Consider the following 40,700-nt stretch of genomic DNA (forward strand, 5'->3'; position numbering starts at 1 on the left):
AACGGGCTGTCGCACCTCATCATTCGCGTATGCGGGCTGAACGAAACCGGTGGCTTCGGCCGAAACGCCGACAACGCCGCGGCGTAAATCGCGCCCACCGACCGCGGCCCGGACGCTAGGGTGCCAGGCATGCCGGTCGCACCGAATGCCTCGAGGTTTGTCCGCCGATCGATCGCCGCGGTCGCGGCCGGCCTGACCATCGCCGCGGTGTCGGCGTGCGACAAGCACAACGCGCCGCAGCCCGGGGCCAACCCCCGTCAGGTCACGGTCGTCGGCACCGGCCAGGTCCAGGGCGTCCCGGACACCCTGACCGCCGACGTGGGCATCGAATTCACCGCACCCGACGTCACCACCGCGATGAACCAGACCAACGACCGGCAACAGGCGGTGATCAACGCACTGACCGCCGCCGGCATCGACCGTAAGGACATCAGCACCACCGAGGTCACCCTGTCCCCCGAATACAACAACCCGGAGCCCAGCGGCACCGCCGCCATCACCGCCTACCGCGCCACCAACGCCATCGCCGTCAAGATCCACCCGGCTGACGCCGCGTCGCGGCTGCTGGCCCTCATCGTCGGCACCGGCGGCGATGCCACCCGGATCAAGTCGGTTCGTTATTCCATCGCCGACGATTCGCAACTGGTGAAGGACGCCCGGTCCCGCGCGTTCAACGACGCCAAGAACCGCGCCGAGCAGTACGCCCAGCTGTCCGGGCTTCGGCTGGGCCGGGTGCTGTCCATCTCGGAGGCCACCGGTGCCACCCCACCGCCGGTCGGGGCGCCGCGGGCCATGCCGTCCATGGTTCCGCTGGAGCCCGGCCAGCAAACGGTGAACTTCTCGGTGACCGCGGTGTGGGAGTTGGACTAGCGGCGGTCGCGGCTACTGCTGGTAGACCCTGGGGTCCAGCGTGCCGATGTAGGACAGGTCCCGGTAGCGCTCGTCGTAGTCGAGGCCGTAGCCCACGACGAAGTCGTTGGGGATGTCGAAGCCCACGTAGGCGATGTCCACGTGCGCGCCCTGCGCGTCGGGCTTGCGCAGCAGCGTGCACACCCGCAGCGACCGCGGGTGCCGCGTCTTGAGGTTGCGCAACAGCCAGGACAGGGTGAGTCCCGAGTCCACGACGTCCTCGACGATCAGCACGTCGCGGCCCTCGATATCGCGGTCCAGGTCCTTTAGGATCCGCACCACCCCCGAGGAGGACGTCGACGACCCGTACGAGCTGACGGCCATGAATTCGAACTGGGTGGGCAGCGGGATCGCCCGGGCCAGGTCGGTGACAAAGATCACAGCACCCTTGAGCACCGTGATCAGTAGCAGGTCCTGACCGGTCTGCGTCGCGGCGTCGCGGTAGCTCTCGCCGATTTCGTGGCCGAGTTCGGCGATTCGCGCCTGAATTTGCGCCGACGTAAGCAGGACAGACTTGATATCCCCGGGGTAAAGCTCCGCGGGCTGAGCGGGGGTGATCGCCGAGGAGATCTGGGCCACGCCCACAGAGTGCCACGACGGCGGGCGAATAACCAACGGCAGCCCCGACATTGCGGTTAACGGACCGGCTCGCGCCACAGCGTCAGCAGGCCGTCGCGGCGGCCCGCGAACAATCTCTCGCCAGGCGACGACGACCCCACCGCCACCCCACCCTGCCCGCGCCAGCGGGTGACCAGGCCGTCGACCGCCCGGATTTGCTTGTCGGTCAGGCCGGTTGCGCCGCCGGCCAGCAGCCACGCCCGGATCACCCGGCGCCGCACGGGGGCGTCCAGCGCCGCCAGCGCCTGCACCCGCAGGCCGGCGTCCGCGCGGGCCCCCGGCAGCGCCCGGGCGGCCAGCGTGTCGAGCAGCTCGGAGTCCTCCCGCAACGCGGTCGCGGTGCGGGCCAGCGCCTCGGCCACGCCGCCGCCGAGCACGTCTTCCAGCAGCGGCAGCACCTCGGTGCGCAGCCGGGTCCGGGTGAAGCGGCGGTCGGTGTTGTGCGGATCCTCCCAGGGCGTCAGGCCCAGCTCCCGGCACGCGGCGTGCGTCACCGCCCGGCGCACCGCCAACAGGGGCCGGCACCACGGCGGATCGTAGGGACGCATCCCGGCGATCGAGCGCACCCCGGACCCGCGGCCCAGGCCCAGCAACACCGTCTCGGCTTGGTCGTCGAGCGTGTGACCTAGCAGCACCGGGCCGCTGTGCTGGGCGCTCAACGCGGCGTAGCGGGCGGCGCGTGCCGCCGCCTCGGGACCGCCCTGGTTGCCCACCCGGACCCGAACCACTTGGGCCGCAACGCATCCCAATGCCAGGGCCTGAGCCCGCGCGGTGGCGGCGACGGCGGCCGAGTCGGGTTGCAGCCCGTGGTCGACGACCACCGCCGTGGTGGGCCGCAGCCGGGCGGCCACAGCGGTGAGGGCCAGGGAATCGGGTCCGCCGGACAGCGCCACGCACCACGGATCGTCGGTGGCGAGGTGGGTCTTGGCGAACGCCTCGACAGCCGCACGCAGCTGTTCTACAGCACCCTGTCGATCCATCGCTGGGGTTCTTCGATCTCGATGGGCAGCGGGAGCGTCTCGGGGCCGGTCCAGATGGCGTTGAACCGGGCCATGCCCACCTGGCCCACCACGTGGTCGACGAACGCCTTGCCGCGGGTGTACTGGCTGAGCTTGGCGTCGAGTCCCAGCAGCGCGCGCAACAACCGCTGCAGTGGCGGTTGCTTGCGGTGGCGGCGCTCGTCGAACCGGCGGCGGATGGTGGCCACCGACGGCACCGCCATCGGCCCGACGGCGTCCATGACGTGGTCGGCGTGGCCCTCCAGCAGGGTGCCGAGCACCAGCAGCCGGTCCAGCGCCTGCCGTTGCGGTTCGGACTGCACCGCGCGCACCAGGCCGAGGATCCCCGCCGAGTTGGCGTCGGATTCCGGGGCCCCGCTGCCGCGGTTGCGGGCGTATTCGGCCAGCCGGCCGATCACCTGCCCCATGTCCTCCCCGGCGTCGCGGGTCAACAGGCCAAGCGCTTGCGACATGTAATCGGGCAGCCACGGGTTGGCGGTGAACTGCACGCGATGGGTCACCTCGTGCAGGCACACCCACAGCCGGAAGTCGGACGGCTCGATGCGAAGCTGCCGCTCGACGGCGAGGACGTTGGGATACACCAGCAGCAGACAGCCGGTCCGGGCGCCGTCAGCGGCGGCGAACGGGTCGTATTGGCCGAGGATCCCCGAGGAGACGTAAGCCAGGACGGCGCCCGTCTGCGCGCCGGTGACGCGGCCGGTGAAAAAGCCGCGCGGTTTCTCGGCGCCGTTCATCATCACCCGCATCGACTCGGTGGCCGCGGCGATCCAATCGGGGCGGTCGACGATGCGGGCGGCCGGCACATGGCCCCTGTCAAAGCCGTCGGTGATCAGGCCGGTGACGTCACGCACCAGCGGTTCGGCCTTGACCGACGAGGTGGCGAGTTCGTCGATCACCTGGCGGCGGGTGTAGTCGCTGGACGGCGGGCCGGGCCTGGCCAGCCGCCGACCCACCGTGGCCGCGAACCGCCAGTCGACCGCGGTGCCCAGCGTCAGCTCCGACGCCGGCGTCATGAGCACCCACAGGACCACAGCCGGGTCGCCAGCGCGTCCATCACGTTGCGGCCGTTCGGGCCGGCGTTGTTGGAGATGAACGCGAAGGTGAGCACCCGGCCGCTGCGGTCGGTGAGCACCCCGGCCAGCGCGTTGATGCCGGTCAGGGAGCCGGTTTTGGCCCGCAGCCAGCCCGCCGGCCCCTGGGCCGTGGAGGCGTCGGTGAAGCGATCGGCCAGCGTCCCGCTACCGGCGGCGATGGGGAGCAGGTCCAGCAGCGCCCGCAGCGACGGCTGGTCGGGCCCGGCCGCCGCCTGCAGCACGCCGTCGAGCGTCTTGGCCGTCAACCGGTCGTCGACCGAGAGTCCACTGGAATCCAGCAGCACCACGCCCGCGGTGTCGACGTGGGCGGTGGTCAGCCGGTTGGTCACCGCGTCGGCGGCGCCGGCGAAGCTGCGCGGCCGGTTGATCGCCGCCGCCACCTCGCGGGCGATGCTCTCGGCCAGCACGTTGTCGGAGTGGTCCATCATCTCGGACAGCCGCTGGACCAGCGGCGCCGACTGCACCACCGCCAGCTGCCGGGCTCCCGACGGCGCGGTGGCGATCGTCACCGCGTTGGGGTCCAGGCCCAGCGCCTTGGCCAGCTCCCGGCCGGCGTCCAGGGCCGGGGTGCGGGACCGCCGCGAGTTGACCGTGCTCGGCTGGATGCGTCCGGCGTCGATCATCACCGACTCGATCGGCGCGATGTCGCCGTTGTCGACGTCGGCGAGGTCCCAACCCTGCGCCATCGTCGGCCCGCTGAACGCCGAGGTGTCCACCTGCACCGCGGTCGGCGTCACGCCGCTGCGCCGGATCTGCTCGACGAGGTCGCTGATCCGCGCCGATCCCCGGTACCAGGTGGGCACGTCGGGCGGCGCCGCCGACAACGCCGGATCGCCCGCTCCCACCAGCACGACGGGGCCCTGGGCGTTCTGGCTGCCCGCCACCACCCGGGTGCTGATCCGCGCCTGGCGGTCCAGCGTCAGCAACGCCGCGGCCGCGGTGAGCACCTTATTGGTGGACGCGGGCACCAGCGGCAGGTCGTCGGCCACCTGCCACAGCTCTTTCCCGGTGATGGCGTCGGTGACCCGGCCGCCGAGGCGGCCCAGGTTGGGGTCGCCCGCCACCGGCGCCAGCATGGCGGCCACACCGGGTCCGCTGGGCAGCTCGGCGGTGTCGCTCACCGGGACCATGCCCGGCTTCACCGTCGGCGCGTGCGGCGGCGGGATCGGGGCATGCGCGCTGTTGGCGCCGTGCCCGGCCGTGGTGAAAAACGCTGCCGCCACCACGACGGCGACGACAAACGCCAGCACGCCCAACCCGATGAACACTGGGGTGGATTTTTGCCAGCGAGTACGGGCCATGACTCTCCTGACTGTCTGCGACCCATTCTGCCGAATCGGCGCCGATGCGCTCGACTAGGGTGTAGCAGAGCAAAATTGGCCTGCCTAATCAGACAAGGAGCCGACGCGGTGGAATTCGACGTGACCATCGAGATTCAAAAAGGCCAGCGGAACAAGTACGAGGTCGACCACGAGACCGGTCGGCTACGTCTGGACCGCTACCTCTACACCGCGATGGCCTACCCGACCGACTACGGCTTCATCGAGGACACCCTTGGCGAGGACGGCGACCCGTTGGACGCGATGGTGCTGCTGCCGCAGTCGGTGTTCCCCGGCGTGATCGTGGAGGCCCGCCCGGTGGGGATGTTCCGGATGACCGACGAAAAGGGCGGCGACGACAAGGTTTTGTGCGTGCCGGCCGGCGACCACCGCTGGGACCACATCCAGGACATCGGCGACGTTCCCGAGTTCGAGCTGGACGTGATCAAGCACTTCTTCGTGCACTACAAGGACCTGGAGCCGGGCAAGTTCGTCAAGGCCGCGGACTGGGTCGGCCGCGAGGACGCCGAGGCGGAGATCCAGCGCTCGATCGAGCGGTTCAAGGCCCAGGGGCACTGACGCGCGGAGGCGCGCACTGGTCACGCTGGGCGCGGGCGACGCGCCGATTGCGCAGGATGCTCCAGCCCAGCGCGGCCGCGATGAACACCACCCCGACCGAGCCGGTGACCGCCTCGGGCACCTCAAACCGCGGCTCGATCGAGGCCAGCATGATCACCGCCAGCGCCCCGATCGCCCAGTGCGCGCCGTGTTCCAGGTACACGTACCGGCCCAGCGCTTCCTGACGAACCAGGTAGATGGTGATCGACCGGACGAACATCGAGCCCACCAGGCCCAGCCCGAGCGCGATGACGACGGGGTCCGAGGTGATGGCGAACGCGCCGGTGACACCGTCGAATGAGAAGGCGGCGTCGAGGACTTCCAGGTAGAGGAACAGCGTGAGGCCGGCCCAGCCGGTCGCGGGTTTGGGGGCGGCGCCGGCCTCGGGGTCGGACGGCCGAAAGGCTCGGCTCAATCCGTTCACCACCAGGTAGGTCACCATGCCCAGCAGCCCGGCGGTCAGCACCGTCGCCGCCTCGTCCCCCGAGTGCGTCAGCCGCGTGCCCACCGTGACCAGCGCCAGTCCGGTGACCACCAGCGACACCTGCCCCAGCCGGCCGATGCGTGCGAACGGGATCTCAATCCACTTGAGCCACTTGATGTCTCGGTCATAAAACAGGAAATCCAGGAACAGCATCAACAGGAAGATTCCGCCGAACGCCGCGATCTGCGGGTGAGCCGCGATGACGAGCTTTTCGTAGCTGGGCGACCCGTCCGTGAACTCCAGCGCGCCGTGCGGCGGTGCATGCAGCGCCAACGACATCGCCCGCACCGGGTCCAGGCCCGCGGTCGCCCACACGATGAGCAGCGGGAAGAGCAGCCGCATGCCGAACACGGCGACGAGGATCCCGATGGTCAGGAACATCCGCTGCCAGAAGCGGCTCATCCGCTTCAGGATCGAGGCGTTGATGATCGCGTTGTCGAACGACAACGACACCTCGAGGGCGGCCAGCACCAGCAGCAGGTAAAGACCCTTGAAGCCGCCGTAGGCGTATCCGAGGCCGAGTGCCGCCGCGGTGACCAACAGCGAGACCCCGAAGGTGCGCAAAGCGGACATGGATCCTTTCCGGCCGCCGCCCACACTAGCGAACCGGATCGTCGCGGCCGGCGTCCGCTGCGGGCCGCATAGAATTTTCAAATTGTGGCGAAACATCGGGGCAGTCGGCCGAAAGCGCCGCCGCCCCGATGACCGAGATCAGCGCCTCGCAGGGGCCGGTGGCGCGCGGCAGCATGGCCAGGGTCGGCACCGCCACCGCCGTGACCGCGCTGTGCGGTTACGCGGTGATCTACCTGGCCGCTCGTGACCTGGCGCCGAGCGGCTTTTCGATATTCGGGGTGTTCTGGGGGGCGTTCGGGCTGGTCACCGGCGCCGCCAATGGCCTGCTGCAGGAGACCACCCGCGAGGTCCGCTCCACCCCCTATGTCAGCGACCTGGCCGCGCTGCCGGTGCCCGGCGAACCGCGCACCCACCCGATGCGGGTCGCCATGCTGGTGGGCGTGGCCGCGGCCGTCGTGATCGCCGGCAGTTCGCCGTTGTGGAGCGGGCGGGTGTTCGTCGAGGCGCGGCTGCTGTCGGTGGCGCTGCTGTCGGTCGGCCTGGCCGGATTCTGCGTGCACGCCACCCTGCTGGGCATGCTGGCCGGCACCAACCAGTGGACCCGCTACGGCGCGCTCATGGTGACCGACGCCGTCATCCGGGTGGCGGTGGCCGCGGCCACCGTGGCGCTCGGGTGGCGGTTGGTCGGCTTCCTGTGGGCGACGGTGGCGGGGGCGGTCGCCTGGCTGATCTTGCTGGTGGCCTCGCCGGCCACCAGGGCCACCGCCCGGCTGCTCACCCCGGGCGGGACGGCGACCTTCCTACGGGGCGCGGCACATTCGATCACCGCGGCCGGCGCCAGCGCCATCCTGGTGATGGGATTTCCGGTGCTGCTGAAGCTGACCAGCGCCGAGCTCGGCGCGCAGGGCGGGGTGATCATCCTGGCCGTCACGCTGACCCGCGCGCCGCTGCTGGTGCCGCTGACGGCCATGCAGGGCAACCTGATTGCGCATTTCGTCGACGAGCGCAGCGATCGGATTCGCGCGCTGCTCGCCCCGGCCGCGATCGTCGGGGCGATCGGCGCGGTCGGCGTGGCGGCCGCGGGCGTGCTGGGCCCCTGGCTGTTGCGGGTGGCCTTCGGGCCGCAGTACCACGCCAGCAGCGCGCTGCTGGCGTGGCTGACCGCGGCGGCGGTGGCGATCGCCATGCTGACGCTGACCGGGGCTGCCGCGGTGGCCGCCGCGCTGCACCGGGCCTACTCGCTGGGCTGGGTGAGCGCCACGGTCGCCTCGGGGCTGCTCCTGTTGCTGCCGTTGTCCCTGCAGACCCGGACCGTGGTCGGGTTGCTGTGCGGCCCGGTGGTGGGCATCGGCGTCCATCTGGTGGCGCTGTCGCGCGCCGCGCGCTCTACCGGCTGATTCGGCCTGCACCAGCGTGTACCTTGTGGGCTTAGATGGGTACTGAAACGCATTATTCGGTCGTCTGGGTCGTCATTCCCGCCTTCAACGAAGCAGCTGTCATCGGCGAGGTGGTGGCCGATGTGCGCTCGGTATTCGACAACGTCGTCTGCGTGGACGACGGCAGCGCCGACGACACCGGTGAGATCGCCCGGCGGGCCGGGGCTCACCTGGTGCGCCACCCGATCAACCTCGGGCAGGGCGCGGCCATCCAGACCGGCGTGGAGTACGCCCGCAGGCAGCCGGGCGCCCAGATCTTCGCCACGTTCGATGCCGACGGCCAGCACCGCGTCAAGGACCTGGCGACCATGGTCGACCGGTTGCGCGCCGGGGACGTCGACGTCGTGATCGGCACCCGGTTCGGCACGCAGCGGGGGGCCCGGCCGCCGCTGGTGAAACGGATCGTGCTGCAGACCGCCGCGCGGCTGAGCCGGCGCGGCCGCCGACTTGGCCTGACCGACACCAACAACGGGCTGCGGGTGTTCAACAAGAAGGTCGCCGACGGGCTGGACATCACCATGAGCGGCATGAGCCACGCCAACGAATTCGTCATGCTGATCGACGAAAACCATTGGCGCGTCGCCGAAGAGCCGATCGAGGTGCTCTACACCGAGTACTCGAGGTCCAAGGGGCAGCCCCTGCTCAACGGTGTCAACATCATTTTCGACGGATTCCTGCGAGGGAGGACTCCATGAACTGGATTCAGGTGCTGCTGATCGGGTCGATCGTCGCGCTGCTGGTCTATCTGCTGCGCTCGCGGCGCAATTCGCGGTCAAAGGCCTGGGTGAAGGTCGGCTACGTGGTGTTCGTGCTGGGCGGCATCTATGCGGTGCTGCGCCCCGACGACACCACGGTGGTGGCCCAGTGGTTCGGGGTGCGCCGCGGCACCGACCTGATGCTCTACGCGCTGATCATGGCGTTCTGTTTCACCACGCTCAGCACGTACATGCGGTTCAAGGACTTGGAGCTGCGCTACGCGCGGCTGGCCCGTGCGGTGGCCCTGGAATCCGCGCAGGCTCCCGAGACGAGCTAGCGGGCCTGCGCCCGGCGGAAGTACTCCACGGTGCGGGCCACCCCGTCGGACAGCTCGACCTTCGGCTTCCACCCCAAAACCTCTGCGGCAGAAGCAATGTCGAGGCAGGACCGCTTGAGGTCACCCAGCCGCGGCGGCGCGAACTCCGGGTCGTCGGGCGCCCCGACGGCGGCCGCCACCGCCGAATGCAGTTGGCGGTCTGAGGTTTCGATGCCGGTGCCGACGTTGAAGCGCTGCCCGCCGCCGGCGTCACCGGAGGCCTTGACGAAGGCGTCCACGACGTCGTCGACGAAGACGTAGTCGCGGGTGTTGCCGCCGTCGCCGAAAACCTTGGTGGGCTTGCCCGATAGCAGCGCCTGGGCGAAGATCGCCACCACCCCGGCCTCACCGTGCGGATCCTGGCGCGGCCCATAGACATTGGCCGGCGCGATGTGCGAGCAGTCCAGGCCGTACAGGTGCCGGAAGGTGTTCAGGTAGATCTCGCCCGCCACCTTGCCCGCGGCATACGGCGACGCCGGGTCGGTCGGCACGCTCTCGGGAGTCGGGTAGCGCGGCGGGATGCCGTAGATGGACCCGCCCGAGGAGGTGTGCACGATCTTGCGCACCTGCGCCCGGCGAGCGGCCTCGGCCAGGCGCACGGTGCCGATCACGTTGACCGACGCGTCGAACTGCGGGTCGGCCACCGAGTGCCGCACGTCGATCTGGGCCGCCAGGTGGAACACCACCTCCGGGCGGTGCTCGTCGAGGATTGCCTGCAGGTCGGCGGTCACGATGTCGGCCTCGACGAAGACGTGGGCCGGGTCGTCGGCCAGATGCTCGAGGTTGGTCGCGCGGCCCGAGGCGAAGTTGTCCAGCCCCACCACCGCATGACCGTCGGCTAACAGACGGTCGACTAGCGTCGAGCCGATGAATCCGGCTGCCCCGGTAACCAGTGCACGCACCGGCCCACCATACATAGCGGTCGTGGCGGTCGCGCTCATCGCGGTGCAGCTGGCCGTGCGCGCGGTGCTGGCCTTCGGCGGCTACTTCTACTGGGACGACCTGATCCTCATCGGCAAGGCCGGCACCCACCACCTGCTGGCGCCGTCGTACCTGTTCGACGACCACGACGGGCACGTCATGCCCGGGGCATTTCTGCTCGCGGGCACCATCATCCGGCTCGCGCCACTGGACTGGACCTGGCCGGCGGTCAGCCTGCTGGTGCTGCAACTGCTGGCCTCGCTGGCGTTGTTGCGCGCGCTGCACGTCATCTTGGGTTGGCGGCCGGTGCTGCTGATCCCGTTGACGTTCGGGTTGTTCATCCCGTTGGCGGTGCCCGGCTTCGCGTGGTGGGCGGCCGCGCTTAATTCGCTGCCGATGCTGGCCGCGCTGGCCTGGGTGAGCGCCGACGCCGTCGCGCTGGTGCGCACCGGCAAACAGCGCTACGCGGTGACCGGCGTGCTGGTCTACCTCGGTGGGCTGTTGTTCTTCGAGAAGGCCGCGGTGATCCCGTTCGTCGCGTTCGCGGTGGCCGCGCTGCTGCGGCACGTGACCGGCGATCGCAGCCTGGGATCGGCGGTGGCGACGGTGTGGCGGGCCGGCCTGCGATTGTGGATCGCCGCGCTGGCGCTCACCGCCGCCTGGATCGCGCTCTATCTGGCCGTGGTCAATCAGCAGCGGTGGAGTTCGGACCTGTCGATGACGGGCCGGCTGCTGGCACGGTCGATCACGCACGGCATCGTGCCGGGGCTGGCCGGCGGGCCGTGGCACTGGGACCGTTGGGCGCCCGCCTCGCCCTGGGCCACGCCCCCGCCGTCGGTGATGGCGCTGGGGTGGCTGGTGCTGGCCGCGACGCTGGCGGTGTCGCTGGTGCGCAAGGAGCGCATCGGGCCGGTGTGGGCAATCGCCGTCGGCTACGCCGTGGCCTGCCAGGTGCCGATCTATTTGATGCGGTCGTCGAAGCAAACCGCGCTCGAGCTGGCGCAGACGCTGCGCTACCTGCCCGATCTGGTCGTGGTGCTGGCGCTGCTGGCCGCGGTGGCGTTGTGCGCGCCCAACCGGCAGGCCGGGCCGCGCTGGCTCGACGCTTCACCGAAACGCGCCGCGGCGGTCGCGGTTTTGGCGGTGCTGTTCGTGGCCAGCAGCCTGTACTCGACGGCCACGTTCCTGACCAGCTGGCGCGACAACCCGGCCCAGCCCTATCTGCGCAACGCCCGGGCGTCGCTGGCCGCGGCGCAGGCGGCCTCGGACGCGCCGCTGCTGGATCAGGAGGTCGACCCGTTCGTGTTGCAGCGGGTGGCCGCGCCGGAGAATCTGGCCAGCCACCTGTTCGCCCTGCTGCGGGACAGGCCCGAATTCGCGCCGGCCACAACACAATTGCGCATGTTCGACCCCTCGGGGCGGCTGATCAAGGCGCGGGTGACCTGGGTCCGGACCATCGCGCCCGGGCCGATGCCCCAGTGCGGTTACTTCGCCCAGCCGGACCGCCCGGCGCGCCTGGCCCTCGACGGCCCGCTGCTGCCCGCCGACTGGACGGTCGAACTGAACTACCTGGCCAACAGCGACGGCTCGATGACGTTGTCGATGACGCAGGGTCCCGAGGTCAAGGTGCCCGTGCATCCCGGGCTCAACCGGGTCTTCGCGCGGCTGCCGGGCGCCGGCGACGCGATCACGGTGCGCGCCAACACGACCGCGCTGGCGTTGTGCCTCGCGTCGGGCCCGGTGGGGTTCGTCGCGCCGGCGTGAACGCGTCGGGTGAAAAAGATGGAGCCGCCTGGGGGAATCGAACCCCCGACCTATTCATTACGAGTGAATCGCTCTACCGACTGAGCTAAGGCGGCATACCCGCACGCCGGGCGGCACGAGTCTACGGCAGGCGGGCGGGCAGACCCAAGCCAGGCGGTTAGTCGCGCAGTTGCTGGCCGATGGTGGCGACCATGGCGTCGACGGCGAACTTGGGCTTGACGTTGATCGCCAGCGCCTCGCGGCACTCCAGCACCGCTTCGATGCAGCGCAGCAGCCGCGCGGGCGGGGCGTGGGCGGCCAGCGCGGCCACCCGCTCGGCCATGTCCGGGTGGTTGGCCCGCACCGCGGCTCCCCCTTGCAGGGCGGAGGCCATCAGCGCGTCGCGGAAGTAGGTCGCCAGGTCGATCAGCGCGCGGTCCAGCGCATCGCGCGAGGCCCGGGTCTGACGCGACTTCTGGCGTCGCTCAAGGTCCTTCATCGCCCCGGCCGCGCCGCGCATGGCGCCCGCGGTGCCCTTGCCGGTGCCGCCCGCGCCCAGGGCCGTGCGCAGCTCTTCGGTCTCGGCCTCGGCGCGGTCGGCGGTCAGCACAACGGCCTCGGCCTCGGCCGCCGCCACCAGCTCCTCGGCCGCGGCGTAGGCCCGCGACGGGGTCGCGGCGTCGCGCACCAGCGTCAACGACCGCTCCCGGCGCGCCCGGGCCTCGGGATCGGTGGCCAGCCGTCGCGCCCGGCCCACGTGCCCGCCGCTGACCGACGCCGCCCAGTTCGCCGTGTCGGGGGTCAGGCCGTCGCTGTCGACCAGCACCCGCGCGATCGCCTCGGCCGAGGGCGTCACCAGCGCCACATGCCGGCACCGGGAACGCAACGTGATCGCGATGTCCTCGGGATCCACCGACGGCGCGCACAGCAGGAACACCGTCGACGGCGGCGGTTCCTCGACCACCTTCAGCAGGGCGTTGGCGGCGCCCTCGGTCAGCCGGTCGGCATCTTCGATCACCACGATTTGCCAGTGCCCGGTGGCCGGGCGCCGCGACGCGATCTGCACGATCGCGCGCATCTCGTCGACGCCGATGGACAGGCCCTCGGGGATCACCCGCCGCACGTCGGCGTGGGTGCCGGCCATGGTCGTCGTGCACGCGTGGCAGCGCCCACAGCCCGGCTCGCCGTCGTCAGAGGCCGACGTGCATTGCAGGGCGGCCGCGAAGCACAGCGCCGCCACCGAGCGCCCGGAGCCCGGCGGGCCGGTGATCAGCCACGCGTGTGTCATAGTCCCGGCGCCAGACCCACTGTGGTCGGCGTCACCACGGGCGGCTCGGGCGGCGGCCAGCAGCTCGGCCGTCACCGCGTCCTGGCCTACCAGCCGCGTAAACACCCCGGACATCACCGGTAACAGTAGTGGCGGTGCCGACAGATACCGAACGGCCACCGTACCGCGACCATTCCGTTATCTTCGGCGCCGGTTGGGCATCGCGGGCGACCTGCCGAGATCGCTATTAAGTTTCCGAGACGTCGCCGCCGCCCGATACGGTGGGTAAGTGACTACGGCGGCGGCACTACCGGGGCGGATCAGCGCATTCGTCCGCTGGGTGATGCGCACGCCGTGGCCGCTGTTCTCGCTCAGCATGCTGCAGGCCGACATCATCGGCGCCCTGTTCGTGCTCGGCTTCCTGCGCTACGCGCTGCCGCCCGAGGACCGCATCCAGTTACAGGACCTGCCGGTGCTGAACGTGGCGATCTTCGCCACCGCGCTGGTCGTCGTGTTCCTCACCGGTTTGGCCGTCACGCTGCGGCTGCTGCTGCCCGTGTTCCGGTGGCAGCGCCGCGACAACATGCTCGCCGAGGCCGACCCCGCCGCCACCGAACTGGCCCGCAGCCGCGCGCTGCGAATGCCGTTCTACCGCACCCTGATCAGCATCGTGGCCTGGGCCATCGGCAGCGTGGTGTTCATCATCGCCAGCTGGTCGGTGGCGCGGTACGCCGCACCCGTGGTGGCGGTGGCCACCGGGCTGGGGGCCGCGGCCACCTCGATCATCGGCTACCTGCAGTCCGAACGGGTGCTGCGGCCCGTGGCGGTGGCCGCCCTGCGCAGCGGGGTGCCCGAAAACGTCAAGGCGCCCGGCGTCATCCTGCGCCAGATCCTGACGTGGATGCTGTCCACCGCCGTGCCGGTGCTGGCGATCGTGCTGGCGGTGGTGGCCGACAAGACCTCGCTGCTGCACGCCACACCGGAGAAGCTGTTCACCCCAATCCTGTTGCTGGCGGTGGCGGCGCTGGGCATCGGCGGAGTCAGCACGCTGCTGGTGGCCATGTCGATCGCCGACCCGCTGCGCCAGCTGCGCTGGGCGCTTTCCGAAGTGCAGCGCGGAAACTACAACGCGCACATGCAGATCTATGACGCCAGCGAGCTCGGCCTGCTGCAGGCGGGCTTCAACGACATGGTGCGCGACCTGTCCGAGCGGCAACGGCTGCGGGACCTGTTCGGCCGCTACGTCGGTGAGGACGTGGCCCGCCGGGCGCTGGAGCGCGGCACCGAGCTGGGCGGCCAGGAGCGCGACGTCGCGGTGCTGTTCGTCGACCTGGTCGGGTCCACCCAGCTGGCCTCCACCCGGCCACCCGCCGAGGTCGTCCACCTGCTCAACGAGTTCTTCCGGGTGGTGGTGGAAACCGTTGGCAAGCATGGCGGTTTCGTCAACAAGTTCCAGGGTGACGCCGCGCTGGCCATCTTCGGCGCGCCGATCGAACACCCCGACTCGCCCGGCGGAGCGCTGGCCGCGGCCCGGGAATTGCACGACGCGCTGCTGCCGGTGATCGGTTCGGCGGAGTTCGGCATCGGGGTGTCCTCCGGGCGGGCCATCGCCGGTCACATCGGCGCGCAGGCCCGCTTCGAGTACACGGTGATCGGCGACCCGGTCAACGAGGCCGCCCGGCTGACCGAACTGGCCAAGCTCGAGCCCGGCCACGTGCTCGCGTCGGCGATCGCGGTCAGCGGCGCGCTGGACGCCGAGGCCCTGTGCTGGGACGTCGGCGAGGTGGTCGAGCTGCGCGGCCGCCGCGCGCCCACCCAGCTGGCACGCCCGGTGCACCTGGCCGGAACGACCGACCCCGCGCCCACCCGGCCGCGGACCGAGGAGATGTCCGGCGAGGCCATCGGCCCGGGCTACTGAGAGCCGGGCTCAGCTGCGCTTGGCGGCCTTCTTCGCCGGCGCCTTCTTGGCCGGCGCTTTGCGGGTCGTCTTCTTGGCCGGACGCTTGGCCGGGCCACGAGCCCGGCGATCGGCCAGCAGTTCGGCGGCGCGCTCGTCGGTGATCGATGCGACGTCGTCACCCTTGCGCAGGCTGGCGTTGGTCTCACCGTCGGTGACGTACGGACCGAACCGGCCGTCCTTGATCACCATCGGCTTGCCCGTCGCCGGATCGGCGCCCAGCTCACGCAGCGGCGGCGCGGCGGCACCCTGCCGGCCGCGGCGCTTGGGCTCGGCGTAGATCTTCAGCGCTTCCTCGAGGGTGATGTCGAACATCTGCTCCTCGGTCGCCAGCGAGCGAGAATCGGTGCCGCGCTTGAGGTATGGGCCGTACCGGCCGTTCTGCGCGGTGATCTCCTCGCCGGTGGCGGGGTCCACCCCGACCACGCGCGGCAGCGACAGCAGCCGCAGCGCGTCCTCGAGCGTGACCGTCTGCAGGTCCATCGTGCGCAGCAGCGAACCGGTGCGGGGCTTGGGGCCGGTCGGCTTCTTGCCCTTCTTGGCCGGCGCGGCGCTGCCGTCGTCGTCGGGCGGCGGCTCCGGCAGGACCTCGGAAACGTAAGGGCCGTACCGGCCGTCCTTGGCGACGATCTCGTGTCCGGTTTCCGGGTCCACCCCCAGCACGCGGCCCTCCTGCGGCGTGGCGAACAGCTGCTCGGCCACCTCCAGCGTGAGCTCGTCGGGGGTCAGCGAGTCGTTGAGGTTGGCCCGCTGCGGCTTGGGCTCGCCGTCATCACCGGTCACCATGCGTTCCAGGTAAGGCCCGTTCTTGCCCACCCGGACGTAGACCGGCCGGCCCTGTTCGTCGTCAAATAGCCTGATGGAGTTGACTTCTCGGGCGTCGATGCCTTCCAGGTTGACGCCGACGAGCTTCTTCAGGCCGCCGGAGCGGGCCACCGAGTCGGCCACCCCGTGCTCGCCGCCGAAGTAGAAGTTGTTGAGCCAGTCGGTGCGTCGCTCCTGCCCCGAGGCGATCGCGTCGAGCTCGTCTTCCATCGCCGCGGTGAAGTCGTAATCGACCAGGCGGCCGAAATGCTGTTCCAGCAAACCGGTTACGGCGAACGCCACCCAGGACGGCACCAGGGCGCTGCCCTTCTTGTGCACGTAGCCGCGGTCCTGGATGGTCTTGATGATCGACGAGTACGTCGACGGGCGGCCGATGCCCAGCTCTTCGAGCGCCTTGACCAGTGACGCCTCGGTGTAACGCGCCGGGGGATTGGTGGCGTGGCCGTCGGGGGTGAGTTCGATGGCGTCCAACCGCTGGCCCTTGGTCAGCTGCGGCAGCCGGCTCTCGGCGTCGTCGGCCTCGCCGCCGGCCAATTCGTCCACCGTCTCCACATAGGCCTTCAGGAAACCCGCGAAGGTGATGGTGCGACCGCTGGCCGAGAACGTGACGTCGCGGCCCGCCGACTGACCGTTGATCCGCAGGCTCAGCGTGGTGCCGCGGGCGTCGGCCATCTGCGAGGCCACCGTGCGCTGCCAAATCAGCTCGTAGATGCGGAATTCGTCGCCGTCGAGCTCGCGGCGCACCGCGTCCGGGGTCGCGAAGGTCTCGCCCGCGGGGCGGATCGCCTCGTGCGCCTCCTGGGCGTTCTTGACCTTGCGCGTGTACTGCCGCGGCGACGGGGACACGTATTCCGCGCCGTAGAGCTGGCGGGCCTGCGTGCGGGCGGCGTTGATCGCGGACTCCGACAGCGTGGTGGAGTCGGTACGCATATAGGTGATGTAGCCGTTTTCGTAGAGCCGCTGGGCGATGCTCATGGTGCGCTCGGAGGAGAACCGCAGCTTGCGGCCGGCCTCCTGCTGCAGCGTCGAGGTCATGAACGGCGCGTAGGGGCGCCGCGTGTAGGGCTTCTCCTCCACCGACGCGACGGACAGCTGCGCCCCGCGCAGGCCCGCGGCCAGCTGCGTGGCGCTCGCCTCGTCGAGAACGGTCACCTCGTCGGCCTTGCGCAGCTGACCCAGCGAGTCGAAGTCGCGGCCGGAGGCCACGCGCAGGCCGTCGACGCCGGTCAGGCGGGCGGTGAAGGTGGGCGGCGAGGCCTGCGGGTCGGACACGCTCGCGTCCAGCTGGGCCACGATGTCCCAGTAGGAGGCGCTCCGGAACGCCATGCGGTCGCGTTCGCGCTGCACGATGATCCGGGTGGCCACCGACTGGACCCGGCCCGCCGACAGCTTGGGCGCGACCTTCTTCCACAGCACGGGGCTGACCTCGTAGCCGTACAGCCGGTCCAGGATGCGCCGGGTTTCCTGCGCGTCGACCAGATCGATGTCCAGGTCGCGCGGGTTTTCGGCGGCCTCGAGGATGGCCGGCTCGGTGATCTCGTGGAACACCATCCGCTTGACCGGGATGTTCGGCTTCAGGGTTTCCAGCAGGTGCCAGGCGATGGCTTCGCCCTCGCGGTCACCATCCGTGGCCAGGTAGAGCTCGTCGACCTCCTTGAGCAGGCCCTTGAGTTCGGTGACCGTGCTCTTCTTCTCGGGGCTGATGATGTACAGCGGTTCGAAGTCCGCGTCGACGTTGACCCCGAGGCGGGCCCAGGGCTCCGACTTGAACTTCGCCGGCACGTCGGCGGCGGCCCGGGGCAGGTCGCGGATGTGGCCGCGCGAGGACTCGACGATGTACCTGGAGCCCAGGTAGCCGGCCAGTTTGCGCGCCTTGGTGGGCGACTCGACAATCACGAGTCGCCGGCGGCTGCCATTCCCGCCGCTACTGGTGTCCTTTAGTTTCGGGTCAGCCAACTGCCCTTACGCTCCATCCGTGATTGGTCCCCCCTGCGAGACCACCTGCAGGAAGAATGACAGGTCGGCATCGAAAATTCCGGTGAAATTCAGGTACGCGACCGTTCCTTCGCCCTGCGGCACCTGACAATTTCGCACCCTTGGGCGGGCCTGCGCAAACTGACCTTCGCGAAAACGGCGGAATTTCGGCCGCCATCCGCCGGCTAGACGCGCGGCCAGCGGGCGGACGCGTCGGCGCCGTCGGGCGGTTCCCCCACGTTTTCTACCAGGCGCGATAGCCTGCGGCGTCCGCTGATCCGCAACGCCGGGCGCCCGCCGCGGGTGCCGATCAGGGTGGGCGCGATCCCCACGCGCATCAACGCCGACGCCAGCGGCGAGTGCGTGTCCGGCGCGTGCGGGTCCAATGCCAGCAGGTAATGCTCGCCCTCCGGGTTTCCGGCCGCCAGCGTCCACGCCCGCAGCTCGCGCGGGCCGGGCAGCCAGCGCGGCGGCACGGTCTTGACCGCCCCGCGCGTCCATTCGGCGGCCAGCGTGCTCAGCGAGGGGTCCACGGCGGTGCGTACCAACGGGGTGTCCTCGTCGGTACGGCCGATCTCGGCGACCAGGCCCGCCTCCCGGATCATCTCGGCCAGCGCCGAGGCCCGCCAGGGCTGGTCCACGACCACCGACAGCCGAGCACCCGCAACGGCGTTTTCACCGGTGGCACCGACGGTGACGATCTGCCCGGACGCCGCCAGCACCCCGGAAAGATCGGCGACCGCAGGCGGCACCGACTCCGCTGTAAAGAAGGAAAGCTGGCTCACGCCACCGACAGTAGGCCAGGGGGCCCGCCCGCGTCTTGAGGCAACCGGCGCGCCGCGGGGCGTCGACGGGCATGCACGCCTGGTTGCCGCAGTAAAAGAGGAAACCCCCCGGCTGAACCCGCTTTGGGCGGGTCTGCACGGGGGGTATCCGTTCAGGTCTGCTCTCGTTTAGACGGAGCGGACTCCGGTGGCCTGGGGGCCCTTAGGGCTATGGCCGATCTCGAACTCGACCTTCTGGTTCTCTTCGAGGGTGCGGAAGCCCGAACCCTGGATCTCCGTGTAGTGGACAAACACATCCGCGGAACCGTCTTCAGGGGCGATGAACCCGAAGCCCTTCTCCGCATTGAACCACTTCACAGTTCCCTGTGGCATCTCTCGATCTTTCCTTTTCTTCTGGGTGCGGGGCATCGCTTTTCGATGCCCCGGGCCTGGTACGACCGCCATACCTCGCTGAGTCGCCGGAACTTCACCCGACCGATTAACCTCGCAGGAACCGCGGCCGCAACGTCGATCCTGCGAAAGTTTGACACGAACACAGAAGCTGCGACCGCAAATAGTCAACCATGTTCATCGCGTCGGCGACAGACTTGTGTCATCCGCCGATTCGAAGGCCGATTCGCAGGCCGATTTCACAATCGGATCCCGGAGGAAGTGAGATGGCGAGTTTCGGCAGCGAACTGCTGGCCGCCGCACTCGCCGGAACCGCGGCCGACGAACATCCGCTGCGTCACGTCGCCGAACTGCCGGCGCGCAGCGGCCGGCCGCACGATTGGCCGGACTGGGCCGAGTCCGACGTCATCGGCGCGTTCGCCGAACGCGGGATCAAATCACCGTGGTCGCATCAGTTCGCGGCCGCCGACCTGGCGTACTCGGGCCGTCATGTCGTGCTCAGCACCGGTACCGCCTCGGGAAAGTCACTGGCCTACCAGCTTCCGGTGCTCAACGCGCTGGCGACCGATCCGCGCGCCCGGGTGCTCTACCTGTCACCGACAAAAGCGTTGGGCCACGACCAATTGCGCGCCGCGCACGCGCTGACGGCGGCGGTTCCACGGTTGCACGATCCCGGTTTCGGGGTCGCCCCCACCGCGTACGACGGTGACAGCCCGCCGGAGGTCCGCCGCTTCGCGCGGGAACGCTCGCGGTGGTTGTTCTCCAACCCCGACATGATCCACTTGTCGATCTTGCGCAACCACGCCCGCTGGGCCGTCCTGCTGCGTGGCCTGCGGTTCGTGGTGGTCGACGAATGCCATTACTACCGTGGGGTATTCGGCTCGAACGTGGCGATGGTGCTGCGCCGCCTGCTGCGGTTGTGTGCCCGCTATTCGTCGTCACCGACGGTGATCTTCGCCAGCGCCACAACGGATTCGCCGGGCGCGACGGCCGCCGAGCTGATCGGGCTGCCGGTCGAGGAGGTCACCGAGGACGGGTCACCGCAGGGCGCCCGGACCGTGGCGTTGTGGGAGCCCGCACTGCGGGCCGACCTGACCGGCGAGAACGGGGCGCCGGTGCGTCGGTCCGCCGGTGCCGAGGCGGCGCGGGTGATGGCCGACCTGATCGCCGAGGGCGCTCAGACGCTGACGTTCGTGCGGTCCCGCCGCGCAGCGGAACTGACCGCGCTCGGCGCGCAGGCGAGGCTGAATGACATCGCTCCGGAGCTGTCCCGCACGGTCGCGTCGTATCGGGCCGGCTACCTTGCCGAGGACCGCACCGCGCTGGAGCGCGCGCTGGCCGAGGGCCGGCTGCGGGGGCTGGCCACCACCAACGCGCTGGAGCTGGGCGTGGACATCGCCGGCCTCGACGCGGTGGTGCTGGCCGGTTTCCCCGGCACGGTCGCCTCGTTCTGGCAGCAGGCCGGCCGGTCCGGGCGGCGCGGCCAGGGTGCGCTGGTGGTGCTCGTCGCCCGGGACGATCCGCTGGATACCTATCTGGTGCACAACCCCGCGGCGCTGCTGGACAAGCCGGTCGAACGGGTCGTGATCGACCCGGGCAATCCGTACATCCTGGGTCCGCAGCTGCTGTGCGCGGCAACCGAACTTCCGCTGGACGAGGCCGAGGTGCGCACCCTCGGCGCCACCGAGGTGGCCGACGGCCTGGTCGATGACGGGCTGCTGCGCCGGCGCAGCGGAAAGTACTTTCCGGTGCCCGGCCTGGAACCTCATGGCGCGGTGGACATCCGGGGCTCGGCGGGCGGCCAGATCGTCATCCTGGAGGCCGACACCGGAAGGTTGCTGGGCAGCGCCGACACGGGTCGGGCGCCGGCCACCGTCCACCCCGGCGCGGTGTACCTGCACCAGGGCGACAGCTACGTGGTCGACTCGCTGGACACCGAGGAAGGCATCGCGTTCGTGCACGCCGAGGACCCCGGTTACGCGACGTACGCACGGGAGATCACCGACATCGCCGTCACCGGCGCCGGCGAGCGCCTGACGTACGGGCCGGTCACCCTGGGCCTGGTGCCGGTGCGCGTCACCCACCAGGTGGTGGGGTATCTGCGCCGCCGGCTCTCCGGGGAGGTGATCGACTTCATCGAACTCGACATGCCGGAGCACACCTTGGCCACCATGGCGGCGATGTACACCATCACCGAAGATGCGTTGCAGCGCAACGGTATTGAGGCGATCCGGATCCCGGGCGCCTTGCACGCCGCCGAACACGCGGCGATCGGGTTGCTGCCGCTGGTGGCCAGTTGCGATCGCGGCGACATCGGCGGCCTTTCCACGGCCGTCGGGCCCGATCCCCCTGGCCTGCCCAGCGTCTTCGTCTACGACGGCTATCCCGGCGGCGCGGGTTTCGCCGAACGGGGCTTTCGCCAGGCCCGCACCTGGCTGGGCGCGACGGCCGCCGCCATCGAGGCGTGCGAGTGCCCCAGGGGATGCCCGTCGTGTGTGCAGTCCCCCAAGTGCGGCAACGGCAACGACCCCCTCGACAAGGCGGGCGCGGTGCTGGTGCTGAAGCTGGTTCTCGCGGAACTGGCGCGGGGGCCACGGAACGGCGAGCCCGGCGGGTGACGACCGCCCCCCGGGTGATGTGGCGAAGCCCGCACTCCCACTGATCCATGCCCTCACCGTAAAATCGGCCGCATGGCCCACGACTGGTTGCTCGTGGAGACGCTCGGGGGTGATCCCACCGTTGTGGCGCAGGGCCGCCAACTCAAGAATCTCGTCCCCATCACCACGTTCCTGCGCCGAAGTCCCTATCTGGCCGCGGTGCGCACCGCGATAGCGGAGTCGGTGCAGACCGGCCAGGCGCTGACCAGCATCACGCCCAAGCGAGACCGCATCATTCGCACCGAACCGGTGGTGATGTCGGACGGATTCATCCACGGCGTGCATGTCTGGACCGGCCCCGCCGACGCCGAACCACCCGAGCGGCCGGTCCCGGGGCCGTTGAAATGGGACCTGACGCTCGGCGTGGCCACCGATACCCGCGAATCGCTGATCAACAGCGGCAAGAACCCCGAGGTCGAGGTCACCTTCGGCAGGGCGTTCGCCGAGGACCTGCCGTCGCGGGAACTCAACCCGAACGAAACCAAAGTCCTGGCCATGGCGGTCAAAGCCAAGCCGGACCAAACCCTGTGCAGCACCTGGGATCTCACCGACTGGCGGGGAGAGTCGATCCGGATCGGTTTTGTCGCGCGCACGGTTCTGGAACCGGGGCCCGACGGCCGGGAGCATTTGGTGGCGAGGGCCATTAACTGGCAATCCGAACTCAAGGGCCCGGAGGTGTCGACCGACGATCTCGCGCAGCGAATCCTCAGCGGCCTGGCCCAGGCCGGGGTGCACCGCGCGCTGATCGACCTCAACACCTGGTCGCTGCTGAAATGGCTCGACGAGCCCTGCACCTTCTACGACTGGCGCAGCAGCGAGACGGGCAAGCCCCGGGTGCACCCCGACGACCAGGACCTGATGTCCACCATGACAAGGGAATTCAGCGGCGGTGCCACCAGCCGGGTGTTGCGGATGCCCGGGCACGACGGGGATTGGGTGCCGGTGCACGTCACCGTCAACCGGGTGGAACTGGAGCCGGATACCTACGCCGGACTGGTCTCCCTGCGCCTGCCCACCGACGACGAGCTGGCCTCCGCGGGATTGTCGCCGACGCCGGACGCCGCGCCCTAGTCGGATCCCCCGGCCGCGGGCCCCGCCCGTGCGGCGGCCTTTGCCGCGCCGCCGAGCGCGACCGCCACCCGCGCAGTGACGACGACATCGAGACCGTCGACCACACAGCCGATGTCGTCGACTCGCATCCGGTGGGCCAGCACGGTGGCGCCCGCGCACGCCGTGTCCGCTCCCGAGCTCAGCCTTGCCGCCGCGGCCAAGGCGGCCAGGTCGGCCACCGCCTGCGCGCGGTGGCGGGCCACCACCGCCGAGCCCAAGTACACACCCGCGCCGGTCGCCGTCAGCAACACCACGATCATCCAGGCCGCGACCAGCGTGGCCGAGCCTCGATCACCGCGACGGCTCGGCCGCCGAGACCGCACTGGCCGCAATGTCGATGGCGGGCAACACCTTCGAATGCGCGACGACCGTGACCACCAGGAATTCCCCGTCGCGGCGCAGGTCCACTCGCGCACCGGCCGGCGCGAGCCGACGAGCGGCAGCAGCGGCGGAGCGTTCGTCGCCACGGGCCGCCAACCGGGCGGCCTCGCGGGCGGCGTCGATGCAACGAACCTGCATCGACACCGCGGTGACACCGGCCAGGCACAGCACCAGCACCACAACCAGGGCGGCGATGCCCAGTGCCGCCTCGACCGTGCTGGCACCGGCACTTCCGGTCAGACCTTGGTGTTGAGCGCGCGACCGATGATGTTGGTCAGCGCCGAGACGATGGAATCGCCGGTGACGACGGTGTACAGCACGGCGCCGAACGCGGCCGCCGCGATGGTGCCGATGGCGTATTCCACCGTCGACATGCCCGACTCGTCGGCGGCCAGCACGGCCAGCCGCGCGGAGATTTCGCGAAACAAGTTGAGTATCAATGACTTCCTCTCTTTTCATAGCAGACCCGATTGCAGAACCTGACCGGCCAGACCGGCCACCACCGGGACGATGCCCAGGCAGACGAACGCCGGCAGAAAGCACAGGCCCAACGGTCCGGCGATCAGTACGCCCGCCCGCTCGGCAGCCGCACTCGCCGCGTGCGCGGCGCCGTGGCGAGAGTCCTCGGCCAACTCGGCGACGCCACCGGCCAGCGCCGCACCCGAGGACGCCGAACGTCGGGCCAACCGCAGCAGCGCATCGATCTGCGGGTCGGTCGCATCCTGCGCGCCGGACGGAACGGACCATGCGACAGCGGGATCGGCGCCGAGCGCCAGCAGAGCGGCGGCGCGGCGCAGCACCCTGGCCAAATTCGGCGGCGCCGACGGGGCGGCGGCGGCCGCGGCGCTCGACACCGCCATGCCCGCCGCCAGGCACACGGCCAGCACGTCCAGACAGGAAGCGACGGCCAGCGGATCCGGGCCGCGCGGCGACCCGGTGCGTCGCCGCAGCCGACCGCCGCGCAGCGGCACTCCGGCGCGACCGCGCACCAGGGTTGGCCCGGGTCCGATCCACAGCGCCGCCGCCAGCAGCACCGCCGCCAGATTCATGCGCCGCCACCCGATCGGTTCACGACGCCACTCGATCGGCGATGCGGTCCGACCACAGCAGACCCACGCAGGCCAGCGTCGAGCCGATGAGCAACAACCAGCCGCCGGCGCGCCCGCCCAGCAGGAAGCCCAGCGGCTCGGCCCCGATCAGCTGGCCCAACAGCACGCCGAGCGCGGGCAGCGCGGCCAGTATCGCCGTGGTCGCGCGGGCACCGGCCATGCTCGAGGTCACCCGGTCCGAGAACCGTTGCCGCTCAGCGATATCGCGTTGAGCGGCGCGCATCAGGGTGGCGATGCCCAACCCGTTGTCGCTGGCCAACCGCCAGCACAGTGCGAGCCGCTCCCAATGCCCGGGCAGCGCCGAGGCGCGGCCCGCCACGACCAGACCGGCCGCGACGTCGGCGCCCAGGCGGGCGCGCGCCGCCACCGACCGCAGCGACACCGCAACCGCGCCGGCGGTGTCGTCAACGGCGACGCGGAACGCACGCACCGGATGCGAGCCGGCCCGCAATTCACCGACGAGCACCTCGAGCGCGGTCTGCAGCGCGCGGCCCTCGGCCGTCGCGCGCCGGATGCGCTGGCGGCGCCGATACCGCAGCAGCGCGGTCGCCCCGACGACCGCGCTGCACAGCACGGTGGTCGGCGGCACCGCGATGGCGACGGCGCAGCCGATACCCGCGGCGACGCAGCCCGCCGCACGAAGTCCGGCCGCCGGGAGCCGCCGGTGCCGGGACGTCGACAGCCGCCGTCGCGGCGAGGGCCCGGCGACGACGAGCGCCAGCGACAGCAGCAGCGCACCCGCGGCTGGGCCGTTCATGCCGGCATCCGGCTGCGTACCAGGCGCTGCAGCTGCGGGGCGGCATCGGTCATGCCCCGGTCCGCATGCCAAACGGTGACCGCCCGCACCTGGCCCTGATCTTGTTGCAGCGCAGCGATTTCGCCGAGTCGCCGCCGGCCGGCGGGGCCGCGCTCGACGTGCAGCAGCACCTGCACGGCGGCGGCGAGCTGGCTGTGCAGCGCGGCCCGGTCCAGGCCGCCGAGCGCGCCCAATGCCTCGAGCCGGGCGGGAACCTCACCGGGCTTGTTGGCGTGCACGGTGCCCGCGCCGCCGTCATGGCCGGTGTTCAGCGCGGCCAGCAGGTCCACCACTTCGGCACCCCTGACCTCGCCGACCACGATGCGGTCGGGCCGCATCCGCAGCGCCTGCCGGACCAGCTGGCGAACCGGAACCTCACCGACGCCTTCGATGTTGGCGCAGCGTGCGACCAGCTTCACCAGATGGGGGTGCCGCGGCGCGAGCTCCGAGGCGTCCTCGACGCAGACGATCCGTTCGGCCGGCGACACCGCGCCCAGCATCGCGGCGAGCAGTGTCGTCTTGCCGGCGCCGGTGCCACCGCTGACCAGGAACGCCAGCCGGGCGTCGATGATGTCGGTGACCAGCGCGGCCGCCGCCGGCTCGATCGCCCCGGCGGCGATCAGCGCCGCCAAATCCTGGCTGGCCGGCCGCAGGACACGCAGCGAAATGCAGGTGCCCCCGGCCGCCACCGGCGGCAGCACGGCGTGCAGCCGCACCGCGAACCCGCCGGCGCCGACGCCGGTCAATTCGCCGTCCACCCAGGGCTGCGCGTCGTCCAGGCGGCGGCCGGCGGCCAGCGCCAGCCGCTGCGCCAACCGCCGCACAGCCGCGTCGTCGGGGAAGCGAATCTCGGTGCGCCGCAGACCGGTGCCGTCGTCAACCCACACCGCATCCGGGGCGGTGACCAGGACGTCGGTCGTCCCGTCGGCGCAGAGCAGCGGATCGAGGATGCCGGCACCGGTGAGCTCGGTCTGCAACACCCGCAGATTGGCCAACACTTCGGTGTCTCCGAGCATCCCGCCGGACTCGGCCCGGATGGCCGCGGCCACCACCGCCGGTCCGAGCGGGCCGGGCTCGCCGGCCAGCCGCTCACGGACGCGGTCGATCAGCGAACCGCTCACGCCGCCTTGCCCTTCGGCACGCCGGCCGCCGGCAGCACGCCGAGCACCTGGCCGGCCGCCGCGGCGAGCGGTGAGCGTCGCCCCAGCCGCAGGCCACCGCGGTCGGCCTGTTCGGCGAGTTGCGGCTGCGCTTTGACCGCGGCCAGCAACGGCAGCCCGGCGAGATCGGCGATCTCGGCCGCCCGCAGTCCTCCCGGCGACGGGCCCCGCACCACCAGGCCGACGTTGGGGTTGACGGACGCCAGCACCGGGGCCAGCGCCCCGGTCGCCGCGCACGCGCGCACGTCACAGCGGGTCACGACGACCACCAGGTCGGCCGCGCTCAGCGCCGCTTGGGTCGCGTCGCTGAGACGACGGGGAAGGTCGCAGATGACGCTGACCGACCCACGCCGGCCGGCGTCGATGACGGCGTGCACCGGCGCGGCCTCCAGCTCGTAGCCGCGGCGAGTGCCCGACAGCACGCTGACTCCGCGGTGGCGTGGCAGCGCATCACGCACCGCCGACCAGGTGAGCCGCCCGCCCTGCAACGCGAGGTCCGGCCACCGCAACCCCGGAGTGGTCTCGCTGCCCAGCAACAAATCGAGGCCGCCACCCCACGGGTCGAGGTCCACCAGCAGCGCATCGCCGGCGGTCCGGGCCAGGGCGACCGCCAGCGAGGAGGCGCCCGCCCCACCGCAGCCGCCGATCACGGCGACCGCGTGGCCACGCGACCCGTCGTCGCGCATGGATTCGGCGGCGTCGGCCAGCGCGCCGACCAACTCCGCTTCCTGCCCGGGCAGCCGCAACACGTGCGCGGCCCCGACCTCGACGGCGGCCGCCCACGTCGCCGTGTCGGGTTCGGCCGGGGTCAGCACGGTCACGTAATCGCGACGCGGCAGCGCCCATCGCGCGCAGCGAGCGGCCGCCCCCGCGTCCAGCACGACGGCCGCGGCCGCGGCCCACGTCTTGCGGCTGACCGGAGACGCGTCGCCGGCGTGCACCACGCGAACGCCGGCGGCCGCGGCCACCCGATCCAACTCGGCGCGCAGGTCGGGGTCCGCCAGTACCGCCAACACTCCCGCCGAATCGGCCGCTCCGGAGACGCTGGTCATCCGACCACTGTGCGGGGCCGTGACCTTGGCACAACAGTCCCAAACGGGGATTTGTGGATAGAGACGCGAGTGTGCACAAACGCGTCGCGGGGCCATGCCGCCAGCGACGACGCACGCGCTTTCCCGCAACGCACGCAGAGCCGAGCCCGACGCCGCGAAGCGAGAAAACTGACCGTAGAAAAGGGACGACCCCCGCCAGGGGGGGAGGAGGCGAGGGTCGTCGTGCATCAGCCCCGGGGGGTCGGGCTGATACACCCTCGGCTCAAGGCCGAGTAATGCTTACTATACACATGACAAGCCGGAGTAACGCAAGAGATCATTTTCTGGAAAACCAGCTTGAGCCGCGTAAACACCGCTTCGCCCGCGTCCCGAACCCCCTGAGCGGCCATTTCCGGTGCGGGATGGCGGCCTTGCCGGACCACCGACCTATGCTGGTTCCGTGACCGTCTTCGACCCCACCGCGGAGCAGTCGGCCTCGGATCAATCGGCGTCAACCACCGCTTCTCATGCCCGCACGGCGGCCTTCTTCGACCTGGACAAGACGATCATCGCCAAGTCCAGCACCCTGGCTTTCAGCAAACCGTTTTTCAACCAGGGCCTGCTCAACCGCCGCGCCGTGCTCAAGTCGAGCTACGCGCAGTTCATCTATCTGCTCTCCGGTGCTGATCATGACCAGATGGATCGGATGCGCGCCCACATGACCAACATGTGCACCGGCTGGGACGTCGAACAGGTCAAGTCGATCGTCAACGAAACGCTGCACGACATCGTGACTCCGTTGGTCTTCGCCGAAGCCGCCGACCTGATCGCGGCCCACAAGTTGTGCGGGCGCGACGTCGTGGTGGTGTCGGCCTCCGGGGAAGAAATCGTCGCGCCCATCGCCCGCGCGCTCGGCGCCACCCACGCGATGGCGACCCGGATGGTCGTCGAGGACGGTCGGTACACCGGCGAGATCGCGTTCTACTGCTACGGCGAGGGCAAGGTCCAGGCGATCCGCGAGCTGGCCGCGCGCGAGGGCTACCCGCTGGAGCACTGCTACGCCTATTCCGACTCGATCACCGACCTGCCGATGCTCGAGGCCGTCGGCCATCCCAGCGTGGTCAATCCCGACCGCGGGTTGCGCAGGGAGGCCGTGGAGCGCGGTTGGCCGGTGATCTCGTTCTCCCGGCCGGTGTCGTTGCGTGACCGCATCCCCGCGCCCTCCGGGGCCGCTATCGCCACGACGGCCGCGGTGGGCATCAGCGCGCTGGCCGCCGGCGCGGTGACGTATTCGTTGTTGCGCCGCTACGCCTTTTAGCGCGTTTTAGCGACCCAGCAAACGTGCGCCTGGCGCCATGGGATTTCCTTCGCAATTGGGCCTTGCTGTGCTAGGGGTCTAGTAGTACAAAGGAACCACGGAAGCCCGGTAAGGCCAAGGTCGAGCCGGAAGAGAAGGTTCGTTCTCCCGACCCGGGCGCCCAGCACGGTGCTCGGCACCCACGCGGAGTCATAGCCGCGAAGATGGCAGAAGTGTTGCGGGCCTGCGAAATTGCGAAAATGCGGAAGGTATCGACGGCCCTTTGGGTGGGGTTGCAACCATAAGCGTCGCGAGATCGCCGAGGCCAACCCACGCAGCCCCGAGATGCACGCTTGGTAACCGAGCCCCGTGCTAGCGGGCGGCGGACCGAACATTCGGAACGTCGCCCGCTCTACCTTTTTGTGCCCGTTTTCCCGGCGTCGGCAACCGGTTCAGCTACTTGTTCGACATCGCGTCGGCGATCGACACCGCCTCCTGCGCACCGGCTTTCATCGCCCGGCAACACAGCACCAGCCACGCCCCCACCCCCTCGGGCGTGCCGTCGGCGAATCCTTGCGCGGCGTCGCGATACGCGGCGGGCTGACGCATCCAGCTGACCTCGGGCACGCCCAGCCCGTGCGGGTCCAGCCCGCTGGCGATGGTCACCAACCTCGACACCGCGCGGGCCACCACACCGTCGGAGCTGCCGAACGGCTTCAGCGTCAGCAGCTCGCCGTGGGCGACCGCGGCCAGCACCGGCGCCGGCACCTGGGTGCGCCCGTTCACCAACTCGGCCAACAACTCCAGTCGCGGCCCCACCCCGGCATCGGTGCGCGGGCGGCCGAGCCGCTCGTCGTCGACCTGCTCGGCCGCGGCCAGCACGTGCAGGCGGGCCAGCGCCTGCAGCGGCGCCCGCCGCCAGATGGCGACGACGGGCCCTTCGCCACCCTCGAGCGCCTGGGCCACCCGAAGCGCCCCCGCGAACACCGGGTCGCTGATCTGGCCCGCGTCGGCGAGGTCCTCCAGCCGGACCGGGCCGCCGTCCAACACCGACGACGCGCGCGCGGCCCGCAGCGCCGCCTCGGCGGCGGTCACCGGCCAACCGCGCAGGTTGGCGCGGTGCCGGTGGGCACGGCCCAACGCTTCGCGGGCGCGGTCACTGGCCTCGGCGACGCCGGGCAGGTCCATCAGGGGGGCCAGCGGATCTGCTGTCACAACCTCACAACCTATCCCCGCCGGATTCACCGCAGGCGCGGGATGGCGTCGAGCAACTGCTGGGTGTATTCGTGCTTGGGGTCGGTGAACAGTTCCTCGGTGGGCGCCTGCTCCACCACGCGGCCCGCCCGCATCACCAGGACGTCGTCGGCGATCTGCCGGATCACCGCCAGGTCATGGCTGATGAACAGATAGGCCAGCCCAAGTTCGGCCTGCAGCTCGGCCAGCAGGTCGAGTATCTGCGCCTGCACCAACACGTCGAGCGCCGACACCGCCTCGTCGCACACCAGCACGTCGGGCCGCAGCGCCAGCGCCCGGGCGATGGCCACCCGTTGCCGTTGGCCACCCGACAGCTCACGGGGCAACCGATCCAGCACCGACGACGGCAGCGCCACCTGGTCGACGAGGTCGTGCACCGCCTGGGCGCGCTGCCTGCGGTCACCGACGCGGTGGATGCGCAGCGGTTCCTCGATCGCGCGAAATACCGAGTACATGGGATCCAGGCTGCTGTAAGGGTTTTGAAACACCGGCTGCACGCGGCGGCGGAAGGCCAGCTGCCGATCCCGGGGCATCGCGTCGTCGATCCGGGTGCCGTCGAAATCGACGGTGCCCGAGGTGGATTGGAGCAGGCCCAGCACCATGCGGGCCAGCGTCGATTTCCCCGAGCCCGATTCACCGGCGATGGCCAACGTGCTCGCGCGGCGCAACCGAAACGACACCGCGTCGACCACACGGAATTCGCTGCGCCGCCACGGCGCCCCGTGTGACTCCCGGTAGACCTTGGTGAGATCCGAGGCGACGAGGATGTCCTCGGTCGGGGTGGCGGCCGGCCGGCTCCGGCGCGCCAGCGACGGGGCCGCCGCCACCAGCCGCCGGGTGTACTCGTGTTGCGGCGCGCGCAGAATCGACTGTGCGGCACCGGATTCCACCACGACCCCGCGGTGGACGACGACCACGTGCTCGGCCCGTTCGGCGGCCAGCGCCAGATCGTGGGTGATCAGCAGCAGCGCGGTACCGAGTTCGCCGGTGAGCCGTTGCAGATGGTCGAGGACCTGGCGCTGCACCGTGACGTCGAGCGCGGACGTCGGCTCGTCGGCGATCAGCAGCCGTGGTCGGCCCGCCAGCCCGATCGCGATCAGCGCGCGTTGACACATGCCGCCGGACAGCTGATGCGGGTAGCGGGCCGCCTGCCGGGCCGGATCCGGCATGCCCGCCGCGGCGAGCAATTCCACCGCCCGCCCCCGCGTTTCCCGATCGCTCGTGTTGGCGCGCAGGGCTTCCCGGATCTGGAACCCGACCTTCCACACCGGGTTGAGGTTGGTCATCGGGTCTTGCGGGATATAGCCGATGTGCCGCCCCCTGATCGAGCGCAGCGCTCGGCGATCGGCGGTCGAGATGTCGACGCCGTCGAACATGATGCGCCCGCCCGTGATTCGGCCTCCCGGCGGTAGCAGCCCGAGAATCGCGGCGGCGGTGGTGGATTTGCCCGATCCCGATTCGCCGACCACCGCGACGGTCTGGCGGGGCAGCACGCGCAGATCCACCCCGCACACCGCGGCGTGCTCACCGAAGCTGACCTCCAGGCCCTCGACCGACAGCAGCGGGGACGCCGCGCCGCTCACTTTGCGCCGCTCTCCCCCGCAAGCGGGAGGTGCCCCCGCCTCATCGCCGCGCTCTACATCGTCGCCGGCGGTCACGCCCGCCACGCCCTCGAGGCCGGATCGAGCGCGTCGCGCAGCGCGTCGCCCATCATCATGAATGCCAGCACGGTCATGGCCAGCGCGCCGGCGGGGTAGAACAGGATGGGTGAGCCGGCCCGCAGCCGGGTCTGAGCGAGGTTGATGTCGCCACCCCACGACACCACCGACGGCGGCAATCCGACCCCGAGGTAGGACAGCGTCGCCTCGGTGACGATGAACAGGCCCAGGGCAATCGTGGCCACTGCGATCACCGGCCCCAGCGCGTTGGGCAGCGCGTGCCGCAGCAGGATCTGAAACCTGCTCATTCCCAACGCTTTAGCGGCGAGCACGTAGTCGCTGCCCCGCACCGCGAGCACCGCACCGCGGGCGATCCTGGCCACCTGCGGCCAGCCGAACAACGCGAGGATGGCGATCACCGTCCACACCGTGCGGTGGTGCAACACCTGCATGAGGACGATGGCGGCCAGCAACAGCGGCAGGCCGAAGAAGACATCGGTGAGGCGGGAGACCACCGCGTCGATCCAGCCGCCGTAGAAACCGGCCAGCGCACCCAGCGCGCCGCCGACCACGAAGACCAGCAGCGTCGCGCCCAGCCCGACCGTCACCGAGGCGCGCGCCCCGTAGACGGTGCGTGCGTAGATGTCGTGGCCCTGCAGGTCGGTGCCGAACCAGTGCGCGGCCGACGGGCTGCGCAGGCTTTGGCTCGGATCGGCGTAGCCGGGGTCGGCGTGAGTGAACAACGCGGGAAACAGCGCAACCGCAAGGATGAGGAGGATCAGCGCGGCGGCGATGACGAACTTCGGACGCCGGTGCAGTTTGCGCCAGGTCTCGCCCCAGAAGCCGGAGTGCTCAGCCATAGCGGATCCGAGGGTCCAGCGCCGCGTAGAGCAGGTCCACCATCAGATTGGTGATCAGATAGATGAGCACCAGTACGGTCACGATCGAGACCACCGTGGGAGCCTCCTGCCGGGTGACGGCTTGATAGAGCACGCCGCCGACGCCGTGAATGTTGAAGATGCCCTCGGTCACGATGGCGCCGCCCATCAGCGCCCCCAGGTCCGCGCCCAGGAAGGTCACCACCGGGATCAGCGAGTTGCGCAGGATGTGCACGGTCACCACCCGCGGCCGTGACAACCCCTTGGCGGTGGCGGTGCGCACATGGTCGGCGTGCGCGTTGGCGGTCACCGCGGATCGGGTCAACCGCACCACGTAGGCGAATGACACCGAGCCCAGCACGATTCCGGGTAGCAACAGCCGCGCGAAGGTCGCCCGCTCCCCGACCGTCACCGGCGCGATGCCCAACCGCACCCCGAACACGAACTGCGCCAGGAAGCCCAGCACGAAGATGGGGATCGCGATGATGACCAGACCGGTGATCAGCACGCCCGCGTCGAAGAGGCCGCCCTGGCGCAGCCCGGCGATCACCCCGAATCCGATGCCCAGCACCGCCTCGACGGCCAGGGCGATCACCGAGAGCCGCAGGGTGACCGGAAAGGCATGTGCAAGAACGTCTCTGACCGGAAGCCCGGAATAGGCGCGGCCCAGGTCGCCGTGCAGGACGCCGCCGAGGTAGCGCAGGTACTGCACGATGAACGGATCATCCAGGTGGTACCGGGCGCGCAGCGCCGCGGCCACGGCCGGCGTCAGCGGCCGGTCCCCCGCGATGGCGGCCAGCGGGTCGCCTGGCAGCAGGAACACCATGCCGTAGATCAGCAACGTGGCACCCAGGAAGACGGGCACCATGACGGCGATCCGACGTGCGATGTACCAGCCCATGTTCAAGCCTTGACGAGATTCTCGTAGTCGGGCAACCCGTTCCAGCTGACCTTGACGGCGCTGACCTGAGGCGACCATCCGAGCACGGCGATGTAATACCACAGCGGCACGGCGGGCATGTCGTGCAACAGGATTCGTTGTGCGACGTTGACTAGCGCGTCGGCCTGCCGCAGGTCGGCGGCCGCCTCGGCGGCGGCCAGGCCGGCGTCGAACTCGCGGCTGGAATAGCCGACGTCATTGGATCCCGCGCCGGTGGCGTACAGCGGGGCGAGAAACTCGATCATCGACGGGTAGTCACCGATCCAGCCGGCCCGGAACGCGGTGTCGATCGTGCGGTTGGTGATCTGGGTGCGGAATCCGGCGAAGGTGGGCTGCGGCACGCCGACGGCATCGATGCCCAGCACGTTCTTGATGCTGTTGGCCACCGCGTCAACCCACTCCTGATGGCCGCTGTCGGCGTTGTAGGCGATGGCGTAGCGCCCGCTCCACGGCGAGATCGCGTCGGCTTGGGCCCAGAGTTGGCGCGCCCGTTCGGGATTGAAGTCCAACGCGTCGCTGCCGGCGATATTGGGATCGAATCCCGGCAGCGAGCTAGCGGTGAAGTCGCGGGCCGGACTGCGGGTGTTGTTGAAGATCTGCCGGCAGATCTGCGGGCGGTTGATGGCCGCCGACAACGCCAACCGGCGTAGCCGGCCTTCCTCACCGCCGAAGTGGGGCAACCGCAATGGCGTGTCGAGCGATTGACTGACGGCGACGGGCCCGCTGGCGGAGTTGCCGCCCAGGTCGCGCTGATAGATCGTCAACGCGCTGGACGGAATGGTGTCCAGGACATCGAGGTTGCCGGAGAGCAGGTCGGCGTAGGCGGTGTCCAGGTTGGCGTAGAACTCGAACCTGAGCCCCTTGTTGCGTGGCTTGCGGTTGCCGTGGTAACCGGGGTTGGGCCGCAAGTCGATTCGGACGTTGTGCTCCCATGCGGGCCCGCCTGGACCGTCGGCGAGTTGGTAGGGGCCGTTGCCGATTGGGTGCTGCCCGAACGCGCCCATGTCCCGAAAGGCCTTCTGCGGCAAGGGATAGAACGCGCTGTGGCCCAGCCGCAACTTGAAGTCGATGGTGGGGACCTTAAGCCGGACGGTGAACTCCCGGTCGTTGAGCACCCGCAGGCCGGACATGGTGGTGGCCGCCGGTTTTCCGTCACCGGCCGGGCCGGCGAGGGCATCGAAGCCGTCGATCGGGCTGAAGAAGCTTTGCTGCAGTTGGGCGTTGGTGCTCGACGCTCCATAGTTCCACGCGTCGACGAACGAATGGGCCGTCACCGGTGAGCCGTCGGTGAACGTCCAGCCGGGCTTGAGGACGATGCGGTAGTTGACGTTGTCGGTGGTGTCGACCGATTGGGCGACCTCCGGCGACGGGTTGCCGGCGGCGTCGTAGGACATCAGCCCGGCGAAGAGCCGATCGAGGATCCGGCCGCCCAGGCTGTCGTTGGTCCCGGTGGGGATCAGTGGGTTCGGCGGTTCCCCGCCGTTGACCACCACCAGATCCGGGCTGAGCACGCCGCCACCGCATCCGGCCAGCGAGGCGACCACGAGCACCGCGACGACGACCGTGGCCAGCAAGGCCAACGCGGTCCGCATCGCACGCATGACACCCGACCCTAGGGCCTGAAGCCGTGCGGCGGTGAAGTGCCCGGGCCGGCCCGCACGACTTAAACTCGGGCGGTGACCGTCGCTTCCCTGGCCTCCGAGGGGGCCGCCTATGAGGCGGGCCGTCTGGTCGCGGCGCTCGGCATCCCCGCGATCGGTTTGCTCTGCCTGATCATCGGGCTGGTGACGCGCTCGCGCAGCCGCCGGCGGCCGCCGGCTTACCCGCAATACCCGCCGAGCTTCCCCGCCGGCCCCGGCTACCCCTACCCGCCGCCGGGTTACCCCGCGCCGCCCTATCCGGCTTATCCGGGCTACGCGCCGCGACCGCGGACGCCCAAGTCGGCCACCACCCTCATCACCATCGGCGCCGTGCTACTGGCGTTCGGGATCTTCGGGAACCTCGCCGTCACCGCCGCGAGGCTGGGTAAGTCGCACCGGGCCGACACGTCCCTGCGGGTTGGCGATTGCATCACCGAAAGCGACTATAAGGCACAGCGTTTCGATTCAACCCCGAGTCGCGGCTGCGCCGACCCGGCGGCGACCTATGAACTCGCCTTCAAGGGCGGCGCCTCGGACAGTTGCCCCGACGGCAAACGAGAACACTCCGTCTATGACCGCTTCACCACCGACACGAGGATCCTGTGTTTTGCCGTCAACCTGAAAGAGGGTCAGTGCTATTTGATGCTCAGTGATGGTGAAGCGATGACGATCAGGTTGGGCGACTGCGGCAGGTCGAACAGGGTGCAGGTCAGAGTGAGTCGGCGCATCGACGGCAGCACCGACAGAACCCAATGCGCGACGGACGAAAAGGGCGTCGGCTACCCCGTTCCCGCGCGGGTCTATTGCCTCGTCAGAGCCGATTGACCCCCGCTCAGACCGCGGTGATGGGATGCACCTGCAATTCGCAGGCGTCGATGGTGGCCGCCACCGTCAGCACCATTTCGGTGTCGGGCGGGTTGACGCGCAGGTCGGTGTAGGTGGGGCACGCGCCGCCACTGCCGTCCAGCGCCATCCCCTCAACGATGGCCTGCCCCTGCGCCGATATCGACAGCAGCACGGTCGGCGGGACGTCGGTGCCGGCCGGCAGCCCGCCCAAGTAGCCGCGCGGCGTGGGCCGCGCGTGAATCAGTGGGCCCCCCGCGCCCGAATCGACCCAGGCGTATCCGGTGAGCGTGCACGGTTCGGCGCCGCCGGCGAGGGTGAACAGCAGCGTCACCGCGCGATGACCCACCGCCCCTTCCGCCGGCGAGGCGGTCACGGCGACCTGCTCCGACCGGCACGGCGTGGCCTGGTCGCCGCTCTCCAGCGGCATGGCCGACGCGGGCCAACCCGGCACGGCGGCCACCGCGTAAATCGTTGCGGCCGTGGCAAAGCTGGCAAGTAGTCGGCGGCTGCCCCGCTCATGACCCGGCACAGGAGGTGATTATCCGGCACGGGCGCACTTTTGACCCCGGATTCGCGCGCACGGCTACCACTCGCACAGCTACGCCTCACCCGGCTAGGCTCGCACTCGGCCACCAGCGCACGGCCGCCGAACGGCGAAGTCTCGACTACAGGAGAGAACTTAGTGACCGCCACCAATTCCGCAGGCCCCTCGTCCTATCCGCCGCCGGCGCAGTTCGCCGAGCAGGCCAACGCGGGTGAGGAGCTGTACCGCGAAGCCGAGCAGGACCGGCTGGCGTTCTGGGCCAAGCAGGCCAATCGGCTGTCGTGGGAGACGCCGTTCACCGAGGTGCTGGACTGGTCGCAGGCGCCGTTCGCCAAGTGGTTCGCCGACGGCAAGCTCAACGTCGCCTACAACTGCGTGGACCGCCACGTCGAGGCCGGCCACGGGGATCGGGTCGCCATCCACTGGGAGGGCGAACCCGTCGGCGATCACCGCAGCCTGACCTACGCCGAACTGCACGCCGAGGTGTGCAAGGCCGCCAACGCGCTGACCGACCTCGGTCTGGTCGCCGGTGATCGGGTCGCGATCTACCTGCCGCTGATTCCCGAAGCGGTGATCGCGATGTTGGCCTGTGCGCGCCTGGGTTTGATGCACAGCGTGGTGTTCGCCGGCTTCACCGCCAAGGCGCTGGCGGCCCGCATCGCCGACGCTTCGGCCAAGCTGCTGATCACCAGCGACGGCCAGTTCCGCCGCGGCAAGCCGGCCCCGTTGAAAGACGCCGCCGACGAGGCCGTCGCGCCCGGTCCCGACGGGGACAGCCCCATCGAGCACGTACTTGTGGTGCGGCGCACCGGAATTGACGTGTCCTGGAACGACGACCGCGACCTGTGGTGGCACGACGTCGTCGGCGCCGCATCCGACGAGCACACCCCGGAGCCCTTCGACGCCGAGCAGCCCCTGTTCCTGCTGTACACCTCGGGAACCACCGGCAAACCCAAGGGCATCGTGCACACCAGCGGCGGCTACCTGACCCATGCCGCCTACACCCACTACTACGTCTTCGACATCAAGGCCGAGACCGACGTGTTCTGGTGCACCGCCGACATCGGCTGGGTCACCGGGCACACCTACGGCGTGTACGGTCCGCTGGCCAACGGCGTCACCGAGGTCCTGTACGAGGGCACGCCCGACTCGCCCAGCCAGCACCGGCACTTCGAGATCATCGAAAAGTACGGCGTGACAATCTATTACACCGCGCCCACGCTGATTCGCACGTTCATGAAGTGGGGCCGAGAGATTCCCGACGCGCACGACCTGTCCAGCCTGCGGCTGCTGGGTTCGGTCGGCGAACCGATAAATCCCGAAGCGTGGCGCTGGTATCGCAAGGTGATCGGAGCCGACCGCCTTCCCATCGTCGACACCTGGTGGCAGACCGAGACCGGCGCCACGATGATCTCGCCGCTGCCCGGAGTCGCTGCGGCCAAACCGGGTTCGGCGATGCGGGCGCTGCCGGGCATCTCGGCAAAGATCGTCGACGACCATGGCGAGCAATTGGTCCCGGGCATCCACCAGGGTGAGCACGTCACCGGCTACCTGGTGCTCGACCAGCCGTGGCCGTCCATGCTGCGCGGCATCTGGGGCGACCCCGAGCGGTACGTCGAGACCTACTGGTCCCGGTTCGCCGAGCAGGGCTGGTATTTCGCCGGCGACAGCGCCTATTACGACCGCGACGGCGCCATCTGGGTGGTGGGCCGCATCGACGACGTCATGAACGTCTCGGGGCACCGGCTGTCCACGGCCGAGGTGGAGTCGGCGCTGGTCGGCCACGCCTCGGTCGCCGAGGCGGCGGTGGTCGGGGCGACCGACGCGACCACCGGCCAGGCCATCTGCGCGTTCGTCGTCCTGCGCTCCGATTCCCAAGTGCACGACGGGATCGTCGACGAATTGCGCGTCGAGGTGGCCCGGGAGATCTCACCGATCGCCCGCCCGCGCGAGGTCCACGTCGTACCCGAGCTACCCAAGACGCGCAGCGGCAAGATCATGCGCAGGCTGCTGCGGGACATCGCCGAAAACCGCGAACTGGGCGACACCTCGACGCTGCTCGATCCCGGCGTGTTCGACGCGATCAGGGCGGCGAAGTAGTCGCCGCAGTTCAGCCCGGCAGCGGGCTGAACCCCGCGCCGGGCCGGTGTTTGGAGTTGATGTCGGCCAGGATCGCGTTGAACGACTGGACCACGGCCGGCGTGTGCAGCGGAATGTACTTGATGACGCAGGTCGGCAGGTTGTCGCTGAAGGCCCCGTGGATCATGCCGACCAGCTGATTGTTGACGGTGACCGGCGCACCGGAGTCGCCCGGTTGACCACAGACCTGCATGACGATGGTGCCCGGCGCCTGGCCCATGCCCCAGGTGACGCCGCACGAATTGCCGGTCGTGCGGCCCTGTTTGCAGGCGATCTCGCCGAAGGCGGGGTCCGGCCCGATGCCGCTGATCAAGAAGCCGTTGAAGTTGGCCACCGGCGTCACCTTGGCGGGGTCGAACTTGATCACCGCGTAGTCGAGGTTGTCGTTGCCGGCGACCATGGTGCCCAGCACGCCGGCGTTTTCCGCGCCCTCGGCGGTGACCTGGGCGCCCGGGCCGCCGCAATGCGCGGAGGTGAAACCGATCAGCTCGCCGGCGGCGTCGCCGCCGATCGTGGTCAGGGTGCACATGGTGTCGCCGTTGATGACAATGCCGGCCCCGCCACCGATCGGAATCCGGACGTCAGCGGCGGCGGCGCGGACAGGCGAACCCAGCACAGCCGCGAGCAGGGCGACCATCGCCAGTAAGAAGCATCGGTGCGCCCTCCGCACGGCCCCACTCCCATCGGTCGGCCGGACATCGCGACCGGCTTGGCCGAGTCTAATCGGCAACCATGTGATGGTCGCTTTGCAAAGCGCGTCGCCCGCGCGGCGTCGCCGACCGCCTTCTGTGCGAAGCGAACTGGCCTCGGCACTCTCGAACCCCGCGCCGCAGTGCCCGGCCGGCCTCGTCTGGCTTCTCCTGTCCAGGCACCGCATGGCAACATGAACCGCGACGACAGCGAGCCGGGCAACGACGAAAGAGGACCGTCTGTGAGCAAAGCCGATGGCAAGAACGGTGTGCCCAGCACCCTGACCACCATTCCGTTGACCGACCCGCATGCCAAATCCGCCGAGCCGTCGATCGGTGACCTGATCAAAGACGCCACCACCCAGGTGTCCACGCTGGTGCGCGCCGAAGTCGAACTGGCGCGCGCCGAAATTACCCGGGACGTCAAAAAGGGGCTGACCGGGAGCGTCTTCTTCATCGCCGCGCTGGTGGTGCTGTTCTACTCCACCTTCTTTTTCTTCTTCTTCATCGCCGAGCTGCTCGACACCTGGCTGTGGCGCTGGGCGGCGTACCTCATCGTGTTCGGCGTGATGGTGGTGGTCGGCGCCCTGTTGGCGCTGCTGGGCTTCCTCAAGGTCCGCCGGATCCGTGGACCGCGCCAGACGATCGAATCGGTCAAGGAGACGCGCACCGCGCTCACCCCGGGCCACGACAAGGCCCCCGGCGGTGCCCGGCAGCTCCCCGAGTCGCAGGGCAAGCACGCGAAGCCCGCAAACGGCGCCGCCGCCGATCCATCGGGTTGGTAGATGGCGCCGCCCGATCCGTCGGTAACCCGCATCGACGGGCCGTGGCGCCATCACGATGTGCACGCCAACGGCATCCGCTTCCACGTCGTCGAGGCCTCAGGCGATGCCGACGCCCGGCCGGCGACGTCGCGCCCGCTGGTGATGCTGCTGCACGGTTTCGGATCGTTCTGGTGGTCGTGGCGTCATCAGCTGCGCGGACTGCGCGGGGCGCGGGTGGTGGCCGTCGACCTGCGGGGTTATGGGGGCAGCGATAAGCCGCCCCGCGGCTACGACGGCTGGACGATGGCCGGCGACGCGGCCGGACTCATCCGGGCGCTGGGCCACTCCTCGGCGACTTTGGTGGGCCACGCCGACGGCGGGCTGGGCTGCTGGGCCACCGCCCTGCTGCATCCGCGGCTGGTGTCGGCGATCGCGCTGATCAGTTCGCCGCACCCGGCGGCGTTGCGGCGATCGACGTTGACGCGCCGCGACCAGGGTTACGCGCTGTTGCCGACGCTGCTGCAATACCAGATACCGTTGTGGCCCGAGCGCCTGTTGACCCGCGACGACGCCGCCGAAATCGAGCGCCTGGTCCGCAGCCGCAGCTGGCTGCGGACGGCCCAGCGCTGATATTCCAGTGCGCTGTGCGCGGCCCCCGGGATCTGGATGGCCGTGCGCAGGTGGCCGATTGTTTCGGAAAAGTCTTCGGAGGCAAGCCATTTGGCGCAGCTGCGGCTGCGGACCAGGCGCTCGATTTCGGCGGCGTCGTCGCGGGTCAACAGGCGCTCGGGCCACAACCAACT

General features: G+C 70.1%; 37 protein-coding genes, 1 tRNA gene and 1 pseudogene. 14 read left to right on the plus strand and 25 right to left on the minus strand.

What is annotated here, in order from left to right; all coding sequences use genetic code 11:
- Positions 1-129 precede the first annotated feature (129 nt).
- Positions 130-870, plus strand: a complete 741-nt coding sequence (locus A5659_RS26395; protein WP_067024119.1) for an SIMPL domain-containing protein — start codon at positions 130-132, stop codon at positions 868-870.
- A gap of 12 nt (positions 871-882) precedes the next feature.
- Here the strand turns inward: A5659_RS26395 and hpt are convergent, their stop codons facing one another.
- Genes hpt through dacB form a run of 4 tightly spaced genes read right to left on the minus strand, consistent with a single transcriptional unit; the run spans position 883 to position 4,941 of the window.
- A complete protein-coding gene (gene hpt, locus A5659_RS26400) occupies positions 883-1,494 on the minus strand; it encodes a hypoxanthine phosphoribosyltransferase (RefSeq protein ID WP_066867244.1) in 612 nt (203 codons plus the stop codon).
- A 50-nt stretch (positions 1,495-1,544) separates the two neighbouring features.
- A complete protein-coding gene (tilS, locus tag A5659_RS26405; protein WP_067185393.1) occupies positions 1,545-2,507 on the minus strand; it encodes a tRNA lysidine(34) synthetase TilS in 963 nt (320 codons plus the stop codon).
- Complete coding sequence (locus A5659_RS26410; protein ID WP_066880031.1) at positions 2,486-3,559, minus strand: zinc-dependent metalloprotease; 1,074 nt, start codon at positions 3,557-3,559, stop codon at positions 2,486-2,488. Before A5659_RS26410 ends, tilS begins: the two co-directional genes overlap by 22 nt.
- A complete protein-coding gene (dacB, locus tag A5659_RS26415; protein ID WP_067185396.1) occupies positions 3,556-4,941 on the minus strand; it encodes a D-alanyl-D-alanine carboxypeptidase/D-alanyl-D-alanine-endopeptidase in 1,386 nt (461 codons plus the stop codon). Before dacB ends, A5659_RS26410 begins: the two co-directional genes overlap by 4 nt.
- Positions 4,942-5,049: 108 nt before the next feature.
- Between dacB and A5659_RS26420 the strand changes: the two genes are divergently transcribed.
- The gene (locus tag A5659_RS26420) at positions 5,050-5,538 is read left to right on the plus strand and encodes an inorganic diphosphatase (RefSeq protein ID WP_066867566.1); all 489 of its coding nucleotides are present in this window, start codon (positions 5,050-5,052) and stop codon (positions 5,536-5,538) included.
- On the opposite strand, the gene A5659_RS26425 is transcribed toward A5659_RS26420, so the two are convergent.
- Positions 5,519-6,634 (minus strand): DUF475 domain-containing protein, encoded by a 1,116-nt coding sequence (locus A5659_RS26425; RefSeq protein ID WP_067185399.1) that lies wholly within the window; start codon positions 6,632-6,634, stop codon positions 5,519-5,521. The two genes, A5659_RS26420 and A5659_RS26425, sit on opposite strands and share 20 nt — an antisense overlap.
- A gap of 128 nt (positions 6,635-6,762) precedes the next feature.
- On the opposite strand from A5659_RS26425, the gene A5659_RS26430 reads away from it, so the two are divergent.
- From A5659_RS26430 to A5659_RS26440, 3 genes are read left to right on the plus strand one after another with little or no spacing between them, the layout of a single operon-like run.
- A complete protein-coding gene (locus A5659_RS26430) occupies positions 6,763-8,031 on the plus strand; it encodes a hypothetical protein (RefSeq protein ID WP_066867572.1) in 1,269 nt (422 codons plus the stop codon).
- Positions 8,032-8,066: 35 nt separating this feature from the next.
- On the plus strand, positions 8,067-8,765 hold the full coding sequence (locus A5659_RS26435) for a glycosyltransferase family 2 protein (protein ID WP_066867575.1): 699 nt from the start codon (positions 8,067-8,069) through the stop codon (positions 8,763-8,765).
- Positions 8,762-9,103 (plus strand): DUF2304 domain-containing protein, encoded by a 342-nt coding sequence (locus A5659_RS26440; RefSeq protein WP_067185402.1) that lies wholly within the window; start codon positions 8,762-8,764, stop codon positions 9,101-9,103. Before A5659_RS26435 ends, A5659_RS26440 begins: the two co-directional genes overlap by 4 nt.
- Here A5659_RS26440 and A5659_RS26445 read toward each other — a convergent pair.
- Positions 9,100-10,044, minus strand: a complete 945-nt coding sequence (locus tag A5659_RS26445; RefSeq protein ID WP_197498235.1) for an NAD-dependent epimerase/dehydratase family protein — start codon at positions 10,042-10,044, stop codon at positions 9,100-9,102. The two genes, A5659_RS26440 and A5659_RS26445, sit on opposite strands and share 4 nt — an antisense overlap.
- On the opposite strand from A5659_RS26445, the gene A5659_RS26450 reads away from it, so the two are divergent.
- Entirely contained in the window at positions 10,010-11,827 is a 1,818-nt protein-coding gene (locus tag A5659_RS26450) for a hypothetical protein (protein WP_156749394.1), read from the plus strand. The two genes, A5659_RS26445 and A5659_RS26450, sit on opposite strands and share 35 nt — an antisense overlap.
- Before the next feature lie 19 nt (positions 11,828-11,846).
- Here A5659_RS26450 and A5659_RS26455 read toward each other — a convergent pair.
- Positions 11,847-11,922, minus strand: a tRNA-Thr gene (locus tag A5659_RS26455).
- Between the two features lie 62 nt (positions 11,923-11,984).
- On the minus strand, positions 11,985-13,208 hold the full coding sequence (locus A5659_RS26460) for a DNA polymerase III subunit delta' (RefSeq protein WP_066878065.1): 1,224 nt from the start codon (positions 13,206-13,208) through the stop codon (positions 11,985-11,987).
- Between the two features lie 208 nt (positions 13,209-13,416).
- On the opposite strand from A5659_RS26460, the gene A5659_RS26465 reads away from it, so the two are divergent.
- Positions 13,417-14,991 (plus strand): adenylate/guanylate cyclase domain-containing protein, encoded by a 1,575-nt coding sequence (locus A5659_RS26465; protein ID WP_231998023.1) that lies wholly within the window; start codon positions 13,417-13,419, stop codon positions 14,989-14,991.
- A gap of 9 nt (positions 14,992-15,000) precedes the next feature.
- Here the strand turns inward: A5659_RS26465 and topA are convergent, their stop codons facing one another.
- The 3 genes from topA to cspA all read right to left on the minus strand — a co-directional run bounded on the left by topA (position 15,001) and on the right by cspA (position 18,986).
- Complete coding sequence (gene topA / locus A5659_RS26470; RefSeq protein WP_066867589.1) at positions 15,001-17,811, minus strand: type I DNA topoisomerase; 2,811 nt, start codon at positions 17,809-17,811, stop codon at positions 15,001-15,003.
- Between the two features lie 203 nt (positions 17,812-18,014).
- Positions 18,015-18,614, minus strand: coding sequence for a hypothetical protein (locus A5659_RS26475; protein ID WP_066878069.1), 600 nt, complete (start codon positions 18,612-18,614; stop codon positions 18,015-18,017).
- 168 nt (positions 18,615-18,782) lie between these two features.
- Complete coding sequence (gene cspA, locus A5659_RS26480) at positions 18,783-18,986, minus strand: cold shock protein CspA (RefSeq protein WP_007166602.1); 204 nt, start codon at positions 18,984-18,986, stop codon at positions 18,783-18,785.
- A 284-nt stretch (positions 18,987-19,270) separates the two neighbouring features.
- On the opposite strand from cspA, the gene A5659_RS26485 reads away from it, so the two are divergent.
- Positions 19,271-21,622 (plus strand): DEAD/DEAH box helicase, encoded by a 2,352-nt coding sequence (locus tag A5659_RS26485; RefSeq protein WP_067185405.1) that lies wholly within the window; start codon positions 19,271-19,273, stop codon positions 21,620-21,622.
- Positions 21,623-21,694: 72 nt separating this feature from the next.
- Positions 21,695-22,732, plus strand: coding sequence for a PAS domain-containing protein (locus A5659_RS26490; RefSeq protein WP_066867597.1), 1,038 nt, complete (start codon positions 21,695-21,697; stop codon positions 22,730-22,732).
- On the opposite strand, the gene A5659_RS26495 is transcribed toward A5659_RS26490, so the two are convergent.
- Genes A5659_RS26495 through ssd form a run of 7 tightly spaced genes read right to left on the minus strand, consistent with a single transcriptional unit; the run spans position 22,729 to position 27,269 of the window.
- A complete protein-coding gene (locus tag A5659_RS26495; protein ID WP_369829403.1) occupies positions 22,729-23,094 on the minus strand; it encodes an Rv3654c family TadE-like protein in 366 nt (121 codons plus the stop codon). The genes A5659_RS26490 and A5659_RS26495 overlap by 4 nt on opposite strands.
- Positions 23,063-23,392 carry a TadE family type IV pilus minor pilin gene (locus tag A5659_RS26500; RefSeq protein WP_197498239.1) on the minus strand — a complete coding sequence of 110 codons (330 nt, stop codon included), beginning with the start codon at positions 23,390-23,392 and terminating at the stop codon, positions 23,063-23,065. Before A5659_RS26500 ends, A5659_RS26495 begins: the two co-directional genes overlap by 32 nt.
- Entirely contained in the window at positions 23,389-23,589 is a 201-nt protein-coding gene (locus A5659_RS26505) for a DUF4244 domain-containing protein (RefSeq protein WP_066867734.1), read from the minus strand. The genes A5659_RS26500 and A5659_RS26505 overlap by 4 nt, the downstream gene beginning before the upstream one ends.
- 18 nt (positions 23,590-23,607) lie before the next feature.
- Positions 23,608-24,201 carry a type II secretion system F family protein gene (locus tag A5659_RS26510; RefSeq protein WP_197498237.1) on the minus strand — a complete coding sequence of 198 codons (594 nt, stop codon included), beginning with the start codon at positions 24,199-24,201 and terminating at the stop codon, positions 23,608-23,610.
- Positions 24,202-24,220: 19 nt separating this feature from the next.
- A complete protein-coding gene (locus A5659_RS26515; protein WP_067185407.1) occupies positions 24,221-25,018 on the minus strand; it encodes a type II secretion system F family protein in 798 nt (265 codons plus the stop codon).
- Complete coding sequence (locus A5659_RS26520) at positions 25,015-26,178, minus strand: TadA family conjugal transfer-associated ATPase (RefSeq protein WP_066867604.1); 1,164 nt, start codon at positions 26,176-26,178, stop codon at positions 25,015-25,017. Before A5659_RS26520 ends, A5659_RS26515 begins: the two co-directional genes overlap by 4 nt.
- Complete coding sequence (gene ssd / locus A5659_RS26525) at positions 26,175-27,269, minus strand: septum site-determining protein Ssd (protein WP_067185411.1); 1,095 nt, start codon at positions 27,267-27,269, stop codon at positions 26,175-26,177. Before ssd ends, A5659_RS26520 begins: the two co-directional genes overlap by 4 nt.
- A 439-nt stretch (positions 27,270-27,708) precedes the next feature.
- Here ssd and A5659_RS26530 point away from each other — a divergent pair, with 439 nt between their 5' ends.
- A complete protein-coding gene (locus tag A5659_RS26530; RefSeq protein WP_066867610.1) occupies positions 27,709-28,566 on the plus strand; it encodes an HAD-IB family hydrolase in 858 nt (285 codons plus the stop codon).
- Positions 28,567-29,001: 435 nt separating this feature from the next.
- On the opposite strand, the gene A5659_RS26535 is transcribed toward A5659_RS26530, so the two are convergent.
- The 5 genes from A5659_RS26535 to A5659_RS26555 form a co-directional block, all read right to left on the minus strand.
- Entirely contained in the window at positions 29,002-29,760 is a 759-nt protein-coding gene (locus tag A5659_RS26535; protein ID WP_066867614.1) for an oxidoreductase, read from the minus strand.
- Between the two features lie 26 nt (positions 29,761-29,786).
- Positions 29,787-31,382: an ABC transporter ATP-binding protein gene (locus A5659_RS26540; protein ID WP_067185414.1), complete on the minus strand. Its 1,596-nt coding sequence runs from the start codon at positions 31,380-31,382 to the stop codon at positions 29,787-29,789.
- A gap of 71 nt (positions 31,383-31,453) precedes the next feature.
- Complete coding sequence (locus A5659_RS26545) at positions 31,454-32,317, minus strand: ABC transporter permease (protein WP_066867621.1); 864 nt, start codon at positions 32,315-32,317, stop codon at positions 31,454-31,456.
- Complete coding sequence (locus A5659_RS26550) at positions 32,310-33,236, minus strand: ABC transporter permease (protein ID WP_067185418.1); 927 nt, start codon at positions 33,234-33,236, stop codon at positions 32,310-32,312. The genes A5659_RS26545 and A5659_RS26550 overlap by 8 nt, the downstream gene beginning before the upstream one ends.
- Positions 33,237-33,238: 2 nt before the next feature.
- A complete protein-coding gene (locus A5659_RS26555) occupies positions 33,239-34,867 on the minus strand; it encodes an ABC transporter substrate-binding protein (protein ID WP_197498240.1) in 1,629 nt (542 codons plus the stop codon).
- An 84-nt stretch (positions 34,868-34,951) separates the two neighbouring features.
- Between A5659_RS26555 and A5659_RS26560 the strand changes: the two genes are divergently transcribed.
- Entirely contained in the window at positions 34,952-35,740 is a 789-nt protein-coding gene (locus A5659_RS26560; protein ID WP_067185426.1) for a hypothetical protein, read from the plus strand.
- Positions 35,741-35,747: 7 nt separating this feature from the next.
- Here A5659_RS26560 and A5659_RS26565 read toward each other — a convergent pair whose 3' ends face one another.
- The gene (locus tag A5659_RS26565) at positions 35,748-36,290 is read right to left on the minus strand and encodes a DUF4232 domain-containing protein (RefSeq protein WP_197498238.1); all 543 of its coding nucleotides are present in this window, start codon (positions 36,288-36,290) and stop codon (positions 35,748-35,750) included.
- 153 nt (positions 36,291-36,443) lie between these two features.
- Here A5659_RS26565 and acs point away from each other — a divergent pair, with 153 nt between their 5' ends.
- On the plus strand, positions 36,444-38,405 hold the full coding sequence (gene acs / locus A5659_RS26570; protein WP_067140845.1) for an acetate--CoA ligase: 1,962 nt from the start codon (positions 36,444-36,446) through the stop codon (positions 38,403-38,405).
- Positions 38,406-38,415: 10 nt separating this feature from the next.
- Here acs and A5659_RS26575 read toward each other — a convergent pair whose 3' ends face one another.
- Positions 38,416-39,114 carry a serine protease gene (locus A5659_RS26575; RefSeq protein WP_156749396.1) on the minus strand — a complete coding sequence of 233 codons (699 nt, stop codon included), beginning with the start codon at positions 39,112-39,114 and terminating at the stop codon, positions 38,416-38,418.
- Between the two features lie 261 nt (positions 39,115-39,375).
- Between A5659_RS26575 and A5659_RS26580 the strand changes: the two genes are divergently transcribed.
- Complete coding sequence (locus tag A5659_RS26580; protein ID WP_066878111.1) at positions 39,376-39,918, plus strand: phage holin family protein; 543 nt, start codon at positions 39,376-39,378, stop codon at positions 39,916-39,918.
- Positions 39,919-40,509: pseudogene (locus tag A5659_RS26585) on the plus strand (alpha/beta fold hydrolase); the annotation flags it as partial.
- Between the last annotated feature and the right edge of the window lie 191 nt (positions 40,510-40,700).

It is taken from the genome of Mycobacterium sp. 1165196.3 (assembly GCF_001673415.1).
In the GTDB taxonomy this organism is placed as follows: Bacteria; Actinomycetota; Actinomycetes; order Mycobacteriales; family Mycobacteriaceae; genus Mycobacterium; species Mycobacterium europaeum_A.

What these genes read in the sequence shown, in the direction of transcription:
- A5659_RS26510 (WP_197498237.1), bottom strand. Translation starts at nt 24,201, where the DNA reads ATGAATCTGGCGGCGGTGCTGCTGGCGGCGGCGCTGTGGATCGGACCC.
- A5659_RS26545 (WP_066867621.1), bottom strand. Translation starts at nt 32,317, where the DNA reads ATGGCTGAGCACTCCGGCTTCTGGGGCGAGACCTGGCGCAAACTGCAC.
- A5659_RS26490 (WP_066867597.1), top strand. Translation starts at nt 21,695, where the DNA reads ATGGCCCACGACTGGTTGCTCGTGGAGACGCTCGGGGGTGATCCCACC.
- A5659_RS26465 (WP_231998023.1), top strand. Translation starts at nt 13,417, where the DNA reads ATGCGCACGCCGTGGCCGCTGTTCTCGCTCAGCATGCTGCAGGCCGAC.
- A5659_RS26555 (WP_197498240.1), bottom strand. Translation starts at nt 34,867, where the DNA reads ATGCGGACCGCGTTGGCCTTGCTGGCCACGGTCGTCGTCGCGGTGCTC.
- A5659_RS26550 (WP_067185418.1), bottom strand. Translation starts at nt 33,236, where the DNA reads ATGGGCTGGTACATCGCACGTCGGATCGCCGTCATGGTGCCCGTCTTC.
- A5659_RS26395 (WP_067024119.1), top strand. Translation starts at nt 130, where the DNA reads ATGCCGGTCGCACCGAATGCCTCGAGGTTTGTCCGCCGATCGATCGCC.
- A5659_RS26425 (WP_067185399.1), bottom strand. Translation starts at nt 6,634, where the DNA reads ATGTCCGCTTTGCGCACCTTCGGGGTCTCGCTGTTGGTCACCGCGGCG.
- A5659_RS26410 (WP_066880031.1), bottom strand. Translation starts at nt 3,559, where the DNA reads ATGACGCCGGCGTCGGAGCTGACGCTGGGCACCGCGGTCGACTGGCGG.
- dacB (WP_067185396.1), bottom strand. Translation starts at nt 4,941, where the DNA reads ATGGCCCGTACTCGCTGGCAAAAATCCACCCCAGTGTTCATCGGGTTG.
- A5659_RS26460 (WP_066878065.1), bottom strand. Translation starts at nt 13,208, where the DNA reads ATGTCCGGGGTGTTTACGCGGCTGGTAGGCCAGGACGCGGTGACGGCC.
- cspA (WP_007166602.1), bottom strand. Translation starts at nt 18,986, where the DNA reads ATGCCACAGGGAACTGTGAAGTGGTTCAATGCGGAGAAGGGCTTCGGG.
- A5659_RS26485 (WP_067185405.1), top strand. Translation starts at nt 19,271, where the DNA reads ATGGCGAGTTTCGGCAGCGAACTGCTGGCCGCCGCACTCGCCGGAACC.
- ssd (WP_067185411.1), bottom strand. Translation starts at nt 27,269, where the DNA reads ATGACCAGCGTCTCCGGAGCGGCCGATTCGGCGGGAGTGTTGGCGGTA.
- tilS (WP_067185393.1), bottom strand. Translation starts at nt 2,507, where the DNA reads ATGGATCGACAGGGTGCTGTAGAACAGCTGCGTGCGGCTGTCGAGGCG.
- A5659_RS26435 (WP_066867575.1), top strand. Translation starts at nt 8,067, where the DNA reads ATGGGTACTGAAACGCATTATTCGGTCGTCTGGGTCGTCATTCCCGCC.
- A5659_RS26430 (WP_066867572.1), top strand. Translation starts at nt 6,763, where the DNA reads ATGACCGAGATCAGCGCCTCGCAGGGGCCGGTGGCGCGCGGCAGCATG.
- A5659_RS26440 (WP_067185402.1), top strand. Translation starts at nt 8,762, where the DNA reads ATGAACTGGATTCAGGTGCTGCTGATCGGGTCGATCGTCGCGCTGCTG.
- A5659_RS26515 (WP_067185407.1), bottom strand. Translation starts at nt 25,018, where the DNA reads ATGAACGGCCCAGCCGCGGGTGCGCTGCTGCTGTCGCTGGCGCTCGTC.
- A5659_RS26450 (WP_156749394.1), top strand. Translation starts at nt 10,010, where the DNA reads ATGAATCCGGCTGCCCCGGTAACCAGTGCACGCACCGGCCCACCATAC.